General features: G+C 57.8%; 53 protein-coding genes, 1 pseudogene and 1 riboswitch (1 of these 55 cut by a window edge). Of the genes and pseudogenes, 29 read left to right on the forward strand and 25 right to left on the reverse strand.

Going from position 1 to position 57,157, the window contains the following annotated elements; translation table 11 throughout:
* Together ACWYRJ_RS05470 and dkgA are read left to right on the forward strand one after the other, a co-directional pair.
* A partial coding sequence (locus ACWYRJ_RS05470) for an iron-containing alcohol dehydrogenase (protein ID WP_455507535.1) occupies positions 1-907 on the forward strand: 907 nt, incomplete at its 5' end.
* Between the two features lie 105 nt (positions 908-1,012).
* Positions 1,013-1,839: pseudogene (gene dkgA, locus ACWYRJ_RS05475) on the forward strand (2,5-didehydrogluconate reductase DkgA).
* Positions 1,840-1,922: 83 nt separating this feature from the next.
* On the opposite strand, the gene ACWYRJ_RS05480 reads toward dkgA, so the two are convergent.
* Positions 1,923-4,094: a YgiQ family radical SAM protein gene (locus ACWYRJ_RS05480; protein ID WP_115876282.1), complete on the reverse strand. Its 2,172-nt coding sequence runs from the start codon at positions 4,092-4,094 to the stop codon at positions 1,923-1,925.
* Positions 4,095-4,294: 200 nt separating this feature from the next.
* On the opposite strand from ACWYRJ_RS05480, the gene ACWYRJ_RS05485 reads away from it, so the two are divergent.
* A complete protein-coding gene (locus tag ACWYRJ_RS05485) occupies positions 4,295-5,770 on the forward strand; it encodes a TrkH family potassium uptake protein (protein ID WP_455507536.1) in 1,476 nt (491 codons plus the stop codon).
* A 30-nt stretch (positions 5,771-5,800) separates the two neighbouring features.
* On the opposite strand, the gene ftsP is transcribed toward ACWYRJ_RS05485, so the two are convergent.
* The 4 genes from ftsP to ACWYRJ_RS05505 all read right to left on the reverse strand — a co-directional run bounded on the left by ftsP (position 5,801) and on the right by ACWYRJ_RS05505 (position 10,951).
* Complete coding sequence (gene ftsP, locus ACWYRJ_RS05490; RefSeq protein WP_455507537.1) at positions 5,801-7,213, reverse strand: cell division protein FtsP; 1,413 nt, start codon at positions 7,211-7,213, stop codon at positions 5,801-5,803.
* 58 nt (positions 7,214-7,271) lie between these two features.
* Positions 7,272-8,009: a 1-acylglycerol-3-phosphate O-acyltransferase gene (gene plsC / locus ACWYRJ_RS05495; RefSeq protein ID WP_045404006.1), complete on the reverse strand. Its 738-nt coding sequence runs from the start codon at positions 8,007-8,009 to the stop codon at positions 7,272-7,274.
* Between the two features lie 163 nt (positions 8,010-8,172).
* Entirely contained in the window at positions 8,173-10,431 is a 2,259-nt protein-coding gene (parC, locus tag ACWYRJ_RS05500) for a DNA topoisomerase IV subunit A (RefSeq protein WP_111963276.1), read from the reverse strand.
* 118 nt (positions 10,432-10,549) lie between these two features.
* A complete protein-coding gene (locus ACWYRJ_RS05505; protein ID WP_111963277.1) occupies positions 10,550-10,951 on the reverse strand; it encodes a YgiW/YdeI family stress tolerance OB fold protein in 402 nt (133 codons plus the stop codon).
* Positions 10,952-11,089: 138 nt separating this feature from the next.
* On the opposite strand from ACWYRJ_RS05505, the gene qseB reads away from it, so the two are divergent.
* The 4 genes from qseB (at position 11,090) to ACWYRJ_RS05525 (ending at position 14,127) form a co-directional block, all read left to right on the forward strand.
* Positions 11,090-11,749, forward strand: a complete 660-nt coding sequence (qseB, locus tag ACWYRJ_RS05510; RefSeq protein WP_455507538.1) for a quorum sensing response regulator transcription factor QseB — start codon at positions 11,090-11,092, stop codon at positions 11,747-11,749.
* Positions 11,746-13,095 (forward strand): quorum sensing histidine kinase QseC, encoded by a 1,350-nt coding sequence (qseC, locus tag ACWYRJ_RS05515; protein WP_455507539.1) that lies wholly within the window; start codon positions 11,746-11,748, stop codon positions 13,093-13,095. Before qseB ends, qseC begins: the two co-directional genes overlap by 4 nt.
* A 104-nt stretch (positions 13,096-13,199) precedes the next feature.
* Positions 13,200-13,781, forward strand: coding sequence for an NAD(P)H-dependent oxidoreductase (locus tag ACWYRJ_RS05520; RefSeq protein WP_047650114.1), 582 nt, complete (start codon positions 13,200-13,202; stop codon positions 13,779-13,781).
* A gap of 31 nt (positions 13,782-13,812) precedes the next feature.
* Positions 13,813-14,127: a putative quinol monooxygenase gene (locus ACWYRJ_RS05525; protein ID WP_032664433.1), complete on the forward strand. Its 315-nt coding sequence runs from the start codon at positions 13,813-13,815 to the stop codon at positions 14,125-14,127.
* 88 nt (positions 14,128-14,215) lie between these two features.
* Here the strand turns inward: ACWYRJ_RS05525 and ACWYRJ_RS05530 are convergent, their stop codons facing one another.
* From ACWYRJ_RS05530 to ACWYRJ_RS05550, 5 genes are read right to left on the reverse strand one after another with little or no spacing between them, the layout of a single operon-like run.
* Entirely contained in the window at positions 14,216-15,103 is an 888-nt protein-coding gene (locus ACWYRJ_RS05530; RefSeq protein WP_111963280.1) for a MurR/RpiR family transcriptional regulator, read from the reverse strand.
* A complete protein-coding gene (locus ACWYRJ_RS05535) occupies positions 15,100-16,050 on the reverse strand; it encodes an iron-siderophore ABC transporter substrate-binding protein (protein ID WP_455507540.1) in 951 nt (316 codons plus the stop codon). The genes ACWYRJ_RS05530 and ACWYRJ_RS05535 overlap by 4 nt, the downstream gene beginning before the upstream one ends.
* Before the next feature lie 9 nt (positions 16,051-16,059).
* Entirely contained in the window at positions 16,060-17,100 is a 1,041-nt protein-coding gene (locus ACWYRJ_RS05540; protein ID WP_223580514.1) for a FecCD family ABC transporter permease, read from the reverse strand.
* Positions 17,097-18,080, reverse strand: a complete 984-nt coding sequence (locus ACWYRJ_RS05545) for a FecCD family ABC transporter permease (protein ID WP_455507541.1) — start codon at positions 18,078-18,080, stop codon at positions 17,097-17,099. Before ACWYRJ_RS05545 ends, ACWYRJ_RS05540 begins: the two co-directional genes overlap by 4 nt.
* Positions 18,077-18,889: an ABC transporter ATP-binding protein gene (locus ACWYRJ_RS05550; protein ID WP_455507542.1), complete on the reverse strand. Its 813-nt coding sequence runs from the start codon at positions 18,887-18,889 to the stop codon at positions 18,077-18,079. Before ACWYRJ_RS05550 ends, ACWYRJ_RS05545 begins: the two co-directional genes overlap by 4 nt.
* A gap of 384 nt (positions 18,890-19,273) precedes the next feature.
* On the opposite strand from ACWYRJ_RS05550, the gene ACWYRJ_RS05555 reads away from it, so the two are divergent.
* A complete protein-coding gene (locus ACWYRJ_RS05555; RefSeq protein ID WP_455507543.1) occupies positions 19,274-21,415 on the forward strand; it encodes a TonB-dependent siderophore receptor in 2,142 nt (713 codons plus the stop codon).
* A gap of 82 nt (positions 21,416-21,497) precedes the next feature.
* Here the strand turns inward: ACWYRJ_RS05555 and parE are convergent, their stop codons facing one another.
* The 5 genes from parE to nudF are packed head-to-tail and all read right to left on the reverse strand — an operon-like array spanning position 21,498 to position 25,906.
* A complete protein-coding gene (gene parE, locus ACWYRJ_RS05560) occupies positions 21,498-23,390 on the reverse strand; it encodes a DNA topoisomerase IV subunit B (RefSeq protein WP_111963285.1) in 1,893 nt (630 codons plus the stop codon).
* 28 nt (positions 23,391-23,418) lie between these two features.
* Entirely contained in the window at positions 23,419-24,000 is a 582-nt protein-coding gene (gene yqiA, locus ACWYRJ_RS05565; protein ID WP_047173609.1) for an esterase YqiA, read from the reverse strand.
* Positions 24,000-24,827 carry a 3',5'-cyclic-AMP phosphodiesterase gene (cpdA, locus tag ACWYRJ_RS05570; RefSeq protein ID WP_111963286.1) on the reverse strand — a complete coding sequence of 276 codons (828 nt, stop codon included), beginning with the start codon at positions 24,825-24,827 and terminating at the stop codon, positions 24,000-24,002. The genes yqiA and cpdA overlap by 1 nt, the downstream gene beginning before the upstream one ends.
* Before the next feature lie 27 nt (positions 24,828-24,854).
* Positions 24,855-25,277, reverse strand: coding sequence for a DUF1249 family protein (locus ACWYRJ_RS05575; RefSeq protein ID WP_014833293.1), 423 nt, complete (start codon positions 25,275-25,277; stop codon positions 24,855-24,857).
* Entirely contained in the window at positions 25,274-25,906 is a 633-nt protein-coding gene (gene nudF / locus ACWYRJ_RS05580) for an ADP-ribose diphosphatase (RefSeq protein WP_008502974.1), read from the reverse strand. Before nudF ends, ACWYRJ_RS05575 begins: the two co-directional genes overlap by 4 nt.
* A gap of 204 nt (positions 25,907-26,110) precedes the next feature.
* Here nudF and tolC point away from each other — a divergent pair, with 204 nt between their 5' ends.
* The 3 genes from tolC (at position 26,111) to ACWYRJ_RS05595 (ending at position 29,611) form a co-directional block, all read left to right on the forward strand.
* The gene (gene tolC, locus ACWYRJ_RS05585) at positions 26,111-27,589 is read left to right on the forward strand and encodes an outer membrane channel protein TolC (protein ID WP_111963287.1); all 1,479 of its coding nucleotides are present in this window, start codon (positions 26,111-26,113) and stop codon (positions 27,587-27,589) included.
* A gap of 190 nt (positions 27,590-27,779) precedes the next feature.
* Positions 27,780-28,448 carry a DUF1190 family protein gene (locus tag ACWYRJ_RS05590; protein ID WP_223580518.1) on the forward strand — a complete coding sequence of 223 codons (669 nt, stop codon included), beginning with the start codon at positions 27,780-27,782 and terminating at the stop codon, positions 28,446-28,448.
* Between the two features lie 2 nt (positions 28,449-28,450).
* Positions 28,451-29,611, forward strand: a complete 1,161-nt coding sequence (locus ACWYRJ_RS05595; protein ID WP_136195072.1) for a glutathionylspermidine synthase family protein — start codon at positions 28,451-28,453, stop codon at positions 29,609-29,611.
* A gap of 92 nt (positions 29,612-29,703) precedes the next feature.
* On the opposite strand, the gene ygiD is transcribed toward ACWYRJ_RS05595, so the two are convergent.
* A complete protein-coding gene (ygiD, locus tag ACWYRJ_RS05600; protein ID WP_115876291.1) occupies positions 29,704-30,492 on the reverse strand; it encodes a 4,5-DOPA-extradiol-dioxygenase in 789 nt (262 codons plus the stop codon).
* 196 nt (positions 30,493-30,688) lie between these two features.
* Here ygiD and zupT point away from each other — a divergent pair, with 196 nt between their 5' ends.
* Entirely contained in the window at positions 30,689-31,462 is a 774-nt protein-coding gene (zupT, locus tag ACWYRJ_RS05605) for a zinc transporter ZupT (protein WP_033146665.1), read from the forward strand.
* Positions 31,463-31,494: 32 nt separating this feature from the next.
* Here the strand turns inward: zupT and ribB are convergent, their stop codons facing one another.
* Positions 31,495-32,148 (reverse strand): 3,4-dihydroxy-2-butanone-4-phosphate synthase, encoded by a 654-nt coding sequence (gene ribB, locus ACWYRJ_RS05610; RefSeq protein ID WP_455507544.1) that lies wholly within the window; start codon positions 32,146-32,148, stop codon positions 31,495-31,497.
* A 106-nt stretch (positions 32,149-32,254) separates the two neighbouring features.
* A riboswitch (FMN riboswitch) is annotated at positions 32,255-32,405 on the reverse strand.
* Between the two features lie 119 nt (positions 32,406-32,524).
* Here ribB and ubiK point away from each other — a divergent pair.
* Complete coding sequence (gene ubiK / locus ACWYRJ_RS05615; protein ID WP_014071796.1) at positions 32,525-32,821, forward strand: ubiquinone biosynthesis accessory factor UbiK; 297 nt, start codon at positions 32,525-32,527, stop codon at positions 32,819-32,821.
* Positions 32,822-32,898: 77 nt separating this feature from the next.
* On the opposite strand, the gene hldE is transcribed toward ubiK, so the two are convergent.
* From hldE to ACWYRJ_RS05630, 3 genes are read right to left on the reverse strand one after another with little or no spacing between them, the layout of a single operon-like run.
* Complete coding sequence (hldE, locus tag ACWYRJ_RS05620; protein ID WP_455507545.1) at positions 32,899-34,329, reverse strand: bifunctional D-glycero-beta-D-manno-heptose-7-phosphate kinase/D-glycero-beta-D-manno-heptose 1-phosphate adenylyltransferase HldE; 1,431 nt, start codon at positions 34,327-34,329, stop codon at positions 32,899-32,901.
* 40 nt (positions 34,330-34,369) lie between these two features.
* Positions 34,370-37,225 (reverse strand): bifunctional [glutamate--ammonia ligase]-adenylyl-L-tyrosine phosphorylase/[glutamate--ammonia-ligase] adenylyltransferase, encoded by a 2,856-nt coding sequence (gene glnE / locus ACWYRJ_RS05625; RefSeq protein WP_149367614.1) that lies wholly within the window; start codon positions 37,223-37,225, stop codon positions 34,370-34,372.
* A gap of 21 nt (positions 37,226-37,246) precedes the next feature.
* The gene (locus ACWYRJ_RS05630) at positions 37,247-38,548 is read right to left on the reverse strand and encodes a CYTH domain-containing protein (protein WP_149367613.1); all 1,302 of its coding nucleotides are present in this window, start codon (positions 38,546-38,548) and stop codon (positions 37,247-37,249) included.
* A gap of 229 nt (positions 38,549-38,777) precedes the next feature.
* Between ACWYRJ_RS05630 and ACWYRJ_RS05635 the strand changes: the two genes are divergently transcribed.
* Both ACWYRJ_RS05635 and ACWYRJ_RS05640 read left to right on the forward strand, forming a co-directional pair.
* Positions 38,778-39,398 carry a TIGR04211 family SH3 domain-containing protein gene (locus ACWYRJ_RS05635; protein ID WP_024906484.1) on the forward strand — a complete coding sequence of 207 codons (621 nt, stop codon included), beginning with the start codon at positions 38,778-38,780 and terminating at the stop codon, positions 39,396-39,398.
* A gap of 60 nt (positions 39,399-39,458) precedes the next feature.
* The gene (locus ACWYRJ_RS05640) at positions 39,459-40,700 is read left to right on the forward strand and encodes a multifunctional CCA addition/repair protein (protein WP_149367612.1); all 1,242 of its coding nucleotides are present in this window, start codon (positions 39,459-39,461) and stop codon (positions 40,698-40,700) included.
* Positions 40,701-40,710: 10 nt separating this feature from the next.
* Here the strand turns inward: ACWYRJ_RS05640 and bacA are convergent, their stop codons facing one another.
* A complete protein-coding gene (gene bacA, locus ACWYRJ_RS05645; RefSeq protein WP_008502957.1) occupies positions 40,711-41,532 on the reverse strand; it encodes an undecaprenyl-diphosphate phosphatase in 822 nt (273 codons plus the stop codon).
* Between the two features lie 105 nt (positions 41,533-41,637).
* Complete coding sequence (gene folB, locus ACWYRJ_RS05650) at positions 41,638-42,006, reverse strand: bifunctional dihydroneopterin aldolase/7,8-dihydroneopterin epimerase (RefSeq protein ID WP_023333447.1); 369 nt, start codon at positions 42,004-42,006, stop codon at positions 41,638-41,640.
* 107 nt (positions 42,007-42,113) lie between these two features.
* Here folB and plsY point away from each other — a divergent pair, with 107 nt between their 5' ends.
* Both plsY and ACWYRJ_RS05660 read left to right on the forward strand, forming a co-directional pair.
* The gene (gene plsY, locus ACWYRJ_RS05655; RefSeq protein WP_111963295.1) at positions 42,114-42,728 is read left to right on the forward strand and encodes a glycerol-3-phosphate 1-O-acyltransferase PlsY; all 615 of its coding nucleotides are present in this window, start codon (positions 42,114-42,116) and stop codon (positions 42,726-42,728) included.
* 91 nt (positions 42,729-42,819) lie between these two features.
* The gene (locus ACWYRJ_RS05660) at positions 42,820-44,286 is read left to right on the forward strand and encodes an MFS transporter (protein WP_249576915.1); all 1,467 of its coding nucleotides are present in this window, start codon (positions 42,820-42,822) and stop codon (positions 44,284-44,286) included.
* Positions 44,287-44,327: 41 nt separating this feature from the next.
* Here ACWYRJ_RS05660 and ACWYRJ_RS05665 read toward each other — a convergent pair whose 3' ends face one another.
* Positions 44,328-44,750, reverse strand: coding sequence for a MarR family winged helix-turn-helix transcriptional regulator (locus ACWYRJ_RS05665; protein WP_111963297.1), 423 nt, complete (start codon positions 44,748-44,750; stop codon positions 44,328-44,330).
* Between the two features lie 148 nt (positions 44,751-44,898).
* On the opposite strand from ACWYRJ_RS05665, the gene ACWYRJ_RS05670 reads away from it, so the two are divergent.
* The 9 genes from ACWYRJ_RS05670 to ureG all read left to right on the forward strand — a co-directional run bounded on the left by ACWYRJ_RS05670 (position 44,899) and on the right by ureG (position 51,547).
* The gene (locus ACWYRJ_RS05670; RefSeq protein ID WP_455507546.1) at positions 44,899-45,912 is read left to right on the forward strand and encodes an alpha/beta hydrolase; all 1,014 of its coding nucleotides are present in this window, start codon (positions 44,899-44,901) and stop codon (positions 45,910-45,912) included.
* A gap of 149 nt (positions 45,913-46,061) precedes the next feature.
* Positions 46,062-46,889, forward strand: a complete 828-nt coding sequence (locus tag ACWYRJ_RS05675; RefSeq protein ID WP_274240894.1) for an urease accessory protein UreD — start codon at positions 46,062-46,064, stop codon at positions 46,887-46,889.
* A gap of 10 nt (positions 46,890-46,899) precedes the next feature.
* Complete coding sequence (locus ACWYRJ_RS05680) at positions 46,900-47,202, forward strand: urease subunit gamma (protein WP_003862556.1); 303 nt, start codon at positions 46,900-46,902, stop codon at positions 47,200-47,202.
* A gap of 10 nt (positions 47,203-47,212) precedes the next feature.
* Positions 47,213-47,527, forward strand: coding sequence for an urease subunit beta (locus ACWYRJ_RS05685; RefSeq protein WP_455507547.1), 315 nt, complete (start codon positions 47,213-47,215; stop codon positions 47,525-47,527).
* Positions 47,520-49,223, forward strand: coding sequence for an urease subunit alpha (gene ureC, locus ACWYRJ_RS05690; protein WP_455507548.1), 1,704 nt, complete (start codon positions 47,520-47,522; stop codon positions 49,221-49,223). The genes ACWYRJ_RS05685 and ureC overlap by 8 nt, the downstream gene beginning before the upstream one ends.
* 9 nt (positions 49,224-49,232) lie before the next feature.
* Entirely contained in the window at positions 49,233-49,697 is a 465-nt protein-coding gene (gene ureE / locus ACWYRJ_RS05695) for an urease accessory protein UreE (RefSeq protein WP_455507556.1), read from the forward strand.
* A gap of 9 nt (positions 49,698-49,706) precedes the next feature.
* Complete coding sequence (locus ACWYRJ_RS05700) at positions 49,707-50,246, forward strand: HupE/UreJ family protein (RefSeq protein WP_455507549.1); 540 nt, start codon at positions 49,707-49,709, stop codon at positions 50,244-50,246.
* A complete protein-coding gene (locus ACWYRJ_RS05705; protein WP_455507550.1) occupies positions 50,246-50,920 on the forward strand; it encodes an urease accessory protein UreF in 675 nt (224 codons plus the stop codon). The genes ACWYRJ_RS05700 and ACWYRJ_RS05705 overlap by 1 nt, the downstream gene beginning before the upstream one ends.
* A gap of 9 nt (positions 50,921-50,929) precedes the next feature.
* On the forward strand, positions 50,930-51,547 hold the full coding sequence (ureG, locus tag ACWYRJ_RS05710; RefSeq protein ID WP_014071813.1) for an urease accessory protein UreG: 618 nt from the start codon (positions 50,930-50,932) through the stop codon (positions 51,545-51,547).
* A 44-nt stretch (positions 51,548-51,591) separates the two neighbouring features.
* Here ureG and tsaD read toward each other — a convergent pair whose 3' ends face one another.
* Positions 51,592-52,605 (reverse strand): tRNA (adenosine(37)-N6)-threonylcarbamoyltransferase complex transferase subunit TsaD, encoded by a 1,014-nt coding sequence (gene tsaD, locus ACWYRJ_RS05715; RefSeq protein WP_455507551.1) that lies wholly within the window; start codon positions 52,603-52,605, stop codon positions 51,592-51,594.
* 236 nt (positions 52,606-52,841) lie between these two features.
* Between tsaD and rpsU the strand changes: the two genes are divergently transcribed.
* From rpsU to rpoD, 3 genes are all read left to right on the forward strand, one after another.
* Positions 52,842-53,057 (forward strand): 30S ribosomal protein S21, encoded by a 216-nt coding sequence (gene rpsU, locus ACWYRJ_RS05720; RefSeq protein ID WP_001144069.1) that lies wholly within the window; start codon positions 52,842-52,844, stop codon positions 53,055-53,057.
* Positions 53,058-53,172: 115 nt separating this feature from the next.
* Entirely contained in the window at positions 53,173-54,918 is a 1,746-nt protein-coding gene (gene dnaG, locus ACWYRJ_RS05725; protein WP_003862574.1) for a DNA primase, read from the forward strand.
* Between the two features lie 165 nt (positions 54,919-55,083).
* Positions 55,084-56,931 carry an RNA polymerase sigma factor RpoD gene (gene rpoD / locus ACWYRJ_RS05730; RefSeq protein ID WP_023309228.1) on the forward strand — a complete coding sequence of 616 codons (1,848 nt, stop codon included), beginning with the start codon at positions 55,084-55,086 and terminating at the stop codon, positions 56,929-56,931.
* 101 nt (positions 56,932-57,032) lie between these two features.
* Here rpoD and mug read toward each other — a convergent pair whose 3' ends face one another.
* Positions 57,033-57,157, reverse strand: the 3' end of a protein-coding gene (gene mug / locus ACWYRJ_RS05735) for a G/U mismatch-specific DNA glycosylase (protein ID WP_008503183.1). 382 nt of this gene lie beyond the right edge of the window; the window shows 125 of its 507 coding nt (coding positions 383-507); the start codon falls outside the window, past its right edge — the gene reads right to left on this strand; its stop codon occupies positions 57,033-57,035.

Genomic DNA, 57,157 nt, shown 5'->3' on the forward strand with positions numbered 1-57,157 from the left:
CACCTTCCTGCTGGCGGTCGGCGGCGGCTCCGTACTGGACGGCACCAAATTCATCGCAGCGGCAGCGCACTACGCTGAAGGCATCGATCCGTGGCACATTCTGGAAACCCGCGGCAGCGACATTAAAAGCGCCATCCCGATGGGCTCCGTGTTGACCCTGCCAGCCACCGGTTCTGAATCCAACAAGGGCGCGGTGATCTCCCGTAAAACCACCGGTGACAAGCAGGCTTTCATGAACGAACACGTCCAGCCTGTGTTCGCTATCCTGGACCCGGTTTACACCTACACCCTGCCTGCGCGTCAGGTGGCGAACGGCGTGGTCGATGCCTTTGTTCATACCGTTGAGCAGTACGTCACGTACCCGGTGAATGCCAAAATTCAGGATCGCTTCGCGGAAGGCATTCTGCTGACGCTGATTGAAGAAGGTCCGAAAGCGCTGAAAGAGCCTGAAAACTACGACGTTCGTGCCAACGTGATGTGGGCCGCCACACAGGCGCTGAATGGCCTGATCGGCGCTGGCGTGCCGCAGGACTGGGCGACCCACATGCTGGGCCACGAGCTGACGGCGATGCACGGTCTGGATCATGCTCAGACGCTGGCCGTTGTGCTGCCTGCCCTGTGGAACGAAAAACGCGACACCAAACGCGCCAAACTGCTGCAATATGCTGAGCGCGTGTGGAACATCACCGAGGGTTCTGACGACGCGCGCATTGATGCCGCCATCGAAGCGACCCGCAGCTTCTTTGAAGGTCTGGGCGTGCCAACGCGTCTGTCCGGCTACGGGCTGGACGGCAGCTCCATCCCTGCCCTGCTGGCGAAACTCGAAGAGCACGGCATGACCCATCTGGGCGAGCACGGCGACATCACGCTGGACGTCAGCCGTCGTATTTACGAGGCGGCACGCTAAGCGTTTTTGTCCCCCCGACTTTCGTTTTTTGACATTTCGTCCAGACTTAATGCACACCCCATCGCCGGAGTCTCCCTCCGGCGATGCGCACCTGAAGGAGGAAAAATGGCAAACCAAACCGTAATCAAGCTGCAGGACGGCAACGTGATGCCCCAGTTGGGGCTAGGTGTATGGAAAGCCGGTAACGACGAGGTCGTCTCCGCCATTCATAAAGCCCTTGAAGTCGGCTATCGGTCGATTGACACCGCCGCCGCGTACAAAAACGAGGACGGCGTGGGTACCGCACTGGCCAGCGCCGGTGTCCCCCGCGGTGAGTTATTCATCACCACGAAACTGTGGAATGACGATCAAAAACGTCCCCGCGAGGCCCTGCAGGAGAGCCTGGATAAGCTCCAGCTCGACTTCGTCGACCTTTATCTGATGCACTGGCCGGTCCCGGCTATCGACCATTACGTTGATGCCTGGAAAGGAATGATTGAACTGCAGAAAGAGGGGCTGGTGAAAAGCATCGGCGTCTGCAACTTCCAGGTTCATCACCTGCAGCGGCTGATCGACGAGACGGGCGTCGCGCCTGTCATTAACCAGATCGAACTGCACCCGCTGCTGCAGCAGCGTCAGCTTCACGCCTGGAACGCCACGCATAAAATCCAGACCGAGTCCTGGAGCCCGCTGGCACAGGGTGGCGAAGGCGTGTTCGATCAGAAAATTATTCGCGACCTGGCGGATAAATACGGCAAAACCCCGGCGCAGATCGTCATTCGCTGCATCTGGACAACGGCCTGGTGGTGATCCCGAAATCGGTCACGCCATCGCGCATCGCCGAGAACTTCGACGTCTGGGATTTCCGTCTGGACAAAGATGAGCTGGGGGAAATTGCGAAGCTGGATAAGGGCAAGCGGCTTGGGCCGGACCCGGATCAGTTTGGCGGGTAATTGCGTAAAAAAGCCGGGTGGCGGCTTCGCCTTACCCGGCCTGCGTGTCGACATAAAAACCCCGGCTTGCCGGGGTTTTTTATTTACGCTTTGCGCTTCACTGGCTTCTTCACACTCGAATTACCATTCGAACGCTGATGCACAATCGGCGTGTGCTTGGTCAGCGCCGGGCGAGTATTGCGGTTCTGGCGACGCGCTTCGCGCATCTCATCCAGCGTCGGGGCCGGTACCAGACAGTCGCGGCGCGAGCCGATCAGGTGTTTTTTACCCATCTCTTCCAGCGCCTGGCGGATCAGCGGCCAGTTTTTCGGATCGTGGTAACGCAGCAGTGCCTTGTGCAGACGACGCTGTTTATCCCCTTTCGGCACCACCACCTCTTCACTCTTGTAGCCAATCTTACTCAGCGGGTTCTTGCCGGTGTAATACATGGTCGTCGAGTTGGCGAGCGGTGACGGATAGAAGTTCTGCACCTGATCCAGGCGGAAGCGGCGCTGCTTCAGCCACAACGCCAGGTTCACCATGTCCTCATCACGCGTGCCCGGGTGCGCAGAGATGAAGTACGGGATCAGATACTGCTCTTTACCCGCCTGCTTCGAGTAGGTGTCGAACAGCTCTTTAAAGCGATCGTAGCTACCCATGCCCGGCTTCATCATCTTCGACAGCGGGCCTTCTTCGGTGTGCTCCGGCGCAATCTTCAGATAGCCACCGACGTGGTGCGTCGCCAGCTCTTTGATGTAGCGCGGATCTTCCACGGCGATGTCGTAACGTACCCCGGAGGCTATCAGGATCTTCTTGATGCCTTTCAGGTCACGCGCGCGGCGGTAGAGGTTGATCGTCGGCTCATGGTTAGTGTCCATGTGCTCGCAAATGCTTGGATAGACGCAGGAGAGGCGACGACAGGTTTGCTCTGCGCGCGGCGACTTGCAGCGCAGCATGTACATGTTCGCGGTTGGACCGCCGAGGTCGGAAATCACGCCGGTAAATCCAGGTACCGAGTCGCGAATCGCTTCGATCTCATTGATGATCGAATCTTCAGAGCGGCTCTGAATAATGCGCCCTTCGTGCTCGGTAATCGAGCAGAAAGAACAGCCGCCGAAGCAGCCGCGCATGATGTTGATCGAGAAGCGAATCATCTCATACGCCGGGATACGGGCGTTGCCGTAAGCAGGGTGCGGCACGCGCTTGTACGGCAGCGCAAAGACGCTGTCCATCTCTTCGGTGGAAAGCGGGATCGCCGGCGGGTTGATCCAGATAAAGCGCTCGCCGTGCTTCTGCATCAACGCGCGGGCGCAGCCAGGGTTGGTTTCATGGTGCAGAATACGGGACGCGTGCGCGTAGAGCACCTTGTCGGCTTTCACCTTCTCATAGGAGGGCAGCAGCACGTAGGTCTTTTCCCACGGCTTCGGGCGCGGAGGCTGCACGACGATAGCCTTCGCTTCCGCTTTCTTTGGCTCTACCGGTTTGTTATCGGCACACGGCAGATCTTCGCCGTACGGATGTGGGATCGGGTCGATTTTACCCGGCATATCAATGATGCGGGAATCCACTCCGCGCCAGCCCGGCAGCGCCTCTTTCACCATGATGGCGGTATTGCGCACGTCGCGGATGCTGCTCACCGGCTCGCCCTGCGACAGACGGTGCGCCACTTCCACCAGCGGACGCTCGCCGTTTCCGTAAATCAGCATGTCGGCTTTGGAATCCACCAGCACCGAGCGGCGCACGGTATCAGACCAGTAATCGTAGTGCGCGGTACGGCGCAGGCTCGCCTCGATGCCGCCCAGGATCACCGGCACGTCTTTCCAGGCTTCTTTGCAGCGCTGGGTATAGACGAGGGTTGCGCGGTCCGGGCGTTTACCCGCCACGTTATCCGGCGTGTAGGCGTCGTCATGACGAAGCTTACGGTCGGCGGTATAGCGGTTGATCATCGAGTCCATGTTGCCTGCAGTCACGCCGAAGAACAGGTTCGGTTTACCCAGACGCATAAAGTCGTCTTTGCTGTTCCAGTCAGGCTGGGAGATGATCCCCACGCGGAAGCCCTGCGCCTCAAGCATACGTCCACAGATGGCCATGCCGAAGCTCGGGTGGTCAACGTAGGCATCGCCCGTGACCAGAATGATGTCGCAGCTGTCCCAGCCCAGTTGGTCCATCTCTTCCCGGGACATCGGCAGGAATGGCGCCGGTCCAAAGCAGGCCGCCCAGTACTGGGGCCAGGAGAAGAGGTCACGATCCGGCTGGATCAGGGAAATTGCGCTCATAATGCTTCCGAAGAAAAAATAAACAAAAGGAGCGGGATTATACGCTGTTCATCCGCCGGATTTGAAGAAAAGGATGCAGGAAGCAGGCAGATATTCACGGAACTCGTTAAAATACAGCGCCATGATAATTTTGGATCATAATATTCACTATATTTTCCGGTGATTTGCCCCGGTAATGCGTGTTTGTGCGGAGCTCAGTTGTGAAGCCCAACGATTCGTTACATGTCTCCCAACTGCGGGTTGTCCTTCACCTCTGCGGTTTTCTGGTTCTGCTGTACAGCCTTTCTATGCTGCCGCCGATGGTTATCGCCCTGCTGAATAAAGAGCGGACCTACTTTGCCTTTCTGACCACCTTTTTAACCTTTTTTACTCTCGGAGGGCTAACCTGGCGGGCAACCCGTCACGCGGGCATACAGCTGCGCACCCGCGACGGTTTCGTGATCATCGTCCTGTTCTGGCTGCTGTTTTCATTGATTAGCGCCATGCCGCTCTGGATGGATGACGGGCTACAGCTCTCTTTTGCCGACTCGCTCTTTGAAGGGGTTTCCGGGATCACCACCACCGGGGCAACGGTGATCGGGGACGTCAGCGCCCTGCCTAAATCGTACCTTTATTACCGCGCTCAGCTGAATTTCATTGGCGGGTTAGGCGTCATCGTGCTGGCCGTCGCGGTCCTGCCGCTGCTGGGCATCGGTGGCATGAAGCTCTATCAGTCAGAGATGCCGGGACCGTTCAAGGAGGAGCGCCTGACGCCCCGCCTTGCCGATACTGCGCGCACGCTGTGGGTGACCTACTTCGCGCTGGGGGTGGCCTGCACCCTGGCCTACTGGCTGGCGGGAATGTCTTTTTTTGACGCCCTCTGTCACGGGCTGTCGACCGTGTCACTGGGCGGGTTCTCCACCCGCAGCGAGAGCATTGGGTTTTATGACAGCCACGCGATTGAGCTGGTCGCCGGGGCGTTTTCACTGCTCTCCGCGTTTAACTTCACCCTCTGGTACATCGCCATTGTCAGACGCACCCTGAAACCGATTCGCCGCAGCCCGGAGGTTAAATTCTTTCTGAGCGCCGCCGCGGTGATTATCGTCATCACCGCCTGGCAGGTCTGGCATGCCGGGATGTACAACGCCACTGATAGCCTGGTGCATGCCTTCTTTCTTGCCAGTTCGATGATGACCGATAACGGCCTTTCGACAGCCGACTATGCCCAGTGGCCAGCACATACCATCTTCCTGCTGTTGAGCGCCAGCTTTTTTGGCGGCTGCGTAGGCTCGACCTGCGGCGGGATCAAAGCGCTGCGTTTTCTCATTATGTTCAAGCAGAGTATTCAGGAGATGAACCAGCTGGCGCATCCGAGGGCGCTGCTGAGCATTAAGGTGGGCAAAAGCGTGGTGAATGAACGCGTCCTGCGCTCGGTCTGGAGCTTCTTTTTTCTCTACGTGATGATTACGGGCTTTTTTGTCTGGTCGCTCAATCTGATGGGCTACGACCTGTTTACGTCATTCGCAACGGTTGCCGCCTGCATCAACAACATGGGGCTGGGGTTTGGCGAGACGGCGTCGACGTTCGGCACGTTAACAGAGGGGGCAAAACTGCTGATGTGCGCGGCGATGATCTTAGGGCGTCTGGAAATTTATCCGGTGCTGATACTGTTCTCGCGCTTTTTCTGGCGGGCATAAAACATTCCCGGCGAACCGGGAATGTCAGGATTATGGGGCAGGATTGATCAGCATCTGCCCTACGGAGCCCCTGTCCATCATCTCCAGCGTCTGGCTGTGGAACAGGAACGGGAAATGCGGCCACGAAGGCTGACCGTAGTAGACAAGCAGCTCAACCTGGCCGTCCACCCAGACGGTATCTTTCCAGCCGCGGTCTTCCGGGAACGGCATGGCACCGTTGACGTTGCGGATCAGGAATGCCACCCCTTCAATATGGAACGACTGCGGCATATCTGAACGCACCGTCCAGCGCTCCCAGGTACCCTGCTGCGCGGTAATGTCGATGCGGTTGACGTCCCATAGCGCGCCGTTGATGCCCGGGTCGTCGCCGAGGCTGATATCACGGCTGCGCACCGGCGAGCCGCTCATGATCTCCTGCGGCAGCAGGCGCATGGGCAGGCTATCGGTCACCAGCGGCAGCAGACCGGTTGGACGCAGGGTCAGCACCAGGGTCGAGACCAGAATGCTCGACGGTTCAAAGAACCCGCGAATACGGTCGACAATGCTGGCCGCTTCACCGCAGGTGACAGACACTTCATCCCCATTGGTCATATCAATGAGAACTTCGCGACGTTCGCCCGGCGAGAGCGCAAGCTGTTTGACGGACACCGGCGCCGGTAAAAAGCCCTGATCGCCGGAGATCACGTGCAGCGGACGACCATCGCTCATTTGCAGCTGATAGCGGCGCGAGTTAGACGCGTTGAGCAGGCGCAGGCGCACCCAGCCGCGAGAAACTTCGACATACGGGCTTTGCGCACCGTTGACCAGCAGCGTATCACCGACGAAGCCACCGCTGCCCGGCTCGCTGTATTCAGGCGTGCCGAAGTTATCCAGACGTTTGTCCTGGATGATAATCGGGAAGTCATCCACGCCGTAGTGATTCGGGATCGGCAGAGATTTGCTGACTTCATCTTCCACAAGCCACATGCCGGCCAGGCCGTTATAGACCTGCTGCGCCGTGCGGTTAGGGGTGTTGGCGTGATACCACAGGGTTGCCGCGCTCTGGCGAATCGGCAGAACGGGCGCCCAGTCGGCGCTGGATGACATCATTCGCGCCGCGCCGCCAATCAGCGGGCCAGGCACCTGCAGGCCGCTGATGGTCATAGCGACATTTTCAGGGGTGCGGTTACTGTAGATGAGCTTTACGTCATCGCCATTCCACACGCGTATGGTCGGCCCGAGGTAACGTCCGTTAATGCCCCAGACGGGCGCACGCGTCCCCTGGGTAAAGGACCAGTGGCTGCGCTGCAGCGTCAGGAAAAGCGGCTGACCGCGACGGGATTCAATTAATGGCGGTATAGGCAGCGGCTGTTGCTGCCCGGCGGCGCTGGCTGTCAGCGGCATCGCACCCGCACAAAGGGCGATCCCCGAAGCCTGAATAAACTGACGCCGACTGAGTGACATATAAGCTCCATCTGAAACGACTAACAACGCGGGAATTCGTTTTCCCTTCAACGCCGGGTTAAATCTTACCGGCGGCTTCTCTCTCTGCGACTTCTTTGTCGAGCTGCGCAATATGCTGAGCCATTAGCTCACGGCAGTGTGCTGCCAATTCACGCACCTGATCTTTACCGTATTTGCTGGTATCGACAGGTGGCAGCATTTCGACAATCACCAGCCCATTATTCAGGCGGTTAAGATTAATCTTATTCGAAGTATTGGAAACGCACACGGGAATAATTGGAACACCTGCCGCAATTGCAGCATGAAACGCACCGGTTTTAAACGGCAGCAGGCCGCGACCGCGGCTGCGCGTTCCTTCCGGGAACATCCAGATTGAGATTTTGCGCTTTTTAAAATGATTCACTACTTCCGCAATGGTGCTGTGCGCTTTTGCACGGTTATTACGGTCAATCAGCAGGTTACCGGTAAGCCAGTACAGCTGACCAAAAAACGGGATCCACAGCAGGCTTTTTTTGCCCACCGTCACGGTCGGTGGAAGCACGATATTAGAGGCCGTCACCATATCGTAGTTGTTCTGATGGTTGGCAATATAGATGGCGTTACCGAAATTCTCCGCCCCTTCCGGCAGACGTTTTTCAACCTTCAGGCCAAACAGCGGAGCAAGGCGCCCGAACATATGGCCAAAGGTGGCGACATGCTTCGGATTACGCGGGCTGAACAGGCAATAAATAGAGCCGAAAATACAGACCAGAATACAGTAGATGACGGTAAGAATAAGACGAACAATATATAGCATAGCGACCTCTGAAGCCCCAACAGCTGACAATTATACTTCACCTGTGGCCAGGTAAGGACTTTATTACGAGCGCGTATTGTTAATCGCAACGCACGAATTAACAACGATTTTACGGGAAATTTTATTGAAATTCCCCCTCCGGACAGAGGGGGATATCACGACATTACTCTTCGCTGTCGCCCGCCGCGCTGCGTGCAGGAGAGTCAATCTCCACGCGATCGATACGCTGCAGACCGCGCATCAGCGAGCCGCGGCGACCGCGCTCACCCACCACCTTCTGCAGCTCTTCCGGACGAAGCTTGATTTTGCGCTTGCCGACGTGAATGGTCAGCGTGCTCTGCGGCGGCAGAAGGAAGAGGTGCGCCAGGCCATCTTCGCCTTTCGCGGCCTCCGCCGACGGGATGTTGATGATCTTGTTGCCCTTGCCTTTTGACAGCTCCGGCAGATCGCTGACCGGGAACATCAGCATACGTCCGGCGGTAGTGATCGCCAGCAGCATGTCGCTTTCGTTCTCAATCACCAGCGGTGCCATCACGTGAGCGTTGTCCGGCAGGCTAATCAGCGCCTTACCTGCACGATTGCGGGAGACCAGATCGTTGAAGGTACAGATAAAGCCGTAGCCCGCATCGGACGCCAGCAGCAGCTTCTGGTCATCGGCTTCCATCAGCATATGGTCAACCGTCGCGCCCGGCGGCAGCGTCAGCTTGCCGGTTAGCGGCTCGCCCTGCCCGCGCGCGGAAGGCAGCGTGATCGGGTCAATGGCGTAGCTGCGACCGGTGGAGTCGATAAACGCCACCGGCTGGTTGCTCTTGCCTTTGACAGCCGCTTTGAAGCTGTCGCCCGCTTTATAGCTGAGCCCCGGCGCGTCGATATCGTGGCCTTTGGCGCTGCGTACCCAGCCGCTCTGCGACAGGACAATGGTCACAGGCTCGGACGGCTGCATGTCGTGCTCATTCATCGCCTTCGCTTCTTCGCGCTCGTGCAGCGGAGAACGACGGTCGTCGCCGAAGGCATCGGCATCGGCCTGCAGCTCTTTTTTCAGCAGGTTATTCATCTTGCGTTCGGACGCGAGGATCGCCTGCAGCTGATCGCGCTCTTTTTCCAGCTCGTTCTGCTCGCCGCGGATCTTCATCTCTTCCAGTTTGGCGAGATGGCGCAGCTTCAGCTCGAGGATCGCTTCGGCCTGGGTTTCGCTGATGCCAAAGCGCGACATCAGGGCGGGCTTCGGCTCGTCCTCGGTGCGGATGATCTCAATTACTTCGTCAATATTGAGGAACGCCACCAGCAAACCTTCGAGGATATGCAGGCGCTTAAGCACTTTCTCCAGACGATGGTTCAGACGACGGCGTACCGTATCGCGGCGGAACGTCAGCCATTCGGTGAGGATCTCCAGCAGGTTTTTCACCGCCGGGCGTCCGTCGAGGCCGATCATGTTCAGGTTGATGCGGTAGCTTTTTTCCAGATCGGTGGTGGCAAACAGGTGGTTCATCACCTGCTCCATGTCCACGCGGTTGGAGCGCGGCACGATCACCAGACGGGTCGGGTTTTCGTGATCCGATTCGTCGCGCAGGTCGTCGACCATCGGCAGCTTTTTATTGCGCATCTGGGAGGCGATCTGCTCCAGCACTTTGGCACCGGAAACCTGATGCGGCAGCGCGGTGATCACCACGGCGCCGTCCTCTTTATTCCACACCGCGCGCATGCGCACGGAGCCGCGCCCGTTCTGGTAGATTTTGCGAATTTCCGCGCGAGAGGTGATGATCTCAGCTTCGGTTGGGAAATCTGGCCCCTGCACGATATCCAGCAGATCGTCGAGCGAGGCTTTAGGCTGCTCGATCAGGGTAATGGCGGCTTTCGCCACTTCACGCAGGTTGTGCGGCGGAATATCCGTCGCCATACCGACCGCAATACCGGTGGTACCGTTCAGCAGGATGTTCGGCAGACGCGCAGGCAGCATCTTTGGCTCCTGCATCGTACCGTCGAAGTTTGGCACCCAGTCGACGGTTCCTTGACCCAGCTCGCCCAGCAGCACTTCGGCATATTTAGAGAGACGGGATTCGGTATAACGCATTGCTGCGAAGGATTTCGGATCGTCCGGCGCCCCCCAGTTCCCCTGACCATCCACCAGCGGGTAGCGGTAAGAGAACGGCTGAGCCATCAGCACCATCGCTTCATAGCAGGCGCTGTCGCCGTGCGGATGGTATTTACCCAGCACGTCACCGACGGTACGGGCGGATTTCTTGAACTTGGCGGTGGCGTTCAGCCCCAGTTCGGACATCGCATACACGATGCGGCGCTGAACGGGCTTCAGGCCATCCCCGATAAACGGCAACGCCCTGTCCATGATGACGTACATGGAATAGTTCAGGTAGGCGTTTTCCGTGAATTCATGTAGCGCGAGGCGCTCTGCCATATCGCTCATTACGTGTGATTCCTCAACTCAGAAACCGAAGGGTTTCAGGCAATATTGCCGCAGATACTACCCTATCTGACGAGTTGAGTCACAAAGAAAAAGGGCCGCTTATGCGGCCCTTTCCGGGTTATTTGTTCAGCTTAATGACCTGCTTCACGTCGATTTCAAAATCGTTCCACTCTTTATCGACCTTGCCCTGGATTTCCACTTTATCCTGAGGGGTGACGGTCACGCCGTTCCAGCGCTTGTGGTCAATCTCCACGTTGACCGTGCCGGTCTCATCGCGGAAGGTGTAGCGGTCATCGGACAGGCGCTGGGTAATGTTCCCGCGCAGCTTCACCCAGCTGTCGTCCTTCATCTCTTTTACCTTCACCGCAGTGGTGAGGTTAGCGTCGTTATCAACAAAACCTCCCGTCTGCGTCTGGGTCTGGGTTTGCGTGGCCGACGGGCCGTTAAATCCGCCCTGCGCGGCAAAAACGGGGGCAGTGGTCATCATCATGATGGCGGCAATAGCAGCGAATTTTTTCATATTAACTCTCCCTTTAATCTGGTTTCGCAGTCCATTAAACAGGGTAATCCTTAACAACTTCTTAAGGGAAAAATTTATTTATTATTGCTGTACAGCAGGCGCTTACAGAGGGTTTACTGACGGCATCAAGGAGGGAATATGCGCATTTTACTGGTAGAAGACGACACGTTAATCGGCGACGGTATCAGGGCGGGTTTAAGCAAAATGGGCTTTAGCGTGGACTGGTTTACCGACGGTAAAACCGGTCAGGCCGCGCTTGCTTCTGCGCCCTATGATGCCGTGGTGCTGGATCTGACGCTGCCGGAAATCGACGGTCTGGACATCCTGCGCGCGTGGCGCGAAAGCGGGCGCAGCGAGCCGGTATTGATCCTGACCGCGCGGGATGCGCTCAACCAGCGCGTGGAAGGGATGCGTCTTGGCGCGGATGATTATCTCTGCAAGCCGTTCGCGCTGATTGAAGTCGGCGCCCGCCTCGAGGCGCTGGTCCGCCGCAGTCACGGCCAGACGCATAGCGAGCTACGCCACGGCAAGGTCACGCTCGATCCGACCCGTCTCGTCGCCACGCTGGACGGTGAACCGCTGACGCTGAAGCCGAAAGAGTTCGCGCTGCTGGAACTGCTGATGCGCAATGCAGGCCACGTGCTCCCTCGCAAGACGATTGAAGAAAAACTGTATACCTGGGATGACGACGTCTCCAGCAACGCGGTAGAAGTCCACGTTCATCACCTGCGCCGCAAGCTTGGCAGCGAGTTTATCCGCACCGTGCACGGCATCGGCTATACCCTGGGTGACGCATGAAGCTGACGCAACGCCTGAGCCTGAAACTGCGCCTGACGCTCCTCTTTTTAGCGCTCTCCCTGACGGCATGGTTTGCCGCCAGCCTGGTGGCCTGGCAGCAGACCACCCACAAGCTGGATAAGCTCTTCGACACGCAGCAGATGCTGTTTGCCAAACGGCTGCTGACGATGGATCTTGACGAGATCCGCGCCCCCGAACGGATGCGCGAGATCCCGAAAAAAGTGAAGCATGGCCGTCTCGATGACGACGCGCTGGCTTTCGCCATTTACGCCGTCGACGGCAAAATGCTGCTGAACGATGGCGAGAACGGGCGCGATATTCCGTACCACTATCGCCGCGACGGGTTTGCTAACGGGCAGCTCCAGGACGACAACGACGAATGGCGTTTCCTGTGGCTGACCTCACCCGACGGGAAATACCGAGTGGTGGTCGGCCAGGAGTGGGAGTACCGCCAGGAGATGGCGCTGGACGTGGTCAGCTCGCAGCTCACGCCCTGGCTGGTGGCGCTACCGGTGATGCTGCTGTTGCTGGTTCTGCTCCTGATCCGGGAGCTAAAGCCGCTGAAAAAGCTGGCGCAGACCCTGCGCTCCCGCTCGCCGGATGCTACCGATAAACTGCCGACGGAGGGCGTCCCTACGGAAGTGCGCCCCCTGCTTGATTCGCTGAATCATCTCTTCGCGCGTACCCAGGAGATGATGACCCGCGAGCGCCGCTTTACGTCCGACGCCGCCCACGAGCTGCGCAGCCCGCTGGCGGCCCTGAAGGTGCAAACTGACGTGGCGCAGCTCTCGCAGGACGATCCGCAGGCGAGGGAAAAAGCGCTGGCGCAGCTGCATGCGGGCATCGACCGCGCTTCCCGGCTAGTGGACCAGCTCCTCACGCTGTCGCGTCTGGACTCGCTGGATAATCTTGACGACGTCGAACCGATAACGCTTGCCGATTTACTTCAGTCGGCGGTGCTGGATATCTGGCATCCGGCGCAGCAGGCAGGGATTGATATTCGCCTCAACAACCACGCCCCGCAGATCAAACGTCAGGGACAGCCACTGCTGCTAAGCCTGCTGGTGCGCAACCTGCTGGACAACGCCATCCGCTACAGCCTGCGCGGCAGCGTGGTGGACGTCACCCTGGACGCGCGTAGTTTTACCGTGCGCGACAACGGCCCAGGCATTTCACCTGACGCGCTGGCGCGCATCGGCGAGCGCTTTTATCGTCCGCCGGGTCAGGATGCCACGGGCAGCGGGCTGGGGTTATCCATCGTAAAACGCATCGCCGCGCTGCACGGTATGCGCGTCTCGTTGAGCAATGCGCCTGAAGGCGGTTTTGAAGTGAAGGTCAGCTGGTAGAGATTATTGCGTTTAATGCAAAAGACTTTGCACATTTTGCTCATTTTTCCGCTCCGTCCTCGCGCGTAGAATACTCGCCATACTCTCATCGTCGAGGACAAATAATGAGCAACATCCTGATTATCAACGGTGCAAAAGAATTTGCGCACTCTAAAGGCCAGCTGAATGACACCCTGACCGAGGTCGCGGACGGTTTCCTGCGCGACGCCGGGCATGATGTTAAGGTCGTACGCGCGGACAGCAATTATGACGTGAAGGCCGAAGTACAGAACTTCCTGTGGGCTGACGTGGTGATCTGGCAGATGCCAGGCTGGTGGATGGGCGCGCCGTGGACCGTAAAAAAATACATGGACGACGTGTTCACCGAAGGTCATGGCTCACTGTATGCCAGCGATGGCCGCACCCGCTCTGACGCGTCCAAAAAATACGGGTCAGGCGGTCTGATTCAGGGCAAAAAATATATGCTCTCTCTGACCTGGAACGCCCCGCTGGAAGCCTTCACCGAGAAAGATCAGTTCTTCGAAGGCGTGGGCGTTGACGGCGCGTACCTGCCGTTCCACAAGGCTAACCAGTTCCTGGGCATGGATCCTCTGCCGACGTTTATCGTCAACGACGTGATTAAAATGCCTGATGTCCCGAGCTATATCGCAGAATATCGCAAGCATCTCGCGGAAATTTTTGCTTAACTGGTAGCCTGGAATTAAAGGAGTAGTAAACATGCTTACCGTTATCGCAGAAATCCGTACTCGTCCAGGTCAACATCACCGTCAGGCGGTGCTGGATCAGTTCGCGAAAATTATCCCGACCGTACTGAAAGAAGAAGGCTGCCACGGCTACGCGCCGATGGTGGATGCCGCCACTGACGCCAGCTTCCAGGCGACCGCACCGGACTCGATCATCATGGTTGAGCAGTGGGAAACCGTCGCGCACCTCGAAGCACACCTGCAGACCACGCACATGAAAGCGTGGAGTGACGCGGTGAAGGGTGACGTGCTGGAAACCCACATCCGCATTCTGGAGCAAGGGGTTTAAGTTTTCCCTCACCCCAGCCCTCTCCTGACGGGAGAGGGAGAACAGGTCCAGGCCCGGTGAGCGTCAGCGCAACCGGGCTTTGTTGTTTTTAGCTGCTTTTCTTCCCCGGTTTTAACCCGCGATGTAGCTCGTTGATGCGCTTCATCGACTTGATAGTGCGCTGCGGCTCGGTGGAGGCTACGGATAAAATAATCATCTCCAGACAGAGCAGCACCGTGCCGTGGAGCGGGATTTTGCCCTTTTCGCCGCCGCGCGGAACGTGGATCACCACGCTGGCCTCCTTGCTGAAGCGCGAATCAAGGGCGTTGGTCAGCAGTATCGTTGGAATGCCCAGACGTTTTGCTTCACGCAGGGTGGTTTGCCCCTCCCGGTGCGCGGACTTCTGCGCCATCATCACCAGCACGTCGCCGCGCTGAAGCGCAATCAGCTGTTCCGCAAGCCCTATTCCGGTACGGTTAAGCGGCGTGGCGGGTAACCCCATGCGACTGAACAGCCTGGCGGTATACTCGGCCAGAATGCCGGAGGCGCCAATGCCAAATATGGCGACCTGCCTCGCCTGCGCCAGCAGAGAGACCGCCTGGGCCATCGCGTAGCGGTTGTGCGGCTCGGACAACACCTCGCAGGTGTGTTGATGCCCCTCCAGCACGAAATCAATGCTCGCGTTGACGTCGCTGGCAAGCGTGTTCACCGTAGTGGACATCTTTTCGCTGGAGGTGACCACCGGACCAAACCACTGCTCAAGCGTTTGCTTGAGATCGCGCAGCCCGGCGAAACCCAGCGCCTGGATGGCGCGGACCACCGTGGCATCCGAGGTTTTCAGTTCCGCAGCAATCTCCATGGCGGTCTGTTCCATCACCGCTTCGCGATTGTCATGAATATAGCGTGCAACCTGCAGCAGACGCGGCGTCAGCTGATGCGCCCGCGCGCGAAAACGGTCGCCATAGACATCCACGCGCCCTTTCTCTTTGCGGATCACCGTGATGCCTCCGGCAGCGGACGCCCGGCAATCTGAGACTGCACCTGCGCGACCATCAGCCCTAAAGACGCGAACGAATTCGAGATCGCCTCTTCACGCGAGATCAGCACGTAATGCCCGGTTCGGCAGGCATTGAGGAACTGACACCAGCCCGGCATGACCGCATCCATCGCCGCCAGCTCGTCCTGCGGTTTACCGCCCGTATCCCCGCGCCAGGTAGCGAAGACGAAATCGGCATCCAGCTCCGGCAGGCGCTCGGCGCTGACGTCAATCCGTCCCCCTTCCGGGATGGACTCAATCAGCGGCGGGAACTTGAATCCTGCGTCGCGCAGCACGCGGCCCAGCGAGTGGTAGCTGTGCATGGCGTTAATCTTCCCCTGATTCGCCTGAATCACAGACACGGTCACCTTGCTGGTATCAATAGTCGACTTCAGCGCCTTAATCTGCTCCTGATAGCGCCGCTCCAGAACCTTGAGTCGCGCCTGCGTTCCCGTCAGCTGAGCCAGCTTGCGGTAGATCTCCGGCGCGCCGCCGTCGAGATGATCGATGCTCACCGTCGGGGCAATTTTCGCCAGCTGTTCCACCGGGGTGTTGCGGGTCGGCTCGGTAATAATGAGGTCAGGCTTTGCGGCGGCGATGGCTTCAATGTCGATATCGGCCGTGCCGATAAATTTAATGTCGGAATTATCGAAGTCGACGCCGGTCAACATGCCGCTGGAGCGCAGAAAGTGGCTACCGTCCGGCCGCGTGCGGCCATGGCTCGCCACCGGCGGCACGCCAAGCTCAATCAGCGGAATGGTGATATCCAGATCGTGTAATGAAACAATCCGCTTCGGATGAACCGGCACAACGACCTTGCATCCCAAATCGTCGGTAAATACCTGCGTTGGCTCCGCCGCGCTTACCGCGAACCCCACCAGTAACAGCATCGAAAATAGTACGCGCATTATAGTCCCCTAAAATCTGTCCCGACGCTGCCAGAGCAGCAGCAGGAAAAACGGTCCGCCAATCAATGAAATGACAATTCCCGCCGGCAGCTGCAGCGGGAGGAATGCAAGACGTCCGACGTTATCCGCCAGCAGCACCAGCAGCGCGCCCAGCACGGCGCTTCCCGTCAGGAGCGCCGTTTGCCCACCACGCAGCAGCAGGCGCGCCATATGCGGAGCAATCAGCCCCACGAAGCCTATACTGCCCACGCACGAGACGCTGGCTGCCGTCAGCACCACCGGGGCGAGAACCCTCAACAGCGCCAGCCGCGTTATGCGCACGCCGAGACCCGCGGCGGCCTGATTGCCGAGCAACGCCACGTCCGCTGCCCGCGCGGTAAAGAGCAGCAGCGCAAAAGCGGGAGCGGCCCAGAGCGCGGCCAGGCCCACCAGCGTCCAGTTTGCCGCATGCAGGCTTCCCGCCAGCCACAGCATCGCCGTCTGCACGTCGCGCACGTCGGCAGTAGTGATAAAGACGCCCATTGCAGCGGCAAAGGTCCATGACACGCCGATGCCGATCAGGATGAACCGCGGGCGCGAGATATCGCGCGCCAGGGCGATAACTACCAGCGCGGTGAGCAGCCCACCGGCCATGCCGACCAGCGGACGCCAGGCCAAGCCCAGCCCCGGGAATTGAAAAATCAGCAGCAGTACAGCCGCGCTACAGCCCTCCTTCACGCCGATAAGCCCGGGGTCAGCCAGGCCGTTGCGGGTGATGGACTGCATTGCCGCCCCCGCCATGCCGAGCATCGCGCCGCACAGCACCGCCATCAGCAGGCGCGGCAGGCGGATATCCATCACGATGTAGCGCGTCTCCGCCGTCAGGCTCTCAGGAGAAAACAGCGCGCGCCCGATGGCGGAGGTGGGAATAGGCAGAGAACCGTGCGTCAGGCCAAAGCCCAGCAGGCTTAACGCCGCCAGCGCAATAAGCGACAGGTACGCCAGCACTTTCGGGCGAACCAGCGCCGATATACGGCCAATTCGGATCGCGCGGAATCCGGCCCGGTTCATTTGAACATCCTCGACGCCATAAAGATGAATACGGGCGCGCCGACCAGGGCGGTCATGATGCCGGTTGCCAGCTCCCAGGGGGTAAACAGCGTGCGGGCGGCGATATCAGCCAGCAGCAGCACCAGCGCGCCGCACAGGGCCGACAGCGGCACCATCACGCGTAAATCGACTGACACCAGACGGCGAATGAGCTGCGGCACGACCAGGCCAATAAAACCAATCGGCCCGGCGATAGAGACGGCCGCGCCGCAGAGTAGCGCGATGGCCAGCAGGGCGAGCAGGCGGGTTTTCAGCAGGGACACGCCAAGCCCCTGCGCCATTCTGTCGCCCAGCGCCAGCATGTTGAGCGAGGGCGACAGCCCGATAGCAAGAACAAAACCGGCTGCTGCAGCCCACAGGGCGCTCTGAAGCATCTGCGCGTTGACCCCGGCGATATCACCCGCCAGCCAGGTGCGCAGGTCGAGCAGCGTCTGTTCATCCAGGATTAACACCGCGGCAGTAATCGACGAGGCAAACGCCGACATCGCCACGCCGCACAGCGTGACCTTCATCGGCGTGAGCCCGGTGCGACCGGAAGAGGAAAACATCAGCACCAGCAGAAACAGCGCGGCCGCACCGGCGGCGGCAATCAGCGGGCGACCAAACGGCAGCGACAGGCCAAGCGCGCTGACGCTCACCACTGCCAGCGCAGCCCCGGCGTTGAGCCCCAGAATATGCGGTTCGCCGAGCGGGTTGCGGATCACAGACTGCAGCAGCACGCCCGCCACGCCGAGCGCGGCGCCCGTCACCATCGCGGCGCAGAGGCGCAGCAGTCGTAATTTGATAATGACGTTATGGTCGAAATTGCGCGGGTCGAAGTGGATGAATGCCTCCACTACCGTCTGCGGGGCGATAAAGCGTGCACCGATGCCAAGATGCGTAATCGCACCCAGCGCCAGCAGCAATATAAAAATCAGGAAGGCCAGAGAAGCGCGTATCATGGCTGTTCAAGGCTCTGGCGGAACGGCATAAAGAATGGCTTTCCGGTCAAGGGGTTAATGGACACATGCACGTCCACGTCAAACACCGCTTTGATCAGTTCCGGCGTGCAGACGTCGCCCTCATGTAACACCCCCTCAACTTTCCCCTGGCGTAAAAAAACCAGCGAATCGCCGTAGTTTACGGCAAAGTTGAGATCGTGCAGCACTACCACCACGGTACGCCCGTGCTGGCGGGTCAGGGCATGCAGCAGTTCCAGGATCTCCACCTGGTAGCGGAGATCGAGATATGTTGTCGGCTCGTCAAGCAGGATATACGGCGTTTGCTGCGCCAGCGCCATGGCGATCCAGCAGCGCTGACGCTGGCCGCCGGATAAGCTTTCCACCGGCATATGGGCAAACTCTGCCGTGCCGGTCAGGCGCAGGGCCTCTTCTACCGCCAGCTCGTCCTCGTCGCTCCACTGACGCATAAAGTTCTGCCAGGGAAAACGCCCGCGCGAAACCAGTTCAAAAACGGTTAACCCTTCCGGAAGCAGCGGCGACTGCGGGAGAATGCCAAGCTGACGGGCGACCGCTTTGGTGGGCTGCTCGTGGATCGCCTTGCCGTCGAGAACTGCCGCGCCGCCAAGCGGCTGGAGCAAACGCGCAATGGTGCTCAGCAGCGTGGATTTCCCACAGCCGTTCGCCCCTACCAGCACGGTCATTTTCTGCTGTGGGATCGCAAGGGAGATATCATCAACGATGATTTTTTTCTGATAGCCCGCTGAGAGGTTCTCCAGAACCAGACCCGGTTTGTGTGTGTTGTGAGCCACGTGAACGCCAACGTAATGAAAAACCAATAAATAAAAATAAAACTCATTCTCTTTTGAGAGTTTGACGCCGCGCCATGTAGTAGTCAAGCGAAGAAACACCCTGGAAAAACCAGGGGTAAGCCTGAGTAAAAGTGAAAACTGGACGGCTTGTAAAAACATCTATTTCAATGACTTAATTATTATCCCGCTGCGCTTGTACGCACGGTTAAACGCTGTAGTCGATTTTTTCTTTTTTCCATTTACTACTACATTTACGCATGATTGAATGATTCTCAATTACATGTCCGATGCCACTTCCGGCTAACGGACAGACCGTAAAGGGCAATGACTCACACAGTTTGCCGCGAAACGTCATTCGCGGGATATTTCGGGATAACAGATGTAATGGCTACGTTCACACCTTCACTCTCTGGGGTAAAAGGGCGCGCGCTCTTTTCACTGCTGTTTATGGCGCCGCTGGTTCAGGCAGCAGACAACACCGCGGCTAAAGACGGCGAAACGCTTACCGTCACCGCCGATCCAAATACGACGGCGGAGGCCACCAACGGCTATCAGCCGCTGAACACCTCCACCGCGACGTTAACCAACATGCCGATGCTGGATATACCGCAGGTGGTCAATACCGTCAGCGATAAAGTGCTGGAGGATCAGCACGCCACTACGCTGGATGAAGCGCTGTACAACGTCAGCAACGTGGTACAGACCAACACCCTGGGCGGTACGCAGGATGCCTTCGTGCGCCGCGGGTTTGGCGCAAACCGCGACGGATCGATCATGACTAACGGCCTGCGCACCGTCCTGCCGCGCAGCTTTAATGCCGCAACCGAGCGCGTGGAGGTGTTGAAAGGCCCGGCCTCGACGCTCTACGGTATTCTCGATCCGGGTGGCCTGATCAACGTTGTCACCAAACGCCCGGAGAAGACCTTCGGCGGCTCCCTTTCCGCCACCTCTTCCAGCTTTGGCGGCGGCACCGGACAGATCGATGTTACCGGCCCGATTGACGGCACGCGCCTGGCGTATCGCCTGACGGGCGAATATCAGGACGAGGATTACTGGCGTAATTTTGGCAACGAACGCAGCACCTTTATCGCCCCGTCGCTCACCTGGTTCGGCTACGACGCCACCGTGACCGCGCTCTATTCGCATCGCGACTATAAAACGCCGTTCGATCGCGGAACGATCTTCGATCTCAACACTAAAAAAGCCGTCGACGTCGATCGCAAAACCCGCTTTGATGAACCGTTTAACGTGACCGACGGGCAGTCCGATCTCGCTCAGCTCAATGCGGAATATCGCCTCAACAGCCAGTGGACCGCGAAGTTTGACTATAGCTACAGCCAGGATAAATACAGCGATAACCAGGCGCGCGTGATGGCCTACGATTCAAAAACCGGCAACCTGACCCGCCGCGTGGATGCGACCCAAGGCTCGACACAGCGTATGCACACGACGCGCGCGGATCTGCAGGGGAACGTGGACATCGCGGGCTTTTACAATGAGATCCTGACCGGCGTGTCGTATGAGAATTACGATCTGCTGCGTACGGACATGATCCGCTGTAAGAACGTTAAGGATTTCAATATCTATCATCCGACGTATGGCAAACTCGGCAAATGCACCACCGTGTCGGCGTCCGACAGCGACCAGACGCTGAAGCAGGAGAGCTACTCCGCCTATGCGCAGGACGCGCTGTACCTGACCGATAAGTGGATCGCCGTCGCCGGGATGCGCTATCAGTATTACACCCAGTACGCGGGCAAAGGCCGCCCGTTCAACGTCAACACCGACAGCCGCGACGAACAGTGGACGCCGAAGCTGGGGCTGGTTTATAAGCTCACGCCAGCGGTCTCGCTGTTTGCCAACTACTCGCAAACGTTTATGCCGCAGTCGTCCATTGCGAGCTACATCGGCGATCTGCCGCCGGAAACGTCGAATGCTTACGAGGTGGGCGCAAAGTTCGACCTGTTCGACGGGGTTACCGCCAATATCGCGCTGTTTGATATTCACAAACGCAACGTGTTGTACAACGAAAGCGTGGGAGGGGAAACCATCGCCAAAACGGCGGGCCGCGTGCGCTCCCAGGGCGTGGAGGTGGATCTGGCCGGTTCACTGACCGAGAACACCAATATTATCGCCAGCTATGGCTATACCGACGCGAAGGTGCTGGAAGATCCGGACTACGCGGGCAAACCGCTGCCGAACGTGCCGCGCCATACCGGCTCCCTGTTCCTGACCTACGATATTCAAAATGCGTTTGCCGGTAATACCCTGACGCTGGGCGGCGGCGGGCACGGCGTAAGCCGTCGTTCCGCAACCAACGGTGCGGATTATTATCTGCCGGGCTATTTCGTGGCGGATGCGTTTGCGGCGTACAAGATGAAGCTACAGTATCCGGTGACGCTGCAGGTGAACGTGAAGAACCTGTTTGATAAAACCTACTACACCTCATCTATCGCCACCAACAATCTGGGTAATCAGATTGGCGACCCGCGCGAAGTGCAGTTTACGGTGAAGATGGAGTTTTGATGTAAAAAGCCCGGTGGCGCTAACGCTTACCGGGCCTACGATCCATTCCCTCTCGCTGTGGGAGAGGGTTAGGGTGAGGGCATCAGGCCTCAATATCCGCCATATCGCCTTTCTCCTGCAGCCAGTTACGACGGTCTTCCGAACGTTTCTTGGCAAGGAGCATATCCATCATGGCGTTGGTCTGCTGTTCGTCTTCGTCGCTGATCGTAAGCTGCACCAGACGGCGCGTGTTCGGATCCAGCGTCGTTTCGCGCAGCTGCATCGGGTTCATCTCGCCCAGCCCTTTAAAGCGCTGAACGTTAGGTTTGCCCTTCTTGCGCTTCAGCTGTTCCAGCACGCCCGCTTTTTCTTCTTCCGTCAGCGCGTAGTAAACCTCTTTGCCGAGGTCGATACGATAAAGCGGCGGCAGCGCCACGTGGACGTGACCATTTTTAACCAGCGTGCGGAAGTGCTTCACAAACAGCGCGCACAGCAGCGTGGCGATGTGCAGACCATCGGAATCCGCATCCGCGAGGATACAGATCTTGCCGTAGCGCAGCTGGCTCAAATCGTCGCTGTCCGGATCGATACCGATCGCCACCGAGATATCGTGGACTTCCTGCGAGGCCAGCACTTCATCTGAAGAGACCTCCCAGGTGTTCAGGATTTTCCCCTTGAGCGGCATGATCGCCTGATATTCACGGTCGCGAGCCTGCTTGGCCGACCCGCCCGCCGAGTCCCCTTCCACGAGGAATAGCTCGGTACGGTTGAGATCCTGCGCGGTACAGTCCGCCAGCTTGCCCGGCAGCGCAGGGCCGCTGGTCAGCTTTTTACGCACCACTTTCTTCGCGGCACGCAGACGACGCTGGGCGCTGGAAATCGCCATTTCAGCCAGCATCTCTGCTGCCTGAACGTTCTGGTTCAGCCACAGGGTAAACGCATCTTTCACCACGCCGGAAACGAACGCCGCGCACTGGCGTGACGACAGACGCTCTTTGGTCTGACCGGCAAACTGCGGATCCTGCATCTTCACGGAGAGCACGTAGGCGCAGCGGTCCCAGATATCTTCCGCCGACAGCTTCACGCCGCGCGGCAGGATATTACGGTATTCGCAAAATTCGCGCATCGCGTCCAGCAGCCCCTGACGCAGCCCGTTGACGTGGGTACCGCCGAGCATGGTTGGGATCAGGTTGACGTAGCTTTCGGTCAGCAGTTCGCCGCCTTCCGGCAGCCACAGCAGAGCCCAGTCGACCGCTTCGGTATCGCCGCTAAAGTTACCGACGAACGGTTTTTCCGGCAGCGTCGGCAGGCCGTTTACCGCTTCGCACAGGTAGTCGTTCAGGCCATCGGCGTAGCACCAGGTCTGCTCGGTATTGTTGACGTTATCCTTAAAGGTAATTTCCACACCCGGACACAGCACCGCTTTGGCTTTCAGCAGGTGCGTCAGGCGGGATACGGAAAAGCGCGGGCTGTCGAAGAAGCTTTCGTCAGGCCAGAAGTGGACGCTGGTGCCGGTGTTGCGTTTGCCGCACGTGCCGACAACCTGCAGATCCTGCACTTTCTCGCCGTTTTCAAACGCGATGTTATAAATCTGGCCGTCGCGACGGACGTTCACTTCCACGCGTTTGGACAGGGCGTTCACGACGGAAATCCCCACGCCGTGCAGGCCGCCGGAGAACTGGTAGTTCTTGTTGGAGAACTTACCGCCCGCATGCAGACGACAGAGGATCAGCTCAACGGCAGGCACGCCCTCTTCCGGATGGATATCCACCGGCATGCCGCGCCCGTCGTCGATGACTTCCAGCGACTGATCGGCATGCAGGATAACGTCAACGCGTTTGGCATGGCCCGCCAGCGCTTCGTCCACACTGTTATCAATAACTTCCTGGCCCAGATGGTTTGGGCGCGTTGTATCGGTGTACATCCCCGGGCGGCGGCGAACCGGCTCAAGCCCGGTGAGGACCTCAATGGCATCAGCGTTATAGGTTTGCGTCATGATTTAAACTAGCAATTCGCATTGATTGTCAGTGGCTGTGCAGTCCAAGAAAATCGACAATCTGGGTGAAATGATTCTCAAAGCCCGTGAAAGCATGGTTTCCGCCCTCTTCTATAGTCTGGCGGCAGGAGGCGTAATATGCCACTGCCTGGCGGTAATCCAGCACTTCATCACCCGTCTGCTGCAACAGCCAGATGAGATCCGGCGCCTCAAGCGGGTCGACCTGCATAACTTTGAGATCGTAAATATGGCGTGACTCTAGCACATATTGCTGCCCGGTGTAGGGGTTCTCGTTTTCGCCAAGAAAGTCCCTCAGCAACTCAAATGGCCGAACCGCCGGATTAACCACAACGGCAGGTAGCATGAAGCATTGTGAGAGCCAGGTGGCGTAATACCCGCCCAGCGAGGAACCGACCACACCGAAGGTTTCGCCGCCGTGCGCAAGCACAATGGATTCCAGCATCTCCGCGGCCTCTGCCGGGTAAGGCGGCAGCTGCGGGATAATCATCTCAACGTCGGGGTGATGCTCGCTCAGCCACTGGCGAAACAGTGTCGCTTTTGCGGAGCGCGGCGAGCTGTTGAATCCGTGCAGATAAAGGAGCGTAGACATCAATAGCCTTCTGAAGCGGTATCCGGGCGGAATTTTGCACCGGTCAAACGGCAGACTTCCGTGGTCAGCGTGCCGTCGGCATGCAGTTCCAGCCAGCGCCAGCCTGGCGCAATGGTATCCAGCGTAAAGTTGGCGCAGTGCGGCTTAAACTGAACGCAGGTCGACGGCGTCGCCAGCATGCGGCGCCCGTTCCAGTCGAGATCCTGTTCCTGGTGAATATGTCCACACAGCAGGTTTTTCACTCGCGGGAACTTCGCCAGCACGCGATCCAACGCTGCGGAGTTGCGCAGACTGTGCTGATCGAGCCAGCTACAGCCCGCCGGCAGAGGGTGATGATGAAGCAACAGCAGCGTGTGACGTTCAGGTTCAGCAGCCAGTTTGGTCTCCAGCCAGTCGAGCTGAAACTCGCTTAACTCACCGTGCGGGACGCCAAACACCTGGCTGTCCAGCAGCAGGATCTGCCACTGGTCACCCGCAAAAACACATTTCGCCGGAGAAATACCCGCATCCTGGAGAGAACTGTACATAGCGGGCTGGAAGTCATGATTTCCTGGCAGCCAGACGCAAGGCACGCTAAAGCTCGCGATGCCTTCAGCAAAATGCTGGTAGGCCGCGGAAGATTGGTCCTGCGCCAGATCGCCCGTTGCGACAATCAGATCGCATGCACGGTTTTCGGCGTGAATGGCGCTAAGTACCGCCTGATAACTCTCCCAGGTATTCACCCCCAGCAGCGTTTCATGCTTTTCGGCAAAAAGGTGGGTATCGGTGATTTGTAATATCCTGACTGGCGCCCCACCAGCAACAGTCAGGTTCAACAGGCTTTCCAAATGGTGTCCTTAGGTAGGCTTATGACGCTAACAAACCGGAATCGCCATTGCTCCATGTGCTAAACAATATCTTAGCCAGTCGGCTAAAAACTGGTTAATTTGATGCTTTTCGTCGCGTTGATGCAACTTTTTATTCGGGTAATCATACCGCGCCTTGAAGCGAAAGATCTGCTGGCTTGAACACACTTCAGCGACCATCGCGTCGTGATAGAGGCGTACCGTCATTGACGGCAGGCTCCAGTAGCTAATGCTGGGTGCCGTTTGCTCAATTTCCACCAGCGTAGTGTAGCGCGTTGATTCTGTTATCGTTAAACGATACTGCGCGTTGCTCACCTGATAGCTTACCGTTTCGCCGGGTGCGTCGTTTTTCGGCAGCAGGCGGCGCAATTGTGCGAAATTGGTTTCGCACAGGCGCATCATTTCTGGGAAGTCAGGCGTATAGCGCTTCATTTTTTCCACTCGTTTCGTAATGTCTGATAATGCAGCTGCAGCCATTGCAGGGCGATGACAGACGCTGCGTTGTCGATTTTCCCCTCTTCTACCCACTGATAAGCCTGTTCCCGGCTCACCACATGAACCCGAATATCTTCGTTTTCATCTGCCAGACCGTGGATCCCTTCCGCCGTCGTGGCGTCCACTTCACCCACCATAATGGACAAGCGCTCGCTGGTACCTCCCGGGCTTGCCAGATAGCTCAGCACCGGTTTTGTGCGGCCCACCACCAGCCCGGCCTCTTCCAGCGCCTCGCGTCGGGCGACGTCTTCAACCGTCTCACCCTCTTCGATCATCCCGGCCACCATTTCCAGCAGCCACGGGCTCTCACTGACGTCATAAGCGGCGATGCGGATCTGCTCCACCAGCACAACTTCGTCACGCACTGGGTCAAAGGGTAGCAAGACTGCCGCATGCCCGCGCTCAAAAATTTCGCGTCTGATTTCGCCGCTCATTTCCCCGTTAAACAGACGATGCCTGAAACGGTAAAGATCCATTGAAAAAAAACCGCTATAAAGCGTTTCTCGTGCAATAATTTCTACATCGTTTTTGGCGAATGTCACGGGCAACTTTTCTGGTTTTTGCATGAGTCGAGTCCTGGTAGCAATGGTGATGAAATTGTGAATTTCAAGGCTGTTTGGCTGCCGTTTGTAAGGCTATATGGTAGATTGGTGCAAATTACCGCCAGATGGCACGTAACGCCAACCTTTTGGTGTGGATGATTCTGTTAGAATCGGCAATTATTTTTTAATTAGATCAGCGCTAATACTGCTTCACAACAAGGAATGCAAATGAAGAAATTGCTCCCCATCCTTATCGGCCTGAGCCTGACGGGCTTCAGTGCAATGAGCCAGGCGGAAAACCTGTTACAGGTCTACCAGCAGGCACGTCTGGGCAACCCTGATTTACGTAAATCAGCGGCCGATCGTGATGCTGCGTTTGAAAAGATTAACGAAGCTCGTAGCCCCTTGCTGCCACAGTTAGGTTTAGGTGCAGATTATACCTACAGCAACGGTTTCCGCGACGCTAACGGCGTAAACTCCAATGCTACCAGCGCCTCACTGCAATTAACACAGACGCTGTTTGATATGTCCAAATGGCGTGCCCTGACCCTGCAGGAAAAGAGCGCAGGCATCCAGGATGTGACCTATCAGACCGACCAGCAGACGCTGATCCTGAATACTGCCACGGCGTACTTCAACGTGCTGAGCGCGATTGACGCACTCTCCTACACCGAAGCGCAGAAACAGGCCATTTACCGTCAGTTAGATCAAACCACTCAGCGCTTCAACGTGGGTCTGGTGGCGATCACCGACGTGCAGAACGCCCGTTCACAGTACGACACCGTGCTGGCTAACGAAGTGACCGCGCGTAACAACCTCGACAACGCGCTGGAATCCCTGCGTCAGGTCACCGGCAATTACTATCCTGAGCTGGCCTCCCTGAACGTCGACAGCTTCAAAACAGATAAGCCGCAGGCTGTTAACGCCCTGCTGAAAGAGGCGGAAAACCGCAACCTGACGCTGCTGCAGGCGCGTCTGAGCCAGGACCTGGCCCGCGAGCAAATTCGTCAGGCGCAGGACGGCCATTTGCCAACCCTGAGCCTGAGCGCGTCTACCGGTGTCTCTGATACAACCTACAGCGGCTCTAAAACCAATACGTCCCAGTATGACGACAGCAATATGGGCCAGAACAAGGTGGGCCTGAGCTTCTCCCTGCCGCTGTATCAGGGCGGTCAGGTCAACTCCCAGGTGAAACAGGCGCAGTACAACTTTGTTGGCGCGAGCGAGCAGCTGGAAAGCGCCCACCGCAACGTGGTGCAGACCGTACGTTCCTCCTTCAACAACGTGAACGCCTCAATCAGCAGCATCAACGCCTATAAACAGGCCGTTGTTTCTGCACAGAGCTCCCTGGACGCGATGGAAGCAGGTTACTCGGTCGGTACACGTACTATTGTGGACGTGCTCGATGCGACCACCACGCTGTACAACGCGAAACAGCAGCTCTCCAGCGCGCGTTACCAGTACCTGATTAACCAGCTGAACATCAAACAGGCTCTGGGTACGCTGAACGAGCAAGACCTGCAGATGCTGAACAGCGCGTTGGGCAAACCGGTCTCCACTTCTCCGGACAGCGTTGCACCGGAGAACCCGGAGCAGGTTGCCGCGGTTGATAACTTCAACGCTAACGGCACTACCCCTGCTGCACAGCCTGCTGCCGCGCGCACCACAGCGCCTGCCAGCAAGAGCAATAATCCGTTCCGTAACTAAGAGTGTCATCAGGCCCACTGCGGCCTGATGCCTTCACTCCAGCCCTCTTCCACAGGGAGAGGGCGCATCTGAATCACATCCGAACGTAAGCCAACGTAAAGATCCCCCTGATTCCGCCCCTCTTCGCTTCATTTTCAACCACTCATACTCTATCCTGAGCGTTATTACCACTGGGTCCTGGAAGACAAAGATGAAACGGACAAAAACGATCAATCACGCGTCGTTCCGCAAGAGCTGGAACGCACGTCACCTCACCCCTGTTGCGCTGGCGGTCACGGCTGTCTTTATGCTGGCAGGCTGTGAGAAAAATGACGAAACGGTTTCGCTGTATCAAAACGCGGACGACTGCTCTGCCGCAACCGGCAAAGCCGCCGAATGTAAAACGGCTTACACCAGCGCGCTGAAAGAAGCGGAACGTACCGCGCCGAAATATGCCTCACGCGAAGACTGCGTGGCGGAGTTTGGTGAAGGTCAGTGCCAGCAGGCACCGGCTCAGGCAAGCACCGCACCTGAAAATCAGGCGCAGGCGCAGTCCAGCGGCAGCTTCTGGATGCCACTGATGGCAGGCTACATGATGGGCCGCCTTATGGGCGGTGGTGCAGGCTACCAGCAGCAGCCGCTGTTTAGCTCGAAAAACCCGGCCAGCCCGGCTTACGGTCAATATACCGATGCCAGCGGCAAAGGCTACGGCGCAGCGACCCCTGGCCGCACCGTGACCGTACCGAAAACGGCGATGGCGCCGAAGCCTGCGACCACCAGCACCATCACCCGTGGCGGGTTCGGTGAGTCTGTGGCGAAGCAGACCAGCATGCAGCGCAGCGCGACAGGCACCTCATCTACTCGCTCTATGGGCGGCTGATCATGGAACGAGTCAGTATCACCGAGCGCCCGGACTGGCGCGAAAAAGCCACCGAGTACGGTTTTAACTTCCACACCATGTACGGCGAGCCGTACTGGTGTGAAGACGCCTATTACAAGCTCACGCTGGCCCAGGTTGAGAAGCTGGAAGAGGTAACGGCCGAGCTGCATCAGATGTGCCTGAAGGTGGTTGAAAAAGTCATCGACAGCGACGAGCTGATGGCAAAGTTCCGCATTCCAAAGCACACCTGGAGCTTTGTCCGCCAGTCGTGGAAAACGAATCAGCCTTCGCTTTACTCTCGCCTGGATCTGGCGTGGGACGGCAAAGGTGAACCGAAGCTGCTGGAAAACAACGCCGATACCCCAACGTCCCTGTACGAAGCGGCGTTCTTTCAGTGGATTTGGCTGGAAGACCAGGCCAATGCCGGAAACCTGCCGGAGGGCAGCGACCAGTTCAACAGCCTGCAGGAAAAGCTGATCGAGCGCTTCGCCGAGCTGCGCGAGCAGTTTGGCTTCAACCTGCTGCATCTCGCCTGCTGCCGCGACACGGAAGAAGACCGTGGCACGGTTCAGTATCTGCAGGATTGCGCCGCTGAAGCGGAGGTGGCGACCGAGTTCCTCTATATTGAGGATATTGGCCTCGGTGAAAAAGGTCAGTTCACGGACATGCAGGACCAGGTGATCAGCAACCTGTTCAAGCTCTACCCGTGGGAATACATGCTGCGCGAGATGTTCTCCACCAAGCTGGAAGATGCTGGCGTGCGCTGGCTTGAGCCGGCATGGAAGAGCATTATCTCCAACAAAGCCCTGCTGCCGATGCTCTGGGAGATGTTCCCGAACCATCCGAACCTGCTGCCGGCGTACTTTGCAGAAGATGATTACCCGCAAATGGAGAAGTACGTCGTTAAGCCGATCTTCTCCCGCGAAGGCGCGAACGTGTCGATTATCGAAAACGGCAAGACGCTGGAAGCGGTTGAAGGGCCGTACGGCGAAGAAGGGATGATCGTCCAGGAGTTCTATCAACTTCCAAAATTTGGCGACAGCTATACGCTGATTGGCAGCTGGCTCATCAACGATCAGCCTGCCGGAATTGGCATTCGCGAAGATCGCGCACTGATCACGCAGGATCTGTCGCGGTTCTATCCGCACATTTTCGTGGAGTAAGACTGCGGCCTGATGCCCTCACCCCAGCCCTCTCCACAGGGAGAGGGTGGAAAGACTAAAAACGGCAACCTGACGTTGCCGTTTTGCTTTTATTATCCCACCTGCACCGATAGCATACTCAAACTGCCCATCTCAATACCGTCGACCGGGATCGTAACCGGCTCCTGACCATCCCACGCGCCAAGTACGTACAGCAGCGGCAGGAAGTGCTCCGGGGTCGGGTTAGAAAGCGAACCGCCCTCATGATCCAGATAGTTCACCAGCGGATGCGCCTCAGCCGGCCCCTGCCAGGTCAGGTTCGCTTTAACATAGTCGTTAAAGGCGGTCGCCCACGGGTAGGGCGTATTCTCACCGTGCCAGCGTGCGGTACGCAGGTTATGCACCACGTTGCCGCTCGCCACCAGCATGATGCCTTCATCACGCAGGGTCGCCAGCTTGCGGCCCATCTCCAGATGCCAGGCGGCCGGTTTGGTGCTGTCGATGCTCAACTGCACCATCGGAATATCCGCATCAGGATACATTTTAATAAGCACGCCCCAGGAGCCGTGGTCAAAGCCCCAGGCCTCTTTATCCAGCGTCACAGGGACAGGCGCCAGCAAATCCACCAGCCTTTGTGCCAGCTCGGGCGAGCCGGGGGCCGGATAATGCGTGTCGTAAAGCGCCTGCGGGAAGCCGCCAAAATCATGAATGGTTTTTGGCGCTTCCATGGCGGTCACGCCCGTCCCACGGGTAAACCAGTGCGCAGATACCACCACGATCGCTTTCGGACGCGGTAGCGTCTCGCCCAGATGACGCCAGGCGCGGGTATAGACGTTGTCTTCCAGAACGTTCATAGGGCTACCGTGGCCTAAAAACAGGGCTGGCATACGTGAAGAAGTCATGGTGATATCCTTACGGAAGGTGTCAATTTAATGGTGCTACATTACGCGCAATCCGGCAAAGATGAACGCAGATAAGCGTGAAGATCATCATCAGGAAATTTGAATGTAAGGAATGTGTAAAGCCGGGTTTTCCCCCTCGCTTTGCCAGAAATGAATCATTTATATTAATGAGAATCATTATCATAAGGAGCAATGCATGTCAGTCCCTCTGATCCTGACCATACTGGCGGGCGCCGCGACCTTCATCGGTGCGCTTCTCGGCGTGCTCGGCCAAAAGCCCTCTAACCGCGTGCTGGCCTTCTCACTGGGCTTTGCTGCCGGGATCATGTTGCTCATCTCCCTGATGGAAATGCTCCCTGCCGCGCTGGGCACGGAAGGCATGTCTCCGCTGCTGGGCTACGGCATGTTTGTCTTTGGCCTGCTGGGATACTTTGCCCTCGATCGAATGCTGCCGCACGCCCATCCGCAGGATTTAATGCAAAAAAACGTGACGCCCATGCCGCGCAATATCAAGCGTACCGCCGTGCTGTTAACGCTTGGCATCAGCCTGCATAACTTCCCGGAAGGCGTCGCCACCTACGTGACGGCCAGCAGCAATCTTGAGATGGGCTTTGGCATCGCGTTGGCGGTCGCCTTACACAATATTCCTGAAGGACTGGCCGTTGCCGGACCCGTGTATGCCGCAACGGGATCGAAACGCACCGCGGTGTTCTGGGCCGGTATTTCCGGGATGGCCGAAATCCTTGGCGGCGTGCTGGCCTGGCTGATCCTTGGTAGCCTGGTCTCTCCGGTAGTGATGGCAGCGATTATGGCAGCGGTTGCCGGGATCATGGTTGCGCTTTCGGTGGATGAGCTGATGCCGCTGGCGAAGGAGATCGATCCTAACAACAACCCCAGCTATGGCGTGCTGTGCGGAATGTCGGTGATGGGATTAAGTCTGGTTCTGCTGCAGACCGCAGGAATCGGGTAAAAAAACGCCGGGACATCCCGGCGTTTTTATTATCAGCTGGCTTTGCGCTCGTGCGCCTGGCGATACTCGACCAGATCTTCAATCGTTACCACCGGCATATTGTGCAGACGGGCAAAGGTGATGCACTCCGGCGCGCGCGCCATGGTGCCGTCATCGTTGGTCAGTTCACACAGCACACCGGCAGGTTTGAAGCCCGCCAGCGTCACCAGGTCGATCGTCGCTTCGGTGTGACCGCCGCGGGTCAACACGCCGCCCGCCTGCGCGCGCAGCGGGAAGACGTGGCCTGGACGATGCAGATCGGATGGCTTCGCATCATCAGCAATGGCGGTACGTACGGTAGTCAGACGGTCAGCCGCAGACACACCGGTGGTCACGCCATGCGCCGCTTCAATGGTCACGGTAAAACCGGTACCAAAGGCGCTGGTGTTGTTTTCGACCATCATCGGCAGCTCGAGCTGCTTACGACGATCTTCAGTAATACACAGGCATACGATGCCGCTGCCGTGACGGATGGTCAGCGCCATCTGTTCAACGGTCATGTTTTCGGCGGCGAAAATCATATCGCCTTCGTTTTCACGGTTTTCATTGTCAAGCACCATCACACCGCGGCCTTCGCGCAGTGCATCCAGTGCATGTTCAACACGTTGAGTTGAAGTGCCAAAAGAGGAAAGTAGCGTCTGATTCATGGTAAAAAAACCTCATTAACATTATGGTTACCAGAATCAGGGCAGTCTTAGGAGCGCCGTATAAGCGGCAAAAAGATAACGTGAGCGGGCCCATGCCCGACTTGATCGTTACTCTCTCCCATCCGGACTCTAACCGTCGGCCCCGGAATTACACCGGATCTGCTGACCTTTGAGTATTCACCCAAAGCGCTCGCGGGCTTTCAGCGTCACGCTGATTTACCGCCGGTGGGGAATTTCGCCCCGCCCTGAGAATAAGCGAGATAACTATAACGCTATTGATTATCCTGGGCAATGCATAAGCATCAAACAATTTTGTTTACCCCGGGCATGACGCGCTACAATGGACACTAACACCTTTCCATCAAGGGAAACGACAATGATTGACCCGAAAAAAATTGAGCAGATCGCGCGTCAGGTTCATGAATCTATGCCAAAAGGCATTCGTGAATTTGGTGATGACGTAGAAAAGAAAATCCGCCAGACGCTGCAGGCGCAGTTGGTTCGCCTTGATTTAGTCAGTCGCGAAGAGTTTGACGTGCAGACCCAGGTTCTGCTGCGCACCCGCGAGAAGCTGGCGCTGCTGGAACAGCGTCTGACCGAGCTGGAAAACCGCAATGCGCCGGAAGAAGTGAAGCCGGCACCGGCCATTCCGCCGGTGGATGACCAGGAGTAAGTGCGGCCTGATGCCCTCACCCCAGCCCTCTCCCACAGGGAGAGGGTGAAAAAAAACGGGCCAAACGGCCCGTTTTTTTACTTACTGTCTTTCTGAATCTTCTTGATGATGTTGGTGGTTGAGCACCCGTCCTCAAAGTTGAGCACCATCACCTCGCCGCCGTTGGCCCAGACTTCTTCGCTGCCCGCGATTTGCTCCGGCTTGTAATCGCCGCCTTTCACCAGCAGGTCCGGCAGAATGCCGGCAATCAGGTGCTGCGGGGTATCTTCTTCAAACGACACCACCCAGTCCACCGCTTCCAGCGCACCGAGCACAATCATACGCTGCTCGAGCGGGTTCACCGGACGCGTTTCACCCTTCAGGCGTTTCGTCGAGGCATCGCTGTTGACCGCCACAATCAGGCGATCGCCCAGCTTGCGCGCATTCGCCAGATACGAAACGTGGCCAGCGTGCAGAATGTCGAACACGCCGTTGGTCATCACCACTTTTTCACCACGCTTGCGCGCGGCGGCGACGGCTACCTTCAGCTCGTCTTCGGTCATGACGCCAAAACCAGTATCCGCGCGACCACGCACCGCGTTTTCCAGCTCGATTGGCGAAACGGTTGAGGTCCCGAGTTTACCCACGACCACGCCCGCCGCGGCGTTAGCGAAGTAGCACGCCTCTTCCAGAGAATTACCCGCTGCCAGCGTCGCCGCCAGCACGCCGATCACCGTGTCACCGGCACCGGTCACGTCGTACACTTCCTGCGCCTGGGTTGGCATATGCAGCGGCGCTTTGCCCGGCTGCAGCAGCGTCATCCCCTGCTCGGAGCGGGTCACCAGAAGCGCAGATAATTCGAAGTCAGCAATGATCTTCATGCCGCGCTCAACCAGCTCTTCCTCGGTTTTGCATTTGCCCGCCACCGCTTCAAATTCGGAGAGGTTTGGCGTCAGCAGGGTTGCGCCGCGATAGCGCTCAAAATCGGTCCCTTTCGGGTCGATCAGCACCGGTACGTTGGCTTTACGCGCCAGCTGAATCATCGTCTGCACGCTCGCCAGCGCGCCTTTGGCGTAGTCGGACAGCACCAGCGCGCCGATATTGCCCAGCGCCTGGTTGATACGCTCGTGCAGCGGCTCGGGATCAACGCCTTCGAATCCTTCTTCAAAGTCGAGGCGGATCAGCTGCTGGTTGCGCGACAGCACGCGCAGTTTCGTAATCGTTGGGTGGGTCGGAACAGAAACGAAGTCGCACTTCACGTTCACGTCCGCCAGCGACTTGCTCAGCGCGCGCGCCGCATCGTCGATGCCGGTCAAGCCCACCAGACGCGACTGCGCGCCCAGAGAGGCAATGTTCATCGCCACGTTTGCCGCGCCGCCGGGACGCTCTTCAATGGTGTCGACCTTAACCACCGGTACCGGTGCTTCCGGAGAGATGCGGCTGGTCGGTCCATACCAGTAGCGATCCAGCATCACATCCCCAACAACCATAACTCCAGCACGTTCAAACTCTGGCAGTGTTACTTTCATTCCTGACTCCAGAAAGATTCACAATTTGCGCGCGATAATATCACACTTGATTTGTTACGCACGGTTCCACCAGCCACTTCTGCCAGCTGGCCGTTACCTGAGCGCGTTCTGCGACAAAACAGTCCAGCGCCACGTGCCCCGGCTGCTCCTGCAACGCCAGGTGATGAAGCTCATCGCGAAGCGTCGTGTAGGCGCGGGTTAAAGCCTGCGCCTCCTGCTCGTCCATGATGTCGTTTTGCGCCAGCAGTTCCAGAATGCGCACGTTATCCGACCAGCGGGTCAGCTTCGGCTTGTCGTGGGCGTGAAGCAGCACCAGATACTGGGTAATGAACTCAATATCGGTAATCCCGCCCTCGTCGGCTTTAATATCAAAGCGATCGCGGTGTTTATTGCCCAAGTGCGCGCGCATTTTTTCGCGCATCTCGCGCACTTCCGTTTGCAGCGTGCTGCCATCACGCACGGTAGTCATAACCTCCTTGCGGATGACGTCAAACTGCGTTTTGAGCTGCGGATCGCCATACACCACGCGAGCGCGCACCAGCGCCTGATGTTCCCATGTCCAGGCTTCATTCTTCTGGTAATCGGCGAAGGACTCCGTCGAGGTGACCAGCATGCCCGCCGCGCCGGACGGACGCAGGCGCGCATCGACTTCATACAAAATGCCCGACGAGGTGCGGGTGCTGAACAGGTGCATGATGCGCTGCGCCAGGCGCAGGTAGAACTGACGCCCGTCAATTTCACGCTCACCGTCGGTCATCACGTCAACCGGGCAGTCGTGCAGGAAGATTAAATCCAGATCGGAGCTGTATCCCAGCTCCCAGCCGCCGAGCTTGCCGTAACCCACCACGGCAAACCCTCGCCCCTCACGATCAGCAAGGTGCTTCGGCTGGCCGTAGCGGGCCACCATCTGCACCCACGCCTGCTGCACTACCGCGTCGATGATCGCCTCCGCGAGCCAGGTTAAGTGATCGCTCACTTTCATCACCGGCAGCGTTCCGGCGATGTCCGCCGCCGCCACGCGCAGCATCTGAGCCTGCTTAAACTGGCGCAGCGCCTCCAGCTGCTGCTCTTCGTCTTCTTCCGGCACGCGCAGCAGATACTGACGCAGCTCGTCCCGGTAGGCATCCGTCGCCGTGGGTTGATACAGCGTATTCGGGTCGAGCAGTTCATCCAACAGCAGCGGATAGCGCGCCAGCTTGTTGGCCACCATCGGCGAGGCGGCGCAGAGCGTAATCAGATGCTTCAGCGCCCCCGGGAACTCGCTCAGAAGCTCCAGATACGTGGTGCGCGTAATAATCCCGCTCAGCAGCGGCATCATGCGCGACAGCGGCACCGGCGCGTCCGCCCGCGAGCAGACCTCGCTCAGCAGATGCGGCATCAGGTGATCCAGCACCTGACGACCACGCGGGCCGATTGCCCGTTTGTTCAGTTCGAGACGGAAATCCGCGATCAGCGCCACCACGCGATGGCGGGCGTCGTCGGTTAAATGCGTCAGTACCGGCGTGGTGTCATCTTCCTGAAGCGCGTCCTGCCACAGCTCGCGCCAGTGCTCGGAAAGCGCATCGTCCTGCGATTCACTTTCGTCATCACCGATCAGCTCGTTAAAGATGCGGCGCACGCCCGCCATGTGAGCGTCCAGCCGTTCGGTCAGCGTAGACCAGTCATCCACGCGCATGCCCCAGGCCAGGCGCGCCCGATTAAGATCATCGCCCGGCAGGGTCTGGGTCTGTTCGTCGTTGATGCTTTGCAGCAGGTTTTCCAGACGTCGCAGGAAAAGATAGGCCTCGCGCAGGGTTTGCGCGTCGCCGTCCGGCAGCAGATGAAGCTGCTCGATGGCGCTCAGCGTCGGCAATAGCGAGCGGGACTGTAACGACGGCTCACGCCCGCCGCGAATAAGCTGGAAGACCTGAACGATAAATTCGATTTCGCGAATACCGCCCGCGCCGAGCTTGATGTTGTCCTTAAGCCCGCGACGGCGAACCTCACGGGCGATCATCCCTTTCATATTACGCAGGGACTGGATGACGCTGAAGTCGATATAGCGACGGAACACGAACGGGCGCAGCATGGCGCGCAGTTCGTTAGCGTAAGCGTCGTCGCTGTCGCCCATGATCCGCGCTTTGACCATCGCATAGCGCTCCCAGTCGCGCCCCTGCTCCTGGTAGTAATCCTCCAGCGCGGCAAAGCTCAGCACCAGAGGTCCACTGTCGCCAAACGGACGCAGGCGCATGTCCACGCGGTAAACAAAGCCGTCCTGCGTCGGCTGATCCAGCGCCTTAATCAGACGCTGACCGAGGCGGGTAAAGAACTGGGCGTTGTCCAGCTCGCGACGACCGCCGCGCGTGGAGCCGTTCTCGGGCCACGCGAAAATCAGGTCGATATCGGAGGAGAAGTTCAGTTCGCAGCCGCCCAGCTTGCCCATCCCCAGAATCAGCAGCGGCTGAGGAACCCCTTCCTCGCTGCACGGCGTGCCCCACTCTTTACAGCAGGCGGCATAGAGCCAGTCGCGCGCGGCGACAATCAGCGTTTGCGCCAGCTCGCTTAACTGCTGCAGCGTGCTCTCTTCGCTCACCAGCTCCAGCGCCTGAGCCCAGGCAATGCGCACCATCACCCGACGGCGGAAATGGCGCAGGACGCGCATCAGCGTCGCTTCATCCGCTACGTCTTCGAGTGCGGCCTGCAGCCAGCCGGCATAGTGCCGCCACTCGTCCGCCTGCGGCGGTGCGTTTTCAAGCTCCGCCAGCCAGTCCGGGTAGACGGCGATGCTTTCCTGCACAAAATCACTGAAGGCGAGCACGCTCTTCGCCTGCTCGCTTAACGATGACGCCGGTAATGACTCAGGCAGACGTTCGCAAACGTTCTGCCACTGCTGCTGTAACGCTGAAGAAAGCGGCATTATAGGGGTTCCTTGCCAGAGTTAACGTTTTCCGCTGTGCAGCCAGTACGGATCCTGCGAAATGGCCTCGTTACGGAAATGCTCTATCTCGATATGCTGACGGGTTTCGATGGCATGCTTCAGCCCCTGCCAGTTTTCCAGCCACGCCTGCGCCTTTGGACCATCGTAGGCACCGGAAAGGAGCAGCATGCTGTCGATGTTGCGCGAAAGACGGGGAAGCTGATCGCCATACTTATCGCCGAGCGGATACGCAAAGGTGCTTTTCAGTTCGGCCGCATGACGGGAAAGATGAATATCTGCGAAACGTTTAAAGTTTTCCGCGATTTTGGCCTCGGCTTTCGCATCCAGGAAGGCGTGCCAGCCGCGCGTCACCAGAAACTCGGTCAGCGCCAGTTTTGCCGAAGCGGCCTGCGGGCTGTAGATCGCCGTTTGCGCCGAGACGTCCGAGAGCATCAGCGTTTCGGTTTGCGTCAGCAGATCGCGTAAGTGAGCGCTCGCTTTGCGAGGAACGATACCGCCGAACAGCGCCAGGGTATGGCGCACCAGGGCAATCGCCGCGAGCACGTGGGATTTCGCGTTTTTCACATTTCGCACCCACAGCTCTTCGTGGTACTGCCACTGAGAAAGCGCCAGCTCCAGCGCGGCTTCCAGACCCTGTTCAACGCTGGCTTTCGGCGCAACGTGCAAAATGGTCGTCTCTTTCAGCACGCGTGGCGCATTTCCGGCGGCCAGATGGTAACCCCGCGCGGCTTTGCTCAAGCTCCCCTGGCGTAATCCGGAATGGTTCACCAGCCTGCGCGCCAGCTTCAGAACGTCATTTGCGTCCCCTTCCAGCAGCTCAAGCTCCAGTTCGCAAATCGGTTCCTGGAATTCCCCTGCCTTCACCTCACCCAGATCGAGGGCGATTTCGATGCGGCTGTTGCCTTCCGTCACCAGCCATTTCTCGCGCCAGAAATCTGTGCTGAACAGCGGCTGTACCTGTTCCGCCAGCGCGGAAGGCAGCTCGCCTTCCGGCCAGACTTCCGCCGGGAAACGTTCCAGCTCAAGTTCTGGCTTACTGATGTCGATATTGTATTCCGGGCGCTGATGTAAACCGCCGACCACGCGGCCGGCAATTTTCATCGTCATCTCGTAGCGCCCGCTCGCGCCACGGATGCGCAGCCCCATATCGTGGCGGCGCAGCCAGTTGTCTGGCGTTTCGTAATAGATATTAAGCAGTTGTACCGGTGCATGGTGTTCGCCGGAAAGCGTATGCAGATGCTGGCGGAGTGCGTCAACGCTGTCTTTTTCGACGATAAATTTTAATTCGATTTCCTGAGCCATAGCCTTGTACTTTTGCGGGCGTCACAGACGCGTCAATGAGGGCGAACTTCCTCGCCATTTATTTGTCAGTACATAGTATTTTGCGCCAAATTGCCATGCAATGAGCAATTTGTCGGGCGTAAATGTGTAGAGTCGTGACACAGATGATTCTGATTGCTGACGAATGCTTTGCGTAGAGACACTGTTGCCACTACTATCGTTCCACTATTTATGAAAATAACGACTAATGATGCTTAAATTACGCCTGATTGGACTTACTTTACTCGCTTTTAGCGCCGCAACCGCAGTGCACGCTGAAGAAAAGCGTTACGTTTCTGACGAACTGAACACCTGGGTACGCAGTGGCCCCGGAGATAATTACCGCCTCGTGGGCACGGTGAATGCCGGCGAGGAAGTCACCCTGTTACAGACCAACGCGGACACCAATTACGGTCAGGTTCGCGACAGTACCGGTCGTACTTCCTGGATCCCGCTGAAAGAGCTCAGCACCGTGCCAAGCCTGCGCACGCGCGTTCCCGATCTGGAAAACCAGGTAAAGACCCTGACCGACAAGCTGAACAACATCGACGGCACCTGGAACCAGCGCACCGCTGAAATGCAGCAGAAAGTAGCGCAAAGCGACGGTGTGATTAACGGTCTGAAAGAAGAGAACCAGAAACTGAAAAACGAGCTGATTGTCGCGCAGAAGAAAGTGAATGCCGCCAATCTGCAGCTCGACGATAAACAGCGCACCATCATCATGCAGTGGTTTATGTATGGCGGCGGCGTGCTGGGCGTCGGTCTGGTGCTGGGCCTGGTTCTGCCGCACCTGATCCCAAGCCGTAAGCGTAAAGACCGCTGGATGAACTAATTCGTCTTCTCTGCCAGACTTACGTATCATTCTGGAAAAGAGAAAACGGGAGAGTTGGGCGTGAAAAGTTATCTGGTCGGTGGTGCGGTACGTGATGCGTTGTTAGGTCTGCCGGTCAAAGATAAAGACTGGGTGGTGGTTGGCGCCACCCCGGAAGAGATGCTCGACGCGGGCTACCAGCAGGTAGGCCGCGATTTTCCCGTATTCCTCCACCCGAAAAGTCGTGAAGAATATGCACTGGCGCGTACCGAGCGGAAATCGGGTTCGGGCTACACGGGCTTTACCTGCTATGCCGCGCCGGACGTCACGCTGGAGGAAGATCTTCTGCGCCGCGATCTCACCATCAACGCGCTGGCGCAGGACGAGAACGGCCAGATCGTTGACGCTTATGGCGGCCAGGACGATCTGCGCAACCGTCTTTTACGTCACGTCTCCCCGGCGTTTTCTGAAGATCCGCTCCGCGTCCTGCGCGTGGCGCGCTTTGCCGCACGCTACGCCCATCTCAGCTTCCGTATTGCCGATGAAACCATGGCGCTGATGACCGCCATGACCGAGGCGGGCGAGCTTGAACACCTGACGCCAGAGCGCGTCTGGAAAGAAACGGAAAATGCTCTCACAACGCGCAACCCGCAGGTCTTTTTCCAGGTCCTTCGCGACTGCGGCGCGCTGAAGGTGCTGTTCCCGGAAATAGACGCGCTGTTTGGCGTGCCTGCTCCGGCGAAATGGCACCCGGAAATTGATACCGGCGTACACACGCTGATGACCCTGAGCATGGCGGCCATGCTCAGCCCTGACGTGGACGTGCGCTTTTCCACCCTGTGCCACGATCTCGGCAAAGGCCTAACGCCAAAAGAGCTTTGGCCTCGGCATCACGGGCACGGCCCGGCAGGGGTGAAGCTTGTCGAAGGGCTGTGCCAGCGCCTGCGCGTGCCGAACGAAATCCGCGATCTGGCGAAACTGGTCGCTGAATTTCACGATTTGATCCACACCTTCCCCATCCTCAAACCGGCCACCATCGTTAAGCTTTTCGATAACATCGACGCCTGGCGCAAACCGCAGCGCGTGGAGCAGATTGCGCTCACCAGCGAGGCTGACGTACGCGGGCGTACCGGGTTTGAAGCGTGCGATTATCCGCAGGGGCGTTTACTGCGTAAAGCCTGGGAGGTAGCAAAAGCGGTGCCGACGAAGGACGTTGTCGAGGCGGGATTCAAAGGTCCGGAAATTCGCGAAGAACTCACGAAACGGCGAATTCAGGCGGTGTCTGACTGGAAGGAAAAACACTGCCCTCAGCCAAAAGACTGAGGGCTATCGGTCAGAAGAAGACCACGTACACCGCAGCGGCAACGATAAAGCGATAGATCGCGAACGGAATGAACGAGATACGCTTAATCAGCTGCAGGAAGGTTTTGATGGCAATCAGCGCCACGATAAACGCGGTGATGAAGCCAACGGCAAACATCGGAATGTCGCCCGTAGTGAGGAAACCGATGCTTTTATAGAGGTCAAGCGCGGTGGCACCCATCATCATCGGCACCGCCAGCAGGAACGAGAACTCTGACGCGGCGTAACGGCTTACGCCCATCAGCATCCCGCCGGAGATGGTTGCGCCTGAACGCGAGAAGCCCGGCCACAGCGCCAGACACTGGAAGCAGCCAATGATAAACGCCTGACGATACGTCATATCGTCCAGCCCTTCCGCGCGCGGCGTTTTTGGCTTCAGCACTTCCGCGGCGATCAGCAGGAAGCCGCCCACCACCAGCGCGTACATCACGTTAATCGGGTTAAACAGCGATTTGATGGCGTCGTGGAAAACCAGACCCAGCACCACCGCCGGGATCATCCCGAGCAAAATATGGATCAGCGACAGGCGACCTTTACTCATCCCTTCGTGCTGCGGCGGACGGCCAAAATGGATACCGATCAGGCCAAACAGACGGCGCCAGAACATCACCACCACCGCCAGAATCGAACCCAGCTGGATAACCACTTCAAACGTTTTGGCGGTATCGCCTTCAAAGCCCAGCAGATGGCCAACGATAATCATATGGCCGGTACTGGAAACCGGTAAAAACTCCGTCAATCCTTCGACCACACCCAGTATTGCCGCCACCAGCAGCGAGTGCATATCGCTCATCTATAAACCCCTAAAAAGATATAAAAAAACGGTCGCCCCAACGGCTACCGTGAAAGATACAGCTTTAAGACCGGTATAACCTAAATTGGTTTAGCAATTATGACGTTAATTCTTGCCTTTCAGATTTGTGCCACGCTCAATGATGACGCCAACGTTGGCGGCTCGCGCCACCGCGCCCGGCTTGCTCAGCTTGATGCGCACCCACGGTGAGTTGAATTTTTTCAGCAGCAATTCTGCGACTTCTTCCGCCACCCGTTCGACCAGCGCAAAACGCTGCCCTTCAACGTGGGCGATGACCGTTTCACTGATGTCGGCATAGCTGAGACAGTCGTTCACGTCATCGCTTTTTGCCGATTTGCGATTATCCCATCCCATTTCGATATCGAACACCAGCTTCTGCTCGATGGTCTGTTCCCAGTCGTAAACACCAATTGTGGTGATTACCGAAAGTTGCTCTATAAATACAATATCCATCACGACCTGCCTGCTTTTTGGCTAAACCGGATACCACTTCCGGCGAATTATGCGTATTATCCACAGATGCTGAGAATACAGATACATTTTCAAAACGGAACAGCGTTATGAGTGCAATCGCGCCTGGAATGATCCTCCTCGCCTATCTTTGCGGCTCAATCTCCAGCGCCATTCTGGTCTGCCGCATCGCCGGGTTACCCGACCCGCGTGAAAATGGTTCCGGGAATCCGGGGGCGACCAACGTACTACGAATTGGTGGCAAGGGAGCAGCCGTAGCGGTTTTGATTTTTGATGTTCTGAAAGGGATGCTGCCCGTCTGGGGCGCGTATGCGCTGGGCGTCACGCCGTTCTGGCTGGGGCTTATTGCTATTGCGGCATGTGTCGGCCACATCTGGCCCGTATTCTTCGGTTTTAAAGGTGGCAAAGGCGTGGCGACCGCCTTTGGTGCCATTGCGCCTATCGGCTGGGACCTAACCGGCGTGATGGCCGGGACCTGGCTACTGACCATTCTGCTGAGCGGCTATTCGTCGCTGGGCGCCATCGTCAGCGCGCTGATCGCCCCGTTCTACGTCTGGTGGTTTAAACCTCAGTTCACCTTCCCTGTGTCGATGCTCTCCTGCCTTATCCTGCTGCGTCATCACGATAATATTCAGCGCCTGTGGCGTCGTCAGGAGACCAAAATCTGGACGAAGCTCAAGAGGAAGAAAAAAGACGCGCCGTAAGGGTTAGTTATGCCTTATAGCCAAATGTGATTTTGGTCACCTTCTGCCTGTGGTAACTGTTAATGACACAACACAACCACATTAGAAGAAAATGGCTGAAATCACAGAAACAACTCCCCTTTCAACGGCAGAAAAACACCCCGATGGCGACATCAAGTGGGTGCGCAGCGCTTCGGATGTATCACGCCTCGTTAATGACGGCTCACAGGGCCGGGCCAATGCCCGCATCGTGGTCGGTATCGCGCTGGGCGGGATTTTCCTCGATGCTTACGATCTGGGCGCGCTGGCCTTCGGCATAAAAGATATCACCCGCGAATTTAACCTGACGCCCGCCGGGACCGGTATGGTGGCCTCGGCAATTACCTTTGGCGCGATTGTCGGGGCGCTGCTCGGCGGTTACCTCACGGATAAAATCGGGCGCTACCGCGTTTTTATGGCTGATATGGTGTTCTTCGTGGTGGCCGCCATCGCCTGTGCGCTGGCCCCGAACGAATATGTGCTGGCGGGTGCCCGCTTTGTGATGGGGCTTGGGGTCGGGATCGACCTTCCCGTGGCGATGGCGTTTTTAAGCGAGTTCGCCAGGCTGAAAGGTCCGGGAAACAAAGCCTCCAGCGTCGCGATGTGGTGCCCCACCTGGTATGCCGCCATCAGCGTCTCCTACCTGCTGGTGCTGTTCTTCTACGCCGTGCTGCCGGAAAGCCACAGCGACTGGCTGTGGCGTTTAATTCTCGGCTTTGGTGCAGTGCCAGCGCTGGTGATTATCGCCATCCGCAGCCGCTATATGAGCGAATCGCCGGTATGGGCGGCGAATCAGGGCAATCTGAAGGAGGCGGCGTCGATTTTGCGGCAGTCGTACAATATTAACGCCCACGTCCCGCAGGATGCGCTCGGCCAGCCTGCACCCGTCGTGAATAAAGCGAAATGGTCAAACTATCTGAATCTGTTTCGCGGCGTCTACTTACGCCGCACGACGCTCGCCACGCTGCTGTCCGTCGTCTCGTCGTTTGCCTATAACGCCGTGGCGTTTGGCCTGCCTGTGATCATCTCCAGCTTCTTTGTCCAGTCGATGCTCACCACCATTCTCATTTCTCTGGCGCTTAACCTGCTGTTTGCCTTCGTCGGCGGACTGCTGGCGGTACGCTATGTGCCGCGCTTCGGCGCCTGGCGGATGTCGCTTGCGGGTTATGCCTGCCAGCTTGTCGCATTGCTTGGCCTGGCGCTGATTGGCCGACCGGAAGGTGCCTCTGAAGGCGTGCTTGCCGTGGCGATGCTGGCGCTATTCCTTTTCGGTCAGGGCTTTGGCCCGGGCGCGCATACCATGACGTTCGCCTCGCTGAGCTACCCGACCTCGCTGCGCGGCGTGGGCGTGGGTCTCAACCAGACGCTGATGCGCAGTAGTTCTACGCTGTCGCTGTTCCTGTTCCCGCTGCTGGTGGCGTCGCTCGACACCGCCGTGTTCTGGGTGATTGCGCTGGCGCCGTTTATCGGCCTGGCATCGCTGCTGGCGATCCGCTGGGAGCCGTCCGGGTATGATGTGGATGCGGAGGACTATCGGTAACGACACATCGCTTCGGTGGGTTCCCCCCCACCGAAGGGTTCTTACAAATCGTCCAGCAGCGTTCGGGAAAGTTTTTTTAGCATATCAAGCTCATCATCGTTCATCCGCATGCTGCAGCGAATCTGGTCCGGCAATGCCATCACCCGTTTTTTCAGTTCTTTCGCCTTATCGGTCAGCACGACATTTTTCATCCTTTCATCCCCCACAACCGCGATACGGTTGAGGAATCCTTTTGCCTCAAGCTTTTGTACAAGCGGCGTCAATGTGCCCGAATCAAAAAACGTCTTATCGCTGAGATCGCGAAGTGGAATGTTGTCTTTCTCATAAAGCGCCATCAAAACAACGAATTGCGGGTAGGTCAAATCCATCTCTTGTAGTAGGGGACGATACTGGCGAACAAACGCATTGGTGACCGAGTACAGCGAGAAGCAAAGTAAATCATCTAGCGTTTTGTTTTCTTTCATTTTTCTATCAACTCCGAATCTGTTGCCTAAAAAAAATTATAAATAATGTTTGACTAAAAGTATCTTGCGCGCAAGTATTATGCCAGCAACTAAGTAGCACGATATTTAGTTATCTCATCCGATCAAATGCGCTTAAAGAGGTACCACCATGAAAACACTAACCGCCATCCTGGTTTCTTCCGTCTTCGCGTCAGCTGCTGCATCCGCTCAAACCACCAATACCCCAGCTCCGACCGCAGGCGTACAGGCGTTTCTTAATGTTTTGAATTCCGGCAAGGGTAAGCCAATGGAACAGATGACCCCGCAGGAGGCCCGGCAGGTACTGATCGGCGCGCAGCAAGGCGCAAAACTGCCGCCCGCTCAGGTTTCAGAAAAAACGATCCAGGTAAATGGTCAGGCGATCAAACTGAAAATAGTGAAACCTGAAAACGCGACCGGCACGCTCCCGGCATTTATGTTCTTCCACGGCGGCGGTTGGGTGCTGGGCGATTACCCAACCCATGAACGCTTAATCCGCGATCTGGTTCGCGCATCAGGCGCCGCAGCGGTTTACGTTGATTACACGCCGTCACCTGAGGCCCATTTCCCGGTGGCCATCAATCAGGCCTATGAAGCGACAAAATGGGTAGCCGAACACGGTCAGGAAATTGGCGTGGACGGTAGCCGTCTGGGTCTGGTCGGTAACAGCGTGGGCGGCAATATGGTGGCTTCCGTGGCGCTGCAGGCAAAACAATTTAATGGGCCAAAAATTCGCTACAACGTCATGCTCTGGCCTGTGACCGATGCGAATTTTGATACTTCCTCGTATAACCAGTTCGAGAACGGCTATTTCCTGTCGAAAAACATGATGAAATGGTTCTGGGATAACTACACCACCAGCGCTGCCGACCGCAACAATATCCTGGCCTCTCCGCTTCGCGCCAGCGCCGCGCAGTTGAAAGGTTTCCCGGAGACGCTGATTCAGACAGCTGAGCTGGACGTTCTGCGGGATGAAGGTGAAGCATTCGGGCGTAAGCTGGATGCGGCTGGCGTCCCGGTGACCGTCACGCGCTATAACGGCATGATCCACGATTACGGCCTGCTTAACCCGCTGAGCCAGGAGCCAACGGTTAAAGTTGCCCTGGAGCAGGCAGGCGCAGCGCTGCATGAGCACCTGAAATAACGGCATCGCGATGTTTGTCAGACAGCACGTCCCCCGGGGCGTGCTTTTTTGTTTCGTCTTAACCGCCATCCATAAGCGACTCATATGACAGCCTTCATTTCTGCCAGGGCATACTGAAACGACCCCGATGATGAGCAGATGGATGCAGCATGTTAGCAGCTCAGGTCACTGATAATTCGTACAAAGGCTGGCAGGCGTCGCTTGCCCTGCAGTTTTGTCACACCCCTGAGAAAACCCTACTGCACTCCGCTCATCACGTCGGGCCGCTTACCGTTCAGCGTCCATTTTATCCCGAAGGGGAAACCTGCCACCTTTATCTGCTGCACCCGCCCGGCGGAATTGTGGGCGGCGATACGCTGGACATTTCCGTTCGGCTGGACGCCAAAAGCCATGTGCTTATCACGATGCCCGGCGCCAGCAAGTTCTATCGCAGCAGCGGCCCGCAGGCTCGTCTGAGTCAGCATTTTTATCTCGAGGAAGATTCCACGCTGGAGTGGCTGCCGCAGGACACCATTATCTTCCCCGGGGCAAATGCCGCGCTGCGCTCCGTCTTCCACCTGAAGACCTCCAGCACGCTGCTGGCGTGGGAGCTTTATTGTCTGGGGCGCCCGGTGATCAATGAGACCTTCAGCCACGGCACGCTGGAGAGCCGCCTTGAAGTCTGGGTTGAGGATGAACCGCGCCTGATTGAGCGTCAGCACCTTGCCGACGGCAATCTCACGCCCGTCGCCGGATATCCATGGCTCGGCACGCTGCTGTTCTATCCGGCCAATGAAGAACATCTCGACACGGTACGCGAACGGCTCGCGCCGCTGGAACACTTTGCGGGGGCAACGCTCACCGACGATCTGCTTTCGGTGCGTTTTCTCTCCGATGACAACCTGATTTGCCAGCGGGTGATGCGCGACGTCTGGCAGTCGCTTCGCCCGCTTCTCACCACCAAAACCGCCTGTTCGCCGCGTATCTGGCAGACATAAGAGAAACGTTATGGAACTGACCCCCAGAGAAAAAGACAAGCTGTTGCTGTTCACCGCCGCGCTGGTTGCCGAACGCCGCCTTGCGCGCGGGGTAAAGCTTAATTACCCGGAATCGGTCGCGCTGATCAGCGCCTTCATCATGGAGGGCGCGCGCGATGGCGAAACCGTCGCCTCGCTGATGGAGGCGGGCCGCCACGTCCTGACGCGCGATCAGGTAATGGAAGGCGTGCCGGAGATGATCCCGGATATTCAGGTCGAAGCCACCTTCCCGGACGGTTCGAAGCTCGTCACCGTCCATAACCCGATCGTCTAAGGAGCGCGCGATGATCCCAGGTGAATACCAGATCCAGCCCGGAACGATTGCGATCAACGTCGGGCGTGAAATCCAAAGCGTGGTTGTCGAAAATCACGGCGACAGGCCGATCCAGGTCGGATCGCATTACCACTTTTACGAGGTCAACCCGGCCCTGAAGTTCGAGCGGGAAGCCACCAAAGGCTACCGGCTGAATATCCCGGCGGGCACCGCCGTGCGCTTCGAGCCCGGCCAGAAGCGTGAGGTGACGCTGGTTCAGGTCACGGGCGCGCAGCGCATTTTCGGCTTTCGCGGCGAGGTGATGGGCGAGGTGAAACATGGCTGAGATTTCACGCCGGGCATATGCCGATATGTTCGGCCCCACCACCGGCGATAAAGTGCGGCTGGCCGACAGCGAGCTGTGGATCGAAGTGGAAGACGATCTCACGGTCTACGGCGAAGAGGTCAAATTCGGCGGCGGAAAGGTGATCCGCGACGGCATGGGTCAGGGGCAGATGACCGCAGACGACTGCGTGGATCTGGTTCTCACCAACGCGCTGATCGTCGATCACTGGGGGATCGTAAAAGCCGATATCGGCGTAAAGAACGGGCGGATCTTCGCCGTCGGCAAAGCCGGTAATCCGGACATTCAGCCCGGCGTGACGATCCCGATTGGCGCGGCAACGGAAGTGATTGCCGCCGAGGGGAAGATCGTCACCGCGGGCGGGATCGACACCCACATCCACTGGATCTGCCCGCAGCAGGCGGAAGAGGCGCTGGTCTCCGGCGTCACGACCATGATCGGCGGCGGCACCGGCCCCGCAGCGGGCACCAACGCCACCACCTGCACGCCGGGGCCGTGGTATATCGCCCGCATGCTGCAGGCTGCGGATACGCTGCCGGTGAATATCGGCCTGCTCGGCAAAGGTAACGGCTCCAACCCGGACGCCCTGCGCGAGCAGATTGCCGCCGGCGCTATCGGGCTGAAGATCCACGAAGACTGGGGCGCGACGCCTGCGGCGATCAACTGCTCGCTGGAGGTGGCCGAAGAGATGGATATTCAGGTGGCGCTGCACAGCGACACGCTGAACGAGTCCGGGTTTGTCGAAGACACGCTGGCGGCCATCGCAGGGCGCACCATCCACACTTTCCATACCGAAGGCGCAGGCGGCGGCCACGCGCCGGATATCATCACCGCCTGCGCGCACCCGAATATTCTGCCCTCCTCCACCAACCCGACTCTGCCCTACACGGTGAATACCATCGACGAGCATCTCGACATGCTGATGGTTTGCCATCACCTCGATCCGGATATCGCCGAGGACGTAGCGTTTGCCGAATCCCGCATTCGCCGGGAGACCATCGCTGCCGAAGATGTCCTGCACGATATCGGCGCGTTCTCGCTAACCTCGTCAGACTCGCAGGCCATGGGCCGCGTCGGGGAAGTGATTATCCGTACCTGGCAGGTTGCGCACCGCATGAAGATCCAGCGCGGCGAGCTGCCGGAAGAGACCGGCGATAACGACAACTTCCGCGTGAAGCGCTACGTCGCCAAATACACCATAAACCCGGCGCTGACCCACGGTATCGCCCATGAGATCGGTTCGATTGAGGCGGGCAAGCTGGCGGATCTGGTGGTCTGGTCCCCGGCGTTCTTCGGCGTCAAACCCGCCGCCATCGTCAAGGGCGGGATGATCGCCTGCGCGCCGATGGGCGATATCAACGCCTCGATCCCCACGCCGCAGCCGGTGCATTACCGCCCGATGTTTGGCGCGTTGGGCGCCGCGCGCCACGCCACCCGGCTGACGTTTATCTCGCAGGCCGCCAGTGAGAACGGCATCCCGCAGCAGCTCAGCCTGCAGAGCGCCACGGCGGTGGTAAAAGGCTGCCGGACGGTGAAAAAGGCCGACATGATCCACAACAGCCTGCAGCCCAATATCACCGTCGACTCGCAAACCTACGAGGTGCGCGTCGACGGCGAACTGATTACCAGCGAACCGGCTGACGTTCTGCCGATGGCGCAACGCTATTTCCTGTTTTAAGGAGTGATGATGATTTATTTGACCCAACGTCTGGACCACGCGCACCCGACTACCGCCAGCGTCACGCTGCCGATTGACGTGCGGGTGAAAAGCCGCGCCCGCGTGGCGCTTAACGACGGTCGTGAAGCCGGGTTGATGCTGCCGCGCGGCCTGCTGCTGCGCGGGGGCGACCTGCTGACCACCGACGACGGCAGCGAGGTGATTGAAGTGATCGCCGCTCCGGAGTCGGTTTCCGTGGTGCGCTGTGCCGATCCGTTCCTGCTCGCCCGCGCCTGCTACCACCTGGGCAACCGCCACGTGCCGCTGCAGGTTATGCCCGGCGAGCTGCGCTATCACCACGATCACGTTCTCGACGACATGCTGCGCCAGTTCGGGCTGGACGTGACCTACGCCAGCCTGCCGTTTGAACCGGAAGCGGGCGCTTACACCAGCGATGCCCACAGCCACGGCCATTCTCACGCTCATTCACATTAAGGATTAATCATGCGCAAGTTACTCCCTCTGTTACTGCTGGCTTTTTCCGTTCCCGCGCTCGCGCATCCCGCCCACGGCGCCGACAGCTTCCAGGCCGGTTTTCTCCATCCGCTGACCGGACTCGATCACCTGCTGATGCTGGCGGGTGCAGGCGTGCTCTCGGCACTGAGCGGCCGCAAGCTCCTGCTGCCGTTTGCCACCCTCGGCATGATGCTCGTTGGCGCTATTGCGGGCAGCCTGCTCGGCGGCTTCAGCGGCATGGAGATGCTGATTATCGCCTCGCTGGCGGTCTGCGGCGTGATGATGTTTAAAACTGAAAATCGCTTGCTGCTGGCAGTGCCTGCCCTGGCGATGTTCCACGGCTGGGCGCACGGCGTGGAGATGTCCGGCCACAGCTTCTGGCTCTTCACCAGCGGCTTTATGCTCGCCAGCGCCACGGTGCTGTGCGCCAGCTTTGCCGCAGGGCTGCTGCTGCGCCGTCACGACGGCCTGCGTAAAACCTTCGGCGGCGGGCTGATCGTCTCCGCCCTGCTGGCACTGATGAGCTGATGGATCATTCCCGCCAGTTGCTGCGCCTGATGCAGCTCTCCAGCAGCAGCCTGCCGGTCGGGTCGTTTACCTGGTCACAGGGGCTGGAGTGGGCCGTTGAGGCGGGCTGGGTCACGGACGCCAACGCCTTTAAACGCTGGCAAATCCAGCAGATGGAGCAGAGCTTTTTCTGCGTCGACCTGCCGCTGTTTATCCGTATTTATCAGGCCTGTGAGCAACGCTCGCTTACAAATGCAAAACGCTGGACGGCATACCTGCTCGCCTGTCGGGAAACGCGCGAGCTACGAGAAGAAGAGCGCAACCGCGGGGCGGCCTTTACGCGGCTGATTAAGAGCTGGGAACCTGACTGTCCGCCCGAATGGCTGCCGCTGTTTATGCAAAGCCAGCTCTGCGGCATGGCCTGGCTCGGCGTTCGCTGGGGCATTAGCGCGCGCGAACTGGCGCTGAGTCTGGGCTACAGCTGGATGGAGAGCGCGGTCATGGCGGGCGTCAAGCTGGTGCCGTTTGGGCAACAGGCCGCGCAGCAGCTGATTATCGAACTGAGCGACCACTACGCCGCAGGTTTTGAACAGGCATTTTTACGTCGCGACGACGCGCTGGGGGCAGCAACGCCGCTGTCCGCCATCGCCTCGGCGCGCCACGAAACCCAATATTCACGACTATTCCGTTCCTGAGGAGTCAACATGGCTGATTACAAACATCCCCTGCGCGTGGGCGTGGGCGGCCCGGTAGGGTCGGGCAAAACCGCGCTGCTGGAAGCGCTCTGCAAGGCGATGCGCGATACCTATCATCTTGCGGTGGTCACCAACGATATCTACACCAAAGAGGATCAGCGCATCCTGACCGAAGCGGGCGCGCTGGAGCCAGAGCGCATCGTGGGCGTGGAGACGGGCGGCTGCCCGCATACCGCTATCCGGGAAGATGCTTCGATGAACCTGGCGGCGGTGGAAGCGTTGAGCGAGAAGTTCGGCAATCTGGACCTGATCTTCGTTGAAAGCGGCGGAGACAACCTTAGCGCGACGTTCAGCCCTGAGCTGGCGGATCTGACCATTTACGTGATCGACGTGGCCGAAGGGGAAAAAATCCCGCGCAAGGGCGGGCCGGGGATCACAAAATCTGATTTTCTGGTCATCAACAAAACCGATCTCGCGCCGTACGTGGGTGCCTCGCTGGAGGTGATGGAGCGCGATACCAACCGCATGCGCGGCGAGCGTCCATGGACCTTTACCAACCTGAAGGCGGGTGACGGTCTTGCGACGATTATTGCATTTCTGGAAGAGAAAGGGATGTTGCGGGTGTAGTCAAACGATCCCCTCTCCCTGTGGGAGAGGGTTAGGGTGAGGGATTACGCCTCCGGCAGTTCCGCCAGCGGCCAGCGCGGACGCACGGACACGCTCAGGTCGGACGTTGCCCGCGCATTAAGGCGCACCATCCCGGCGTAGGCGATCATCGCCCCGTTATCGGTACAGAATTCCGGACGGGCATAGAACACTTCCCCGCGACGCTTTTGCATCATCTCGGCGAGCTTCGCGCGAAGCGTGCGGTTAGCGCTCACGCCACCCGCCATCACCAGACGCTTAAAGCCGGTCTGATCCAGCGCGCGCTTGCACTTTATCATCAGCGTGTCCACTACCGCATCTTCGAACGCGCGGGCGATATCGGCGCGGGTTTGCTCGCTGTCGTCGTTATTGCGGATCGTGTTGGCCGCAAAGGTTTTCAGCCCGGAGAAGCTGAAGTCCAGCCCCGGACGGTCGGTCATCGGACGCGGGAAGACAAAGCGCCCTTCCGTTCCCTGCGCCGCCATTTTGGACAGCATCGGGCCGCCCGGGTAATCCAGACCCAGCAGCTTGGCGGTTTTATCGAACGCTTCACCGGCGGCGTCGTCGATCGACTCGCCCAGCAGCTCGTACTTGCCAATGCCCGTTACGCTAATCAGCTGCGTATGGCCGCCGGAAACCAGCAGCGCAACAAACGGGAATTCAGGCGGATTCTCTTCCAGCATCGGCGCCAGAAGATGCCCTTCCATATGGTGAACCGGGATGGCCGGCACGTCCCACGCGAAGGCCAGCGAACGACCAACGGTTGCGCCAACCAGCAGCGCACCGACCAGGCCCGGGCCTGCGGTATAGGCCACGGCATCAATATCGGTTGAGCTCAACCCGGCCTCTTTCAGCGCCGCCTGAATCAGGGGAACCGTTTTACGCACGTGGTCACGAGAGGCCAGTTCAGGTACGACGCCGCCGTAGTCAGCGTGCAATTTCACCTGACTATACAGCTGGTTGGCCAGAAGCCCTTTTTCGTCGTCGTAAATGGCGATGCCGGTTTCATCGCAGGATGTTTCAATACCCAGTACACGCATGACTTGTTTTACCTCGTTTCAATACCGCGCAGTGTAGAGCCTGGGCGGGTTGATGTAAAACTTTGTTCGCCCCAGGAAGAAGGCTCGTGTATACTCCTCACCCTTATTAAAGTCCCTTTCAAAATCGCATCGGTGCTTTACAAAGCAGCAGCATTTGCAGTAAAATTCCGCACCATTTTGAAATAAGCTGGCGTTGATGCCAGCGGCAAACCGAATTTATTAAAGGTGAGAGTTACATGCCGGTAATTAAAGTACGTGAAAACGAGCCGTTCGACGTAGCACTGCGTCGCTTCAAACGTTCATGCGAGAAAGCAGGTGTTCTGGCTGAAGTTCGTCGTCGTGAGTTTTATGAAAAACCAACGACCGAACGTAAGCGCGCTAAAGCTTCCGCTGTGAAACGTCACGCGAAGAAACTGGCTCGCGAAAACGCACGCCGTACTCGTCTGTACTAATTGGTTGAGGGCCTCAGCCCTCAATTGACAGACAGAGTAATAGTCGTAAGGCCGTGCTTCCGGAAGGAATGCGCGGCTTGTTTTCGTTTATAAGTCGCTTAAATTTTTGGGGCATATGGCCGGAAGAATCCCACGCGTTTTCATCAATGACCTGCTTGCCAGAACCGACATCGTCGATCTCATCGACGCGCGGGTAAAGCTGAAAAAACAGGGCAAGAATTACCATGCGTGCTGTCCGTTCCATAACGAAAAAACCCCCTCCTTCACCGTAAACGGTGAAAAGCAGTTTTACCATTGCTTCGGCTGTGGTGCTCACGGTAATGCCGTTGATTTTTTAATGAACTACGACAAGCTCGAGTTCGTTGAAACCGTCGAAGAGCTGGCGGCAATGCATAACCTTGAAGTGCCGTATGAAGCAGGCAGTGGGCCAAGTCAGATCGAGCGCCATCAACGGCAAACGCTGTATCAACTGATGGATGGCCTGAATTCGTTTTACCAACAGTCTCTTAAGCACTCTGCGGCTGAGCCTGCGCGTCAGTATCTGAACAAGCGCGGACTGAGCGACGATGTCATTGCGCGTTTCGCTATTGGTTACGCCCCGCCCGGCTGGGACAACGTGTTAAAGCGTTTTGGCGGCAATAGCGAAGATCGTAAATCTCTCATCGATGCAGGCATGCTGGTCACCAACGACCAGGGACGAAGCTACGACCGCTTCCGCGAACGGGTGATGTTTCCGATCCGCGACAAGCGAGGCCGGGTAATTGGTTTTGGTGGTCGCGTGCTGGGTGATGCCCTGCCGAAATACCTTAACTCCCCGGAAACCGATATTTTCCATAAGGGCCGCCAGCTTTACGGTCTTTATGAGGCGCAGCAGGATAACGCGGAACCTCCGCGTCTTCTGGTCGTCGAAGGCTATATGGACGTCGTTGCGCTGGCGCAGTACGACATTAACTACGCGGTTGCGTCGTTAGGTACGTCCACCACCGCCGATCATATTCAACTGCTGTTCAGGGTGACCAATAACGTCATCTGCTGTTACGACGGTGACCGTGCAGGACGCGACGCCGCCTGGCGTGCGCTGGAAACCGCGCTACCCTATATGACCGACGGGCGTCAGCTACGCTTTATGTTCCTGCCCGACGGTGAAGACCCGGATACGCTGGTGCGTAAAGAGGGCAAAGCGGCGTTTGAAGCGCGGATGGAGCAGGCTCAGCCGCTCTCCACGTTTTTGTTTAACAGCCTGATGCCGCAGGTCGATTTGAGTACCCCTGACGGGCGCGCGCAGCTCAGCACGCTGGCGCTGCCGTTAATCAGTCAGGTGCCCGGCGAAACGCTGCGCATCTACCTGCGTCAGGAGTTAGGCAACAAGCTCGGCATTCTGGATGACAGCCAGCTTGAACGTTTAATGCCTAAACAGGCTGAAAACGGCACGGTTCGCCCCGCGCCTCAGCTAAAACGCACAACCATGCGTATACTGATAGGGTTACTGGTCCAAAACCCCGAGCTTGCGCCGCAGGTGCCGTCGCTGGCGGGTTTGAACCACGAAAAATTGCCCGGACTTGGCTTATTTTCAGAACTGGTCAACACGTGTTTGTCTCAGCCAGGTCTGACCACCGGACAACTTTTAGAGCATTATCGCGGCACAAAAGAGGCCGCTACCCTTGAAAAATTGTCGATGTGGGACGATATAGCAGATAAGGACATTGCAGAAAAAACGTTCACCGACTCACTCAACCATATGTTTGATTCGATGCTTGAGCTGCGCCAGGAAGAGTTGATAGCTCGCGAGCGCACACACGGTTTGAGCAGCGAAGAACGCCGGGAGCTCTGGATGATTAACCAGGAACTGGCGAAGAAATAAGTCAAAGACAAAAGTATTTAACGGCTTAAGTGCCGAATATCGATCGGGAAGCCCCCGGCAGCCGCACTGAGAGGCAGCGGCAAAAATATAAGTACGCCCTCGCTTTAAAGGTTGGCAGCCCCATCGCCGACACCAATCAAACGAATTAAGTGTGGATACCGTCTTATGGAGCAAAACCCGCAGTCACAGCTGAAACTTCTTGTCCAACGTGGTAAGGAGCAAGGCTATCTGACCTATGCCGAGGTCAATGACCATCTGCCGGAAGATATCGTCGATTCAGATCAAATCGAAGACATCATCCAAATGATCAATGACATGGGCATTCAGGTGATGGAAGAAGCACCGGATGCCGATGATCTGTTGCTGGCTGAAACCTCCAACAACACTGACGAAGATGCGGAAGAAGCTGCTGCACAGGTACTGTCCAGCGTGGAATCTGAAATCGGGCGTACCACTGACCCGGTCCGCATGTACATGCGCGAAATGGGTACCGTTGAACTGTTGACCCGCGAAGGCGAAATTGACATCGCAAAACGCATCGAAGACGGGATCAACCAGGTTCAGTGCTCTGTCGCCGAGTACCCGGAAGCGATCACCTATCTGCTGGAGCAGTACGATCGCGTTGAAGCGGAAGAAGCGCGCCTGTCTGACCTGATCACCGGTTTTGTCGATCCGAACGCTGAAGAAGATATGGCGCCTACCGCCACTCACGTCGGTTCTGAACTGTCTCAGGAAGAGATGGATGATGACGAAGACGAAGATGAGGAAGAGAGCGACGACGACACCGCGGACGATGACAACAGCATCGACCCGGAGCTGGCGCGCGAGAAGTTTGCCGAGTTGCGTACCCAGTACGAAGTGACGCGTGACACCATCAAAGCGAAAGGCCGCAGCCACGCTGCCGCTCAGGAAGAGATCCTGAAGCTGTCTGAAGTATTCAAACAGTTCCGCCTGGTGCCAAAACAGTTCGACTACCTGGTAAACAGCATGCGCGTGATGATGGATCGCGTACGCACCCAGGAACGCATCATCATGAAGCTGTGCGTTGAGCAGTGCAAAATGCCGAAGAAGAACTTCATCACCCTCTTCACCGGTAACGAAACCAGCGAAACCTGGTTCAACGCGGCTATCGCGATGAACAAGCCGTGGTCTGAAAAACTGCACGACGTGAAGGACGATGTGCATCGCGGCCTGCAGAAACTGCATCAGATTGAAGAAGAGACCGGCCTGACCATCGAGCAGGTTAAAGACATCAACCGTCGTATGTCCATCGGTGAAGCGAAAGCTCGCCGTGCGAAGAAAGAGATGGTTGAAGCGAACTTGCGTCTGGTTATCTCTATCGCCAAGAAATACACCAACCGTGGCCTGCAGTTCCTGGATCTGATTCAGGAAGGCAACATCGGTCTGATGAAAGCGGTAGATAAGTTTGAATACCGTCGTGGTTACAAGTTCTCCACCTATGCAACCTGGTGGATCCGTCAGGCGATCACCCGCTCTATCGCGGATCAGGCGCGTACCATCCGTATTCCGGTGCATATGATTGAGACCATCAACAAGCTCAACCGTATTTCCCGCCAGATGCTGCAGGAGATGGGCCGCGAGCCGACGCCGGAAGAGCTGGCCGAGCGCATGCTGATGCCGGAAGACAAGATCCGTAAAGTTCTGAAGATCGCCAAAGAGCCAATCTCCATGGAAACACCAATCGGTGATGATGAAGATTCGCATCTGGGTGATTTCATCGAGGATACCACCCTCGAGCTGCCGCTGGACTCTGCCACCACCGAGAGCCTGCGTGCTGCGACACACGACGTTCTGGCTGGCCTGACCGCTCGTGAAGCGAAAGTCCTGCGTATGCGTTTCGGTATCGATATGAACACCGACCACACGCTGGAAGAAGTGGGTAAACAGTTCGACGTTACCCGCGAACGTATCCGTCAGATCGAAGCGAAGGCGCTGCGTAAGCTGCGTCATCCAAGCCGCTCTGAAGTGCTGCGTAGCTTCCTGGACGACTAATCCGTCCTGACCGTGAAAAAGCTCCCTTCGGGGAGCTTTTTTTGTTTATTCCCTCTCCCTGTGGAAGAAAGTCAGGGGTGAGAGCATCAGGCAGCAGGGGATTAAAGCCCCCGCACCATCAGCGCCTCATCAAGCTCCCTGTAGGCCTCCACCAGCTTATCCAGCGTCGCCCTGTTGAGCCCGCTCGGGTTCGGCAACACCCACACCTGCGTAACGCCAATCATGA

The organism is Enterobacter sp., from assembly GCF_977039595.1.

Coding starts and splice junctions, on each gene's coding strand:
- ACWYRJ_RS05480 (WP_115876282.1), bottom strand. CDS start 4,094: ATGAGCGCAATTTCCCTGATCCAGCCGGATCGTGACCTCTTCTCCTGG.
- ftsP (WP_455507537.1), bottom strand. CDS start 7,213: ATGTCACTCAGTCGGCGTCAGTTTATTCAGGCTTCGGGGATCGCCCTT.
- plsC (WP_045404006.1), bottom strand. CDS start 8,009: ATGCTATATATTGTTCGTCTTATTCTTACCGTCATCTACTGTATTCTG.
- parC (WP_111963276.1), bottom strand. CDS start 10,431: ATGAGCGATATGGCAGAGCGCCTCGCGCTACATGAATTCACGGAAAAC.
- ACWYRJ_RS05505 (WP_111963277.1), bottom strand. CDS start 10,951: ATGAAAAAATTCGCTGCTATTGCCGCCATCATGATGATGACCACTGCC.
- qseB (WP_455507538.1), top strand. CDS start 11,090: ATGCGCATTTTACTGGTAGAAGACGACACGTTAATCGGCGACGGTATC.
- qseC (WP_455507539.1), top strand. CDS start 11,746: ATGAAGCTGACGCAACGCCTGAGCCTGAAACTGCGCCTGACGCTCCTC.
- ACWYRJ_RS05520 (WP_047650114.1), top strand. CDS start 13,200: ATGAGCAACATCCTGATTATCAACGGTGCAAAAGAATTTGCGCACTCT.
- ACWYRJ_RS05525 (WP_032664433.1), top strand. CDS start 13,813: ATGCTTACCGTTATCGCAGAAATCCGTACTCGTCCAGGTCAACATCAC.
- ACWYRJ_RS05535 (WP_455507540.1), bottom strand. CDS start 16,050: ATGCGCGTACTATTTTCGATGCTGTTACTGGTGGGGTTCGCGGTAAGC.
- ACWYRJ_RS05540 (WP_223580514.1), bottom strand. CDS start 17,100: ATGAACCGGGCCGGATTCCGCGCGATCCGAATTGGCCGTATATCGGCG.
- ACWYRJ_RS05545 (WP_455507541.1), bottom strand. CDS start 18,080: ATGATACGCGCTTCTCTGGCCTTCCTGATTTTTATATTGCTGCTGGCG.
- ACWYRJ_RS05555 (WP_455507543.1), top strand. CDS start 19,274: ATGGCTACGTTCACACCTTCACTCTCTGGGGTAAAAGGGCGCGCGCTC.
- parE (WP_111963285.1), bottom strand. CDS start 23,390: ATGACGCAAACCTATAACGCTGATGCCATTGAGGTCCTCACCGGGCTT.
- yqiA (WP_047173609.1), bottom strand. CDS start 24,000: ATGTCTACGCTCCTTTATCTGCACGGATTCAACAGCTCGCCGCGCTCC.
- ACWYRJ_RS05575 (WP_014833293.1), bottom strand. CDS start 25,277: ATGAAGCGCTATACGCCTGACTTCCCAGAAATGATGCGCCTGTGCGAA.
- nudF (WP_008502974.1), bottom strand. CDS start 25,906: ATGCAAAAACCAGAAAAGTTGCCCGTGACATTCGCCAAAAACGATGTA.
- tolC (WP_111963287.1), top strand. CDS start 26,111: ATGAAGAAATTGCTCCCCATCCTTATCGGCCTGAGCCTGACGGGCTTC.
- ACWYRJ_RS05590 (WP_223580518.1), top strand. CDS start 27,780: ATGAAACGGACAAAAACGATCAATCACGCGTCGTTCCGCAAGAGCTGG.
- ACWYRJ_RS05595 (WP_136195072.1), top strand. CDS start 28,451: ATGGAACGAGTCAGTATCACCGAGCGCCCGGACTGGCGCGAAAAAGCC.
- ygiD (WP_115876291.1), bottom strand. CDS start 30,492: ATGACTTCTTCACGTATGCCAGCCCTGTTTTTAGGCCACGGTAGCCCT.
- zupT (WP_033146665.1), top strand. CDS start 30,689: ATGTCAGTCCCTCTGATCCTGACCATACTGGCGGGCGCCGCGACCTTC.
- ribB (WP_455507544.1), bottom strand. CDS start 32,148: ATGAATCAGACGCTACTTTCCTCTTTTGGCACTTCAACTCAACGTGTT.
- ubiK (WP_014071796.1), top strand. CDS start 32,525: ATGATTGACCCGAAAAAAATTGAGCAGATCGCGCGTCAGGTTCATGAA.
- hldE (WP_455507545.1), bottom strand. CDS start 34,329: ATGAAAGTAACACTGCCAGAGTTTGAACGTGCTGGAGTTATGGTTGTT.
- glnE (WP_149367614.1), bottom strand. CDS start 37,225: ATGCCGCTTTCTTCAGCGTTACAGCAGCAGTGGCAGAACGTTTGCGAA.
- ACWYRJ_RS05630 (WP_149367613.1), bottom strand. CDS start 38,548: ATGGCTCAGGAAATCGAATTAAAATTTATCGTCGAAAAAGACAGCGTT.
- ACWYRJ_RS05635 (WP_024906484.1), top strand. CDS start 38,778: ATGCTTAAATTACGCCTGATTGGACTTACTTTACTCGCTTTTAGCGCC.
- bacA (WP_008502957.1), bottom strand. CDS start 41,532: ATGAGCGATATGCACTCGCTGCTGGTGGCGGCAATACTGGGTGTGGTC.
- folB (WP_023333447.1), bottom strand. CDS start 42,006: ATGGATATTGTATTTATAGAGCAACTTTCGGTAATCACCACAATTGGT.
- plsY (WP_111963295.1), top strand. CDS start 42,114: ATGAGTGCAATCGCGCCTGGAATGATCCTCCTCGCCTATCTTTGCGGC.
- ACWYRJ_RS05660 (WP_249576915.1), top strand. CDS start 42,820: ATGGCTGAAATCACAGAAACAACTCCCCTTTCAACGGCAGAAAAACAC.
- ACWYRJ_RS05665 (WP_111963297.1), bottom strand. CDS start 44,750: ATGAAAGAAAACAAAACGCTAGATGATTTACTTTGCTTCTCGCTGTAC.
- ACWYRJ_RS05670 (WP_455507546.1), top strand. CDS start 44,899: ATGAAAACACTAACCGCCATCCTGGTTTCTTCCGTCTTCGCGTCAGCT.
- ACWYRJ_RS05675 (WP_274240894.1), top strand. CDS start 46,062: ATGTTAGCAGCTCAGGTCACTGATAATTCGTACAAAGGCTGGCAGGCG.
- ACWYRJ_RS05680 (WP_003862556.1), top strand. CDS start 46,900: ATGGAACTGACCCCCAGAGAAAAAGACAAGCTGTTGCTGTTCACCGCC.
- ACWYRJ_RS05685 (WP_455507547.1), top strand. CDS start 47,213: ATGATCCCAGGTGAATACCAGATCCAGCCCGGAACGATTGCGATCAAC.
- ureC (WP_455507548.1), top strand. CDS start 47,520: ATGGCTGAGATTTCACGCCGGGCATATGCCGATATGTTCGGCCCCACC.
- ureE (WP_455507556.1), top strand. CDS start 49,233: ATGATTTATTTGACCCAACGTCTGGACCACGCGCACCCGACTACCGCC.
- ACWYRJ_RS05700 (WP_455507549.1), top strand. CDS start 49,707: ATGCGCAAGTTACTCCCTCTGTTACTGCTGGCTTTTTCCGTTCCCGCG.
- ACWYRJ_RS05705 (WP_455507550.1), top strand. CDS start 50,246: ATGGATCATTCCCGCCAGTTGCTGCGCCTGATGCAGCTCTCCAGCAGC.
- ureG (WP_014071813.1), top strand. CDS start 50,930: ATGGCTGATTACAAACATCCCCTGCGCGTGGGCGTGGGCGGCCCGGTA.
- tsaD (WP_455507551.1), bottom strand. CDS start 52,605: ATGCGTGTACTGGGTATTGAAACATCCTGCGATGAAACCGGCATCGCC.
- rpsU (WP_001144069.1), top strand. CDS start 52,842: ATGCCGGTAATTAAAGTACGTGAAAACGAGCCGTTCGACGTAGCACTG.
- dnaG (WP_003862574.1), top strand. CDS start 53,173: ATGGCCGGAAGAATCCCACGCGTTTTCATCAATGACCTGCTTGCCAGA.
- rpoD (WP_023309228.1), top strand. CDS start 55,084: ATGGAGCAAAACCCGCAGTCACAGCTGAAACTTCTTGTCCAACGTGGT.